The sequence below is a fragment of the Thermohalobaculum xanthum genome (genome assembly GCF_016623495.1).
GTDB lineage: Bacteria > Pseudomonadota > Alphaproteobacteria > Rhodobacterales > Rhodobacteraceae > Thermohalobaculum > Thermohalobaculum xanthum.
Map to the genome: position 1 here is coordinate 1 of NZ_JAEHHL010000013.1, position 54,644 is coordinate 54,644.

Annotated in this window: 54 protein-coding genes and 2 pseudogenes (1 of these 56 running past the window's edge); 33 read left to right on the forward strand and 23 right to left on the reverse strand. The window is 70.1% G+C overall.

The features are described 5' to 3' along the window. From H0I76_RS17650 to recR, 4 genes and pseudogenes are all read left to right on the forward strand, one after another. Positions 1–554: pseudogene (locus H0I76_RS17650) on the forward strand (hypothetical protein); the annotation flags it as partial. Between the two features lies 1 nt (position 555). Beyond that, entirely contained in the window at positions 556–897 is a 342-nt protein-coding gene (locus H0I76_RS17655; protein WP_200613023.1) for a YbaB/EbfC family nucleoid-associated protein, read from the forward strand. A 5-nt stretch (positions 898–902) separates the two neighbouring features. Further along, entirely contained in the window at positions 903–1,874 is a 972-nt protein-coding gene (locus H0I76_RS17660; RefSeq protein ID WP_200613026.1) for a dimethylarginine dimethylaminohydrolase family protein, read from the forward strand. Further along, entirely contained in the window at positions 1,871–2,470 is a 600-nt protein-coding gene (gene recR / locus H0I76_RS17665; RefSeq protein WP_200613029.1) for a recombination mediator RecR, read from the forward strand. Before H0I76_RS17660 ends, recR begins: the two co-directional genes overlap by 4 nt. 99 nt (positions 2,471–2,569) lie before the next feature. On the opposite strand, the gene H0I76_RS17670 is transcribed toward recR, so the two are convergent. Next, positions 2,570–3,256, reverse strand: a complete 687-nt coding sequence (locus H0I76_RS17670) for a pyrimidine 5'-nucleotidase (protein WP_234455417.1) — start codon at positions 3,254–3,256, stop codon at positions 2,570–2,572. Positions 3,257–3,304: 48 nt separating this feature from the next. On the opposite strand from H0I76_RS17670, the gene H0I76_RS17675 reads away from it, so the two are divergent. Then, positions 3,305–4,135 carry a class I SAM-dependent methyltransferase gene (locus H0I76_RS17675; RefSeq protein ID WP_200613032.1) on the forward strand — a complete coding sequence of 277 codons (831 nt, stop codon included), beginning with the start codon at positions 3,305–3,307 and terminating at the stop codon, positions 4,133–4,135. Here H0I76_RS17675 and msrB read toward each other — a convergent pair. Then, positions 4,116–4,508 carry a peptide-methionine (R)-S-oxide reductase MsrB gene (gene msrB / locus H0I76_RS17680; RefSeq protein ID WP_200613035.1) on the reverse strand — a complete coding sequence of 131 codons (393 nt, stop codon included), beginning with the start codon at positions 4,506–4,508 and terminating at the stop codon, positions 4,116–4,118. The two genes, H0I76_RS17675 and msrB, sit on opposite strands and share 20 nt — an antisense overlap. A 127-nt stretch (positions 4,509–4,635) precedes the next feature. On the opposite strand from msrB, the gene H0I76_RS17685 reads away from it, so the two are divergent. From H0I76_RS17685 to H0I76_RS17700, 4 genes are all read left to right on the forward strand, one after another. Then, positions 4,636–5,418: a GNAT family N-acetyltransferase gene (locus H0I76_RS17685; protein ID WP_200613038.1), complete on the forward strand. Its 783-nt coding sequence runs from the start codon at positions 4,636–4,638 to the stop codon at positions 5,416–5,418. 85 nt (positions 5,419–5,503) lie between these two features. After that, the gene (locus H0I76_RS17690) at positions 5,504–6,448 is read left to right on the forward strand and encodes an alpha/beta hydrolase (protein ID WP_200613040.1); all 945 of its coding nucleotides are present in this window, start codon (positions 5,504–5,506) and stop codon (positions 6,446–6,448) included. A 54-nt stretch (positions 6,449–6,502) separates the two neighbouring features. Next, on the forward strand, positions 6,503–8,389 hold the full coding sequence (mutL, locus tag H0I76_RS17695; protein WP_200613042.1) for a DNA mismatch repair endonuclease MutL: 1,887 nt from the start codon (positions 6,503–6,505) through the stop codon (positions 8,387–8,389). Beyond that, positions 8,389–9,498, forward strand: coding sequence for a DNA recombination protein RmuC (locus H0I76_RS17700; RefSeq protein ID WP_234455418.1), 1,110 nt, complete (start codon positions 8,389–8,391; stop codon positions 9,496–9,498). Before mutL ends, H0I76_RS17700 begins: the two co-directional genes overlap by 1 nt. Before the next feature lie 6 nt (positions 9,499–9,504). On the opposite strand, the gene H0I76_RS17705 is transcribed toward H0I76_RS17700, so the two are convergent. The 8 genes from H0I76_RS17705 to H0I76_RS17740 all read right to left on the reverse strand — a co-directional run bounded on the left by H0I76_RS17705 (position 9,505) and on the right by H0I76_RS17740 (position 17,996). Then, positions 9,505–10,644, reverse strand: a complete 1,140-nt coding sequence (locus H0I76_RS17705; protein WP_200613045.1) for an endonuclease/exonuclease/phosphatase family protein — start codon at positions 10,642–10,644, stop codon at positions 9,505–9,507. Positions 10,645–10,650: 6 nt separating this feature from the next. After that, entirely contained in the window at positions 10,651–11,634 is a 984-nt protein-coding gene (locus tag H0I76_RS17710) for a threonine ammonia-lyase (RefSeq protein ID WP_200613048.1), read from the reverse strand. Then, positions 11,631–12,479, reverse strand: a complete 849-nt coding sequence (locus tag H0I76_RS17715; protein WP_200613051.1) for an alpha/beta fold hydrolase — start codon at positions 12,477–12,479, stop codon at positions 11,631–11,633. Before H0I76_RS17715 ends, H0I76_RS17710 begins: the two co-directional genes overlap by 4 nt. Continuing rightward, positions 12,476–13,162 (reverse strand): haloacid dehalogenase type II, encoded by a 687-nt coding sequence (locus H0I76_RS17720; protein WP_200613053.1) that lies wholly within the window; start codon positions 13,160–13,162, stop codon positions 12,476–12,478. The genes H0I76_RS17715 and H0I76_RS17720 overlap by 4 nt, the downstream gene beginning before the upstream one ends. 106 nt (positions 13,163–13,268) lie before the next feature. Beyond that, a complete protein-coding gene (locus tag H0I76_RS17725) occupies positions 13,269–13,934 on the reverse strand; it encodes a TVP38/TMEM64 family protein (RefSeq protein WP_200613056.1) in 666 nt (221 codons plus the stop codon). A 72-nt stretch (positions 13,935–14,006) separates the two neighbouring features. After that, the gene (pncB, locus tag H0I76_RS17730; protein ID WP_200613059.1) at positions 14,007–15,299 is read right to left on the reverse strand and encodes a nicotinate phosphoribosyltransferase; all 1,293 of its coding nucleotides are present in this window, start codon (positions 15,297–15,299) and stop codon (positions 14,007–14,009) included. 214 nt (positions 15,300–15,513) lie between these two features. Then, positions 15,514–16,035, reverse strand: coding sequence for an MAPEG family protein (locus H0I76_RS17735; protein ID WP_200613061.1), 522 nt, complete (start codon positions 16,033–16,035; stop codon positions 15,514–15,516). Positions 16,036–16,313: 278 nt separating this feature from the next. Continuing rightward, a complete protein-coding gene (locus tag H0I76_RS17740) occupies positions 16,314–17,996 on the reverse strand; it encodes a lytic transglycosylase domain-containing protein (RefSeq protein ID WP_200613063.1) in 1,683 nt (560 codons plus the stop codon). Between the two features lie 263 nt (positions 17,997–18,259). Between H0I76_RS17740 and dapA the strand changes: the two genes are divergently transcribed. The 12 genes from dapA (at position 18,260) to H0I76_RS17800 (ending at position 27,869) form a co-directional block, all read left to right on the forward strand. Further along, positions 18,260–19,138, forward strand: coding sequence for a 4-hydroxy-tetrahydrodipicolinate synthase (gene dapA, locus H0I76_RS17745; protein WP_200613176.1), 879 nt, complete (start codon positions 18,260–18,262; stop codon positions 19,136–19,138). Beyond that, entirely contained in the window at positions 19,135–19,668 is a 534-nt protein-coding gene (locus tag H0I76_RS17750; RefSeq protein WP_200613066.1) for an AAA family ATPase, read from the forward strand. Before dapA ends, H0I76_RS17750 begins: the two co-directional genes overlap by 4 nt. 4 nt (positions 19,669–19,672) lie before the next feature. Next, positions 19,673–20,149: an SsrA-binding protein SmpB gene (gene smpB / locus H0I76_RS17755; protein WP_200613068.1), complete on the forward strand. Its 477-nt coding sequence runs from the start codon at positions 19,673–19,675 to the stop codon at positions 20,147–20,149. A gap of 81 nt (positions 20,150–20,230) precedes the next feature. Next, positions 20,231–20,965 carry a GNAT family N-acetyltransferase gene (locus H0I76_RS17760; RefSeq protein ID WP_200613071.1) on the forward strand — a complete coding sequence of 245 codons (735 nt, stop codon included), beginning with the start codon at positions 20,231–20,233 and terminating at the stop codon, positions 20,963–20,965. Positions 20,966–20,982: 17 nt separating this feature from the next. After that, positions 20,983–21,555, forward strand: coding sequence for a peroxidase-related enzyme (locus H0I76_RS17765; protein ID WP_200613073.1), 573 nt, complete (start codon positions 20,983–20,985; stop codon positions 21,553–21,555). Between the two features lie 4 nt (positions 21,556–21,559). Next, a complete protein-coding gene (locus H0I76_RS19730; RefSeq protein ID WP_200613075.1) occupies positions 21,560–22,543 on the forward strand; it encodes an OmpA family protein in 984 nt (327 codons plus the stop codon). Positions 22,544–22,803: 260 nt separating this feature from the next. Then, positions 22,804–24,069, forward strand: coding sequence for an NAD(P)/FAD-dependent oxidoreductase (locus H0I76_RS17775; protein WP_200613077.1), 1,266 nt, complete (start codon positions 22,804–22,806; stop codon positions 24,067–24,069). Continuing rightward, the gene (locus H0I76_RS17780) at positions 24,057–24,818 is read left to right on the forward strand and encodes a DUF1365 domain-containing protein (RefSeq protein ID WP_200613079.1); all 762 of its coding nucleotides are present in this window, start codon (positions 24,057–24,059) and stop codon (positions 24,816–24,818) included. The genes H0I76_RS17775 and H0I76_RS17780 overlap by 13 nt, the downstream gene beginning before the upstream one ends. Further along, positions 24,815–25,333, forward strand: a complete 519-nt coding sequence (locus H0I76_RS17785; protein WP_200613081.1) for a chalcone isomerase family protein — start codon at positions 24,815–24,817, stop codon at positions 25,331–25,333. Before H0I76_RS17780 ends, H0I76_RS17785 begins: the two co-directional genes overlap by 4 nt. Further along, complete coding sequence (locus H0I76_RS17790) at positions 25,326–26,591, forward strand: MFS transporter (protein WP_200613083.1); 1,266 nt, start codon at positions 25,326–25,328, stop codon at positions 26,589–26,591. The genes H0I76_RS17785 and H0I76_RS17790 overlap by 8 nt, the downstream gene beginning before the upstream one ends. Then, a complete protein-coding gene (locus H0I76_RS17795; RefSeq protein WP_200613085.1) occupies positions 26,578–27,117 on the forward strand; it encodes a DUF3833 domain-containing protein in 540 nt (179 codons plus the stop codon). Before H0I76_RS17790 ends, H0I76_RS17795 begins: the two co-directional genes overlap by 14 nt. Continuing rightward, positions 27,114–27,869: an SDR family NAD(P)-dependent oxidoreductase gene (locus H0I76_RS17800; protein ID WP_200613087.1), complete on the forward strand. Its 756-nt coding sequence runs from the start codon at positions 27,114–27,116 to the stop codon at positions 27,867–27,869. The genes H0I76_RS17795 and H0I76_RS17800 overlap by 4 nt, the downstream gene beginning before the upstream one ends. Before the next feature lie 4 nt (positions 27,870–27,873). Here the strand turns inward: H0I76_RS17800 and bhcD are convergent, their stop codons facing one another. The 4 genes from bhcD to bhcA all read right to left on the reverse strand — a co-directional run bounded on the left by bhcD (position 27,874) and on the right by bhcA (position 32,304). Then, positions 27,874–28,854, reverse strand: coding sequence for an iminosuccinate reductase BhcD (bhcD, locus tag H0I76_RS17805; protein WP_200613090.1), 981 nt, complete (start codon positions 28,852–28,854; stop codon positions 27,874–27,876). Between the two features lie 100 nt (positions 28,855–28,954). Continuing rightward, entirely contained in the window at positions 28,955–30,118 is a 1,164-nt protein-coding gene (bhcC, locus tag H0I76_RS17810; protein ID WP_200613092.1) for a 3-hydroxy-D-aspartate aldolase BhcC, read from the reverse strand. 10 nt (positions 30,119–30,128) lie between these two features. Beyond that, positions 30,129–31,082 (reverse strand): beta-hydroxyaspartate dehydratase BhcB, encoded by a 954-nt coding sequence (bhcB, locus tag H0I76_RS17815; protein WP_200613095.1) that lies wholly within the window; start codon positions 31,080–31,082, stop codon positions 30,129–30,131. Positions 31,083–31,092: 10 nt separating this feature from the next. Next, complete coding sequence (gene bhcA, locus H0I76_RS17820; RefSeq protein ID WP_200613098.1) at positions 31,093–32,304, reverse strand: L-aspartate--glyoxylate aminotransferase BhcA; 1,212 nt, start codon at positions 32,302–32,304, stop codon at positions 31,093–31,095. Positions 32,305–32,506: 202 nt separating this feature from the next. Between bhcA and bhcR the strand changes: the two genes are divergently transcribed. Beyond that, a complete protein-coding gene (gene bhcR / locus H0I76_RS17825) occupies positions 32,507–33,343 on the forward strand; it encodes an HTH-type transcriptional regulator BhcR (RefSeq protein ID WP_200613101.1) in 837 nt (278 codons plus the stop codon). Between the two features lie 15 nt (positions 33,344–33,358). Here bhcR and H0I76_RS17830 read toward each other — a convergent pair whose 3' ends face one another. The 4 genes and pseudogenes from H0I76_RS17830 to H0I76_RS17845 all read right to left on the reverse strand — a co-directional run bounded on the left by H0I76_RS17830 (position 33,359) and on the right by H0I76_RS17845 (position 36,557). Continuing rightward, positions 33,359–33,871, reverse strand: a complete 513-nt coding sequence (locus H0I76_RS17830; protein ID WP_200613104.1) for an ureidoglycolate lyase — start codon at positions 33,869–33,871, stop codon at positions 33,359–33,361. Next, positions 33,868–34,698, reverse strand: a complete 831-nt coding sequence (locus H0I76_RS17835; RefSeq protein WP_200613179.1) for a bifunctional allantoicase/(S)-ureidoglycine aminohydrolase — start codon at positions 34,696–34,698, stop codon at positions 33,868–33,870. The genes H0I76_RS17830 and H0I76_RS17835 overlap by 4 nt, the downstream gene beginning before the upstream one ends. A gap of 64 nt (positions 34,699–34,762) precedes the next feature. Beyond that, positions 34,763–35,662, reverse strand: a pseudogene (puuE, locus tag H0I76_RS17840) (allantoinase PuuE); the annotation flags it as partial. Between the two features lie 31 nt (positions 35,663–35,693). Then, a complete protein-coding gene (locus H0I76_RS17845) occupies positions 35,694–36,557 on the reverse strand; it encodes a MurR/RpiR family transcriptional regulator (protein ID WP_200613110.1) in 864 nt (287 codons plus the stop codon). 179 nt (positions 36,558–36,736) lie between these two features. Here H0I76_RS17845 and H0I76_RS17850 point away from each other — a divergent pair, with 179 nt between their 5' ends. Further along, entirely contained in the window at positions 36,737–38,218 is a 1,482-nt protein-coding gene (locus H0I76_RS17850) for an NCS1 family nucleobase:cation symporter-1 (RefSeq protein WP_200613113.1), read from the forward strand. Positions 38,219–38,285: 67 nt separating this feature from the next. Here H0I76_RS17850 and H0I76_RS17855 read toward each other — a convergent pair whose 3' ends face one another. Further along, positions 38,286–39,788: a YifB family Mg chelatase-like AAA ATPase gene (locus tag H0I76_RS17855; protein ID WP_200613116.1), complete on the reverse strand. Its 1,503-nt coding sequence runs from the start codon at positions 39,786–39,788 to the stop codon at positions 38,286–38,288. Positions 39,789–39,913: 125 nt separating this feature from the next. Between H0I76_RS17855 and H0I76_RS17860 the strand changes: the two genes are divergently transcribed. Further along, positions 39,914–40,276, forward strand: a complete 363-nt coding sequence (locus H0I76_RS17860; RefSeq protein ID WP_200613119.1) for a hypothetical protein — start codon at positions 39,914–39,916, stop codon at positions 40,274–40,276. Between the two features lie 77 nt (positions 40,277–40,353). Here H0I76_RS17860 and leuB read toward each other — a convergent pair whose 3' ends face one another. Next, entirely contained in the window at positions 40,354–41,466 is a 1,113-nt protein-coding gene (gene leuB / locus H0I76_RS17865; protein WP_200613122.1) for a 3-isopropylmalate dehydrogenase, read from the reverse strand. Positions 41,467–41,669: 203 nt separating this feature from the next. On the opposite strand from leuB, the gene H0I76_RS17870 reads away from it, so the two are divergent. After that, complete coding sequence (locus tag H0I76_RS17870; RefSeq protein ID WP_200613125.1) at positions 41,670–43,214, forward strand: sensor histidine kinase; 1,545 nt, start codon at positions 41,670–41,672, stop codon at positions 43,212–43,214. Positions 43,215–43,239: 25 nt separating this feature from the next. Here the strand turns inward: H0I76_RS17870 and H0I76_RS17875 are convergent, their stop codons facing one another. Next, positions 43,240–43,842, reverse strand: a complete 603-nt coding sequence (locus tag H0I76_RS17875) for an HD domain-containing protein (protein WP_200613128.1) — start codon at positions 43,840–43,842, stop codon at positions 43,240–43,242. A 283-nt stretch (positions 43,843–44,125) separates the two neighbouring features. On the opposite strand from H0I76_RS17875, the gene ahcY reads away from it, so the two are divergent. Continuing rightward, positions 44,126–45,520, forward strand: coding sequence for an adenosylhomocysteinase (gene ahcY, locus H0I76_RS17880; protein ID WP_200613131.1), 1,395 nt, complete (start codon positions 44,126–44,128; stop codon positions 45,518–45,520). Between the two features lie 15 nt (positions 45,521–45,535). Here ahcY and H0I76_RS17885 read toward each other — a convergent pair whose 3' ends face one another. Both H0I76_RS17885 and H0I76_RS17890 read right to left on the reverse strand, forming a co-directional pair. Next, a complete protein-coding gene (locus H0I76_RS17885; protein WP_200613134.1) occupies positions 45,536–46,207 on the reverse strand; it encodes a class I SAM-dependent DNA methyltransferase in 672 nt (223 codons plus the stop codon). A gap of 80 nt (positions 46,208–46,287) precedes the next feature. Continuing rightward, positions 46,288–47,217: a hypothetical protein gene (locus H0I76_RS17890; protein WP_200613137.1), complete on the reverse strand. Its 930-nt coding sequence runs from the start codon at positions 47,215–47,217 to the stop codon at positions 46,288–46,290. A 312-nt stretch (positions 47,218–47,529) separates the two neighbouring features. Between H0I76_RS17890 and H0I76_RS17895 the strand changes: the two genes are divergently transcribed. The 7 genes from H0I76_RS17895 to H0I76_RS17925 form a co-directional block, all read left to right on the forward strand. Then, positions 47,530–48,867: a glycosyltransferase family protein gene (locus tag H0I76_RS17895; protein ID WP_200613140.1), complete on the forward strand. Its 1,338-nt coding sequence runs from the start codon at positions 47,530–47,532 to the stop codon at positions 48,865–48,867. Beyond that, a complete protein-coding gene (locus H0I76_RS17900; RefSeq protein ID WP_200613143.1) occupies positions 48,864–49,601 on the forward strand; it encodes a hypothetical protein in 738 nt (245 codons plus the stop codon). The genes H0I76_RS17895 and H0I76_RS17900 overlap by 4 nt, the downstream gene beginning before the upstream one ends. Positions 49,602–49,699: 98 nt before the next feature. Beyond that, the gene (locus tag H0I76_RS17905) at positions 49,700–50,662 is read left to right on the forward strand and encodes a hypothetical protein (protein ID WP_200613146.1); all 963 of its coding nucleotides are present in this window, start codon (positions 49,700–49,702) and stop codon (positions 50,660–50,662) included. A gap of 162 nt (positions 50,663–50,824) precedes the next feature. Further along, entirely contained in the window at positions 50,825–51,352 is a 528-nt protein-coding gene (locus H0I76_RS17910) for a 2,4'-dihydroxyacetophenone dioxygenase family protein (RefSeq protein ID WP_325166479.1), read from the forward strand. Between the two features lie 164 nt (positions 51,353–51,516). Further along, on the forward strand, positions 51,517–52,749 hold the full coding sequence (locus tag H0I76_RS17915) for an ABC transporter substrate-binding protein (RefSeq protein WP_200613149.1): 1,233 nt from the start codon (positions 51,517–51,519) through the stop codon (positions 52,747–52,749). An 84-nt stretch (positions 52,750–52,833) separates the two neighbouring features. Beyond that, entirely contained in the window at positions 52,834–53,706 is an 873-nt protein-coding gene (locus H0I76_RS17920) for a branched-chain amino acid ABC transporter permease (RefSeq protein WP_200613152.1), read from the forward strand. Between the two features lies 1 nt (position 53,707). Further along, positions 53,708–54,644, forward strand: partial view of a branched-chain amino acid ABC transporter permease gene (locus H0I76_RS17925; RefSeq protein WP_200613155.1) — the 5' portion only. Its footprint extends 182 nt past the window's final position; only the first 937 of its 1,119 coding nucleotides appear in the window; the start codon lies at positions 53,708–53,710; its stop codon lies beyond the right edge, outside the window.

A 54,644-nucleotide genomic window follows, 5' to 3' on the forward strand; every position in this document is an offset into this window, starting at 1 on the left:
CGCCCCTGCGCGCGGTCGCCGGCGGCGCCGTGGCGGCAGCCGCGCCGCGGGCCGAGCGGGCGCCGGCCGCGCAGGCCGAGGCGGTGGTCGTGAGCCTCGAGGACATCGCCGCGATGGTGGTGGGCGAGCGCGACATCAAGCTGCTCGACGAGATCGAGCGCTTCCTCAGCCCGGTCACCCTGCGGGTGGGACTGATCGAGTTCACCCCCCGTCCGGGCGCACCCGCCGATCTGGCCGGGCGCCTCGCGCAGATGCTGCACCGGGTGACCGGCCGGCGCTGGTCGGTCGCGGTCAGCGATGCGGCCGGCGGCCAGACCCTGGCCGAGAGGCGCGCCGAGGAGGAGGCCGGAATGATGGCCGAGGCCGCGCGCCACCCGCTGGTCATGGCCGCGCTTGCCGCCTTCCCCGGCGCAAAGATCGGCGCGATGCGGCCGCTCTCGGCTCTGGCGCCGGCCGGCGAACCCGACTATCTCGCCCCCGTGCCCGAGGACGACGCGGTCGACATCGACGGCGACATCCTCGATGCGGATGACCCATTCGGAGAGGAGGGCTGACATGCTCAAGGGACTGGGCGACATGGCCAAGCTGATGCGCGAGGCCCAGAAGATGCAGGAGCGCATGGCCGAGGCGCAGTCCCGCATCGCCGAGATGACGGCCGAAGGCACGGCCGGCGCCGGCATGGTGCGCGCCACCGCCTCCGGCGAGGGCGAGGTCAAGGGGCTGAAGGTCGACCCCTCGCTGATCGACGGCTCGATGGAGAAGGAGGTGCTCGAGGACCTGATCGTCGCCGCCGTCAACGACGCCGTGCGCAAGGCCAAGGAGCAGGCGCAGGAGGAGCTGTCCAAGCTGACCGAGGGGCTGCCCCTGCCGCCGGGCTTCAAGTTCCCAGGGACGTGACGCCGATGGCCGAGGACATGCCGGGCGCGGCGGAGGGCACGAGCTTCGGCACCGCGGCCTATGGCGGCGAGGCCTGGTCGCCGCGCACCGCGCCCCATGCCGCCGAGATCGGTACCCACTGGGCCGAATGCGGCATCGCCAACGAATGGGCGCCGCTGGGCTGCGTGCTCGTCTCGGCTCCCGGCCCGGCGCTGGCGGCGGCCAGCAACGAGGCCGACCGCAACCAGCTCCTGGCCCCGGTCGATCTGGCCCGCGCGGCCGACGAGCATGCGCGGATGGCCCAGGCCTATCGCGATGCGGGCGTGACGGTGCTGGAGGTGCCGCCCTCGGCCACCCATCCCAACCAGATGTTCTGCGCCGATCTCTTCGTGATGACGCCCGAGGGCGCGATCCTTGCCCGGCCCGCCTCGACCGTGCGCGCGGGCGAGGAGGTGGCGGTCGCGGCCTGCCTTGCCGCCGCGCGGGTGCCGGTCCTGATGACGTTGAGGGGCGAGGCCACCTTCGAGGGCGCGGACCTGATGTGGCTGGACGCGCATTGCGTGCTGGTGGCGCGGGGCCTGCGCACCAACGACGCCGCGATCGCCCAGATCGCGGGGCTCCTGGGCCAGATGGGGGTCGAGACCATCGCCGTCGACCTGCCCTTCGGCACCATGCACCTGATGGGCATGTTGCGCATCCTCGACCGCGATCTCGCCGTGGCCTGGCCGCGGCGCACGCCGCATGCGGCGGTGGTGGCGCTGCGCGCGCGCGGCTTTCGCGTCGCGTTCCTGCCGGACCTGGGCGAGGCCGACACCAACACGGCGATGAACGTGGTCACCCTGGGCCCGCGCCGGATCCTGATGCCGGCCAGCCCCGCCGCCCGCGCCTTCTACGAGGGCCTGGGTGTCGAGGTGACCGAGACCCCCACGGCCGAGCTGCGCAAGGCGGCGGGCGCGGTTGGCTGCCTGACCGGCGTGGTCGCGCGGGCGCGCGGATGACCGGGCCCGGCAGCGAGATCGAGCGGCTGATCGAGCTTATGGCCAAGCTGCCGGGCCTCGGCCCCCGCTCGGCGCGGCGCGCGGCGCTGGCGCTGGTGAAGAGGCGCGAGCGGCTGCTTCTTCCGCTGGCGCAGGCAATGGCCGAGGTGGCGGAACGGGTCGCGCTCTGCGAGGTCTGCGGCCATGTCGCGACCGGGCCGCGCTGCGGGATCTGCACCGACGCGCGGCGCGACGCCACGCGGCTTTGCGTGGTCGAGGACGTGGCCGACCTCTGGGCGCTGGAGCGCGCGGGGGTGTTCAAGGGGCGCTACCACGTGCTGGGCGGAACGCTCTCGGCGCTCGACGGCGTAACGCCCGAGAGCCTGCGCATCCCCGAGCTTGCCGCCCGCGTCCGGGCCGAGGGCGTTGTCGAGGTCATCCTCGCGGTCGGCGCCACGATGGACGGGCAGACCACGGCGCATGTCGTGGCCGACTATCTCGAAGGGACCGGGGCCGAGGTCACGTCGCTGGCCAAGGGCGTGCCGGTCGGGGGCGAGCTCGACTATCTCGACGACGGCACGATCTCGGCCGCGCTCAGCGCGCGCAAGGCGTTCTGAGGGGTGTGAGTAACGCTTTCACACGTAAAATCGTGATCAAGTATTTGATTATATTTCATTTACTAAATTCCATGACGCGGCTCGGCCTAGGGGCCGGGTTCACGGCAACTCGCTCAGGAACCGCGTGAGGCAGGTCACACGCCGGTCCACATGCTCGGGCGCCTTCTCGCCCTCGTGATGACAGACCCAGACCGTCGCCATGCCGCGCGCCTTGGGCACCGCGAGGTTGCGGGCGTCGTCCTCGACCATGGCGGCACGGGCGGGGTCGAAGCGGGCGTGCTCGCGCACCCGGTCATAGGCGGCGGCCGAGGGTTTGGGCTCCAGCCCCTTGTCCTCGATGCCGTAGATCCCCTCGAACAGCCCGTCGAGGCCGCGCGCGCTCAGCACCCGCTCGGCATGGGCGCGCGCGCCGTTTGTGTGCACGAGCCTGCGCCCCGGCAGGCGGGCGAGCGCGTCATGCAGCGCCGGGTCGGGCTTCAGCCCCGAGAGGTCGATCTCGTGCACGTGGTCGAGGAAGTCCTGCGCATGGACGCCGTGATGGTCGATCAGCCCCTTGAGCGTGATGCCGTAGCGTTCCCAGTAGAGGCGGCGCAGCCGGTCGGCCTCGGTCCGCGCGACGCCCAGCGCGCCCATGATGAAATCCGTCATCCGCCGGTCGATCTGGTCGAACAGCCGCGCCGAGGGGTGGTAGAGCGTGTTGTCGAGATCGAAGACCCAGGTCTCGATCCGGGTGAAGTCGGGCGCGCGGGATGCAGCTTGTGGCATTGTCAGCAGGGGACGGGTCATCGCAGGATCGGACTATCGCCGGAATCGTCGCCTGATGGGAGAGCAAAGATGGCCGAGGCAGCGGAATGGGCCGGCCGCGTCGGGCTGGAATGGGCGCGCCGGGTGCAGGCGCTCGACCGCCAGCTTGCGCCCGCGGGCGAGATCGGGCTGAAGGCGCTGGACGCCCACCCGGGCGAGCGGGTGATCGACCTCGGCTGCGGCGCCGGCGCGATGACCCAGGCCATCGCCGCGGCGGTGACGCCGGGAGGCGCGGTCACCGCGCTCGACATCTCGCCCGACCTGCTTGACGTCGCCCGCGCCCGCGTCGGCATGGGCTGCGTGCATTTCCACGAGGGGGATGCGGCGCAGTTCGACCTCAGCGGCGGGCATGACGCGCTGTTCTCGCGGTTCGGCTGCATGTTCTTCGACAATCCGCCCGCCGCCTTCGCGCGGCTGCGCCGGGCGCTGAAGCCCGGCGCGCGGGTGGTGCTGACGGTCTGGTCCGACATGGCGCGAAACCCCTGGGCCCGGATCCCCGCCGAGGTCGGCGCGCGGGTGCTGGGCCCGGCCGAGCCCAAGTCGCCGACGGCGCCCGGCCCCTTCGCCTGGGCCGATCCCGCCTATCCGCACGCGATCCTGACCGAGGCCGGGTTCGGGGGCGTCACGCAGGACGAGCACGATATCGAGCTGGTGATCGGCGACGGCGCCGAGGCGGACCCTGTCGAGCGCGGCGTGACCATGCTCACGCACATCGGCCCCCTTGCCCGCAGGCTGGCGAGCGAGGCGCCGGCCACCCGCGCCCGCGCGGCCGACGCGCTGCGCGAGGCCATCGCGCCTCACGTGCGCGACGGCTGGCTGCGCATGCCCGGCGTGGTCCGGATCATTCGGGCTCGAAACTGAGCGCGACCCCGTTGATGCAGTAGCGCAGGCCCGTCGGCCGGGGCCCGTCGGGAAAGACATGGCCCAGATGCGCGTCGCAGGCGGCGCAGACCACCTCGGTGCGGCGCATGAACCAGCTGCGGTCCTCATTCTCGGCGACCGCGCTGTCGGCGGCGGGCTGCCAGAAGCTGGGCCAGCCCGTGCCGCTGTCGAACTTGTGCGCCATGTCGAACAGCGCGGTGCCGCAGCAGACGCAGTGGAACTTGCCGGGCTGCTTGGGAAAATTGTCGTTGGTGAAGGGCCGCTCGGTGCCCTTGCGGCGCGTGACGCGATAGGCCTCGGGCGAGAGCTGCGCGCGCCATTCGTCGTCGTGCTTCAGAACCTTTCCGGCCATGCCGCGTTCTCCGTGCAGTGATGTCTGCCTAGGCGTCATACGGATGTCGCGCCCGTGCATATATATAGGGCCACAGGTGGTCTGCGCGTAACCCGCGCAGCAGGGATCGAGCTCCCCGGAGGTTCACATGTTCGGGATCGGCAAATACAATGCACGCTTCGCCGAGACGGAGGCGGATATCCGCCGCTGCCAGCAGCTTCGCTACCTTGCCTTCATTGCCGGCCGCGGGCTCGGCAGCGGGCCGGGCGGCGGGTATGCCGGCGGGGCCGAGGGGCTCGATGCCGACGGCTTCGATGCGATCTGCAGCCACCTGATGGTCGAGGAGGTGAAGTCCGGCCAGCTGGTGTGCTGCTTCCGGATGCTGCCGCTCGACGATGGCTCGCAGATCGGGCGGAGCTACTCGGCGCAGTATTACGAGCTGTCGCGGCTCAGCGCCTTCCCCGGCAAGATGGTCGAGATGGGCCGCTTCTGCATCCATCCCGAATGGCGCGATCCCAACATCCTGCGCATCGCGTGGGCGGCGATGAGCGCGCATGTCGAGCGCGAGGGCGTCGAGCTGTTGTTCGGCTGCTCGTCCTTCCACGGGGTCGATGCCGAGGAGTACCGCGACGCCTTTGCCCTGCTGCGCGAGAAGCACCTGGCGCCGCGGCGCTGGCTGCCGCTGCCCAAGTCCCCGCGGATCTTCCGCTTCGCGCGTGCCTTGCGCTTCTTCAAGCCCGACCTGCGGCTGGCGATGCGCCGCATGCCGCCGCTGTTGCGCACTTACCTGGTGATGGGCGGCTGGGTGTCGGACCACGCGGTGATCGACAAGGACCTCAACACGCTCCATGTCTTCACCGGGGTCGAGGTGAGCCGCGTGCCCTCGGCGCGGGCGGCGCTCCTGCGACCGCGCCGTGCCGTCGGGACCTGAGCGCCCCGCGGCGCTTGCGCGTGCCGTGCATGGCGCTATGACGGCAGGGGCCGGGCCGCGCGCCCGGTGACATCCGGAGCCCGCCATGACCGTGTCCCCCTCGCCCTTCGATCCCGCCGCCGTCGCGCCCGAGACCGCGGCCTTCAACGACGCGCTCGAAAAGGCGCTGGCGCTGGTGCCGGTCGTCAACACGGTGCCGCCCGAGCTGACCCGCAAGGCACGGGCCGAGGGGCGCGGCCTGTTCCCGCCTGCCGGGCCGCTCGAGGGCTCGGAATGGCGAGAGATCCCCGGCGCGCCGGGTGGGCCTGCGCGGCGGGTGCGGCTGAGCCCCGCGCCTGGTGCTGCGCGCGGTACCTACCTGCACATTCATGGCGGCGGCTGGACGCTGGGGTGCCCCGACCAGTCGGACGGCTACAACCAGCGCATCGCGCGCGAGACCGGGCTCGACGTCGTGTCGGCGGAGTATCGTCTGAGCCCCGAGAACCGCTGGCCCGGCTGCGCCGAGGATTGCGAGGCGGCGGCGCGCTGGGTGCTGGAGACGCGCCCCGGCCCCGTGCTGATCGGCGGCGAATCGGCCGGCGGCCATCTGAGCATGGTCACCTTCCTGCGGCTGGCCGCGGCCGGGCTGGCCGACCGGATCGCGGGGCTCGTGCTGAACTATGGCGTGTTCGACATGCGCATGACGCCCTCGGCGCGCAACTGGGGCCAGCGCTACCTGATCCTGTCGACCCCGGTGATCGACTGGTTCGCGCAGAACCTGCTGGGCGCGGCCGACCGAGCCGACCCCGGCGTGTCGCCGCTGCTCGCGCCGCTGCCGGCGCGCCTGCCGCCAGCGCTGTTCCAGTGCGGCACGGCCGATCCGCTGATCGACGACACGCTGTTCATGGGGCAGCGCTGGCAGGCCGCTGGCGGGCGGGCCGAGGTCGCGATCTACCCGGGCGGCGTGCATGCCTTCGACTGTTTCGACCTCGGGATCGCGCGGCAAAGCCGCGCCCGAGAGGCCGCGTTCCTGCGCGACTGCCTGGGCTGACGGCGCGCGAGAAGCCGTTTCAGAATCGCCCCGCCCCATGCTATGGATTGGGGCATGAACACGGCGCAACGCAACATCATGGGTTCCAGGCCCCGGATTCGCCGCCTCTCGGAGGCCGCGGCCAACCGCATCGCCGCGGGCGAGGTGGTCGAGCGCCCCGCTTCGGCGGTGAAGGAGCTTGTCGAGAACGCGATCGACGCGGGCGCGGGCCGGATCGAGGTGGCGCTGGCCGATGGCGGCAAGACGCTGATCCGGGTCTCGGATGACGGCATCGGCGTTCCCGAGGACGAGCTTGCGCTGGCCTTCGAGCGGCACGCGACCTCGAAGATCGACGGCTCGGACCTCGTGCACATCACCAGCTTCGGCTTCCGCGGCGAGGCACTGCCCTCGATCGGCGCGGTGGCGCGGGTGAGCCTGAGCTCGCGCGCCCTCGGCGCCGACGCGGCCTGGGAGATCGCGGTGAACGCGGGCGAGATCGGCCGGCCCCGGCCGGCGGCGCGCGGCCAGGGCACCACGGTCGAGGTGCGCGACCTGTTCTCGGCCACGCCCGCACGGCTCAAGTTCCTGCGCTCCGAGCGCGCCGAGACGCAGGCCGCCTCGGACACGCTGCGCCGGCTGGCGCTGGCCGAGCCGGGCATCGGCTTCGTGCTGCGCGAGGTCACCGGCGGCGGCGAGGGGCGGGCGCTCCTGAGCCTCGCGCCCGAGAGCGGCGGCGAGATGGAGGCGCGCCTCGCCCGGATCGACCGGGTGCTGGGCCAGGGGTTCGCCCAGAACGCGCTGGCCGTCGAGGCCGAGCGCGAGGGCGTGCGCCTCACCGGCTTTGCCGGCCTGCCCACCTATGCGCGGGGCGCGGCGGTGCACCAGTACCTGTTCGTCAATGGCCGCCCGGTCCGTGACAAGCTGCTGGCCGGGGCCCTGCGCGCGGCCTATGGCGACTTCCTGTCGCGCGACCAGCACCCGGTCGCGGTGCTGTGGGTCGATCTCGCGCCCGAGCGTGTCGACGTGAACGTGCACCCGGCCAAGGCCGAGGTGCGGTTCCGCGAATCGGGCGTGGTGCGGGGGCTGGTCGTCTCGGCGCTGCGCCATGCCCTGGCCGAGGCCGGGCACCGCGCGGCGACGACGCTGTCCGACGCGGCGCTGGGGGCGTTCCGTCCCGCGGCAGGCTCGGCTGCCCCGCGCGCGGGATGGCGGGGCGGCGAATGGCGCCCGCCGGCGCCGGACCTTCTTGCCGCGGGCACCGCGGCGCAGGCGCCGGCTGGCGGCACGGCCGAGTTCGCAGGCTTCGCCGAGCAGGCCGGATGGTCGGCGCGCGCCGAGGTGCCCGAGCCCGAGGCGGAGACGCCCGCCGCCGAGGGATCGCCGGACTTTCCGCTGGGGGCGGCACGCGCCCAGATCCACGAGAACTACATCCTCGCCCAGACCCGCGACGGCTTGGTCATCGTCGACCAGCACGCCGCGCATGAGCGGCTGGTCTACGAGCGGCTCAAGCGCCAGATGGCGGATGCGGGCGTGAAGCGTCAGGGCCTGCTGATCCCCGAGATCGTCGATCTCGGCGCCGGCGCGGGCCCGGTTGCCGATCACGCCGAGGCGCTGGAGGCGCTGGGCCTGGTGGTCGAGCCCTTCGGCGATGGCGCGGTCTGCGTGCGCGAGGTGCCCGCGATCCTCGGCGATTGCGACGTGGCGGGCCTGATGCGCGACGTGGCCGACGAGATCGCCGACGGCGGCGGCGCGGGGTCGCTGCGCGCGCGGCTCGACGCGGTGCTCTCGCGCATCGCCTGCCACGGCTCGGTCCGGTCGGGCCGGCGGCTGACCGTGCACGAGATGAACGCGCTCTTGCGCGAGATGGAGGCGACGCCCGGCTCGGCCACCTGCAACCACGGGCGACCGACATCGGTCGTGCTCTCGCTCGCCGATATCGAGCGCCTGTTCGGGCGCCGGTGATGGAGGCGCTGGTGGCCGCCATGCGTGCGGCCCTTGCCGGGGTCGATCCGCTGCATCTGGCGGCGGGGGCGTTGGCGCTCCTCGTTCTGGCCATACTGGTCACCGCGCGCCTTGCGCGGGGCGGCCAGCGCGGTCTTGGCCCGGCGCTTGACCGGTTGGGGCAGGGTCAGCAGCAGCTGGTGGGCGCGCTCGCGCAGCTGGCCGAGGCGCAGGCCGGCGCCCAGATCCGCGCGATGGAGACGATGGAGCGCAGGCTGGGCGAGGTGTCGAGCCGTGTCTCCGCGACGCTTTCAGGCTCGGCCAGCGAGACGGCCAAGAGCCTCGGCGCGCTGCAGGCGCGGCTTTCGGTGATCGACGCGGCGCAGGGGCGGATCGAGCAGCTCTCGGGCAACGTGCTTGGCCTGCAGGAGATCCTGTCGAACAAGCAGGCGCGCGGCGCCTTTGGCGAGGTGCAGCTGGCCGAGATCCTGCGCCACGCCCTGCCGCCCGACGCCTATGCGCTGCAGGCCACGCTGTCGAACGGCCGGCGGGCCGATGCACTGGTGCACCTGTCGCATCCGCCGGGGCCGATGGTGATCGACTCGAAATTCCCGCTCGAGGCCTACCAGGCGCTGGCCTCGGCCCGTACCGAGCGCGAGAAGCGCGAGGCCGCCCGGGCGCTGAGGGCGGCGGTCCAGACCCATGTCGCGCATATCGCCGAGCGCTACATCATCGAGGGCGAGACCGCGGAATCGGCGCTGATGTTCCTGCCCTCCGAGGCGGTCTATGCCGAGTTGCACGCGAACCATGCCGAGGTCGTCCGCCAGGGTTTCGAGCGGCGCGTCTGGATCGTCTCGCCCACCACCACGATGGCCATGCTGACGACGATGCGCGGGGTGATGCGCGACGCCCGGATCGCGGCGGAAAGCGGCCGGATCCGGCGCGAGCTGGGCGCGCTGACGCGCGATATCGGGCGGCTGGTCGATCGGGTCGGCAATCTCGAGCGGCATCTCGCGCAGGCGGGCGAGGACCTGCGCGGCGTCCGCATCACGGCCGACCGCGCTGCGACCCGCGCCACCCGGCTCGAGGAGGTCGAGTTCGGCGGCGACGAGCTGAGCGCGGCCGAGTAGGTCCCCTCAGACCCAGTCGATCCGCGCCACCAGCTGGCCGTGGTCCGAGGCCAGCGCGTCATACCGCCCGCGCGGCAGGCCGCCGTCGTTGAGATGGTCGTTGAACGCGCGCAGATGGCCCAGCCAGGCGATCTGGCGCGGGTCGCCGTCGCGGAAATGCGCCGATAGGAGCAGGCGGTCGAGGCTCTGGTAGACACCGCCGAAGGCCGAGGTATGAAAGGCCGCGCGCCCCACGCGGGCCGAGGCGACGGCCTCGGCCGAGTCGAGCCGCAGCCCCTCGATCCGCGCGCGGATGATGCGGTCTTCCTCGGCGGTCCAGGTGCCCTCGGCGCCGAAGCGGGGCTCGGTCGTGTAATCGCTGTCGGGCCGCTCGCCCGCCAGGATCAGCGCGGCGTCGCCCATGTGCGGCGCGTTCACGTCGCCCGCCACGATCACCGGATGGCCTGCCTCGAGCACGGTCACCACCTCGCGCCGGACGGCCAGCGCCTCGCCCATCCGGCGCAGGCTCGCGCGGATCGCGCCGCGCCCGCGCCCGACCGCGTCGTAGTTCATCAGGTCGCCCTCGGGCGCGTCCGGGCCGCCATGGGGAAACTCGGGCGTGGGCGACTTGAGATGGATGTTGAACAGCGTGATCTCGCGCCCCTCGATGTCCAGCCGCACCCACTGGATCGGGCGCGACAGCCGCGTCAGGCTCCATTCCCCCGCCAGCCCGGCCCGCAATTGCATGAAATCGACCGAGACCGGGCGGCCGGAGATGTCCTGCAGATGCCCCGAGTCGAGCACGCGATGGCGCGACAGCACGGCGAGGCCGGGGCGCGGGTGGGTTTCGTTCTCGTTGAGATTGCGGGCGAATCGAAGGCCGTCGCCATAGGGTCGCCACGGGCCCCCGCGCCACAGGGTGCCGCCATAACCGCCTCCGGCCAGCGCCGCGGCGCGCGCGTCGGCCCGGGCGGCCAGCGCGGCGAGGGCGGCGGCGTCGAACACCTCCTGCACCGCCACCAAGTCGGCGTCCATTGCCAGCAGCTGGTCGGCCAGCCAGTCGAGCTTCCAGTCGAAGTCGTCCGCGCTCAGCCCATCGCCATGGTAGAACGGCCTGCCCGGAGAGATCAGGTTCTGGGCATTGAGCGTGGCGACGGTGAAGCCCATGCCGGATCAGAGCCGTGCCAGCGCGCGCGAGAACATCGGCGGATCGACATTGCCGCCGGTCGCGACCACGATCACCGCGTCGCCCTCGATCTCGTCACCGCGCGACAGCGCGGCGGCAAGCGCGACAGCGCCGCCCGGTTCGACCACGATCTTGAGCCGCAGGAAGGCGGTGGCCACCGCCGCCAGCGCCTCGTCGTCGGTGACCGACAGCCCCGGGCCCGCGCGACGCGACAGGATCGGCCAGGTCAGCTCGCCCGGGCAGGGCGTCACGATGGCGTCGCAGATCGATGTGGCGCCGGACGGGTTGCCGAGCCGCTCGCCGGCCGCGAGCGAGCGCTTCCAGTCGTCGAAGCCCGATGGCTCGGCGGTGCGCACGCGCAGCCCCGGTGCCTCGGCCTCGAGCGCCAGCGAAATCCCCGAGGCGAGCCCGCCGCCGCCGGTGCAGACCAGCACATCGGCCCGCGTGACTCCGGCGTCGCGCGCCTGGGCCGCGATCTCGAGCCCGGTCGTGCCCTGGCCCGCGATCACCATCGGCTCGTCATAGGGGCGCACGATGGTCAGGCCGCGCTCGGAGGCGATCGCCTCGCCCTTGGCCTCGCGGCTTTCGCCGCCGGCGCGGTCATAGGTCACGACCTCGGCGCCATGGGCGCGGGTGTTGGCAAGCTTGAGCGCCGGCGCGTCCGCCGGCATCACGATCACGGCGGGCACGCCCAGCAGCTCGGCCGCATGCGCCACGCCCTGCGCGTGGTTGCCCGAGGAATAGGCGATCACGCCGCGACGGCGGGCGTCCTCGGGCAGCGCGGTCAGCGCCGACCAACCGCCCCGGAACTTGAAGCTGCCGGTGCGCTGCAGGCACTCGGCCTTGACGAGAACCCGGCGCCCGGCCGCGCGGTTGAGCAGCGCGCTCTCGAGCAGCGGCGTGCGCAGCGCATGCCCCTCGAGCCGCCGGGCGGCGGCGCGGATGTCGTCGATCGAGATGGCATCGCTCATGCCGCGTGCTCCGCAAGAAAGGTGTCGATGGCGGCGAGCGCGACCGGCTCGTCGAGGAAGGGGACATGGCCGCGGTCGGGCACGGTGACCGCGACGAGGCCGGGCTTGCGCGCCTGCATCTGGGCCAGCGTCGCGGGGCTGAGGACCTCGGAGTTCGCGCCGCGCAGCACCAGGATCGGCACCTCGATCTCGTCGAACAGCGGCCAGAGATCGGCGGGGCCTGCCGCCAGGGCGGCCTCGACCGCCTCGCGCAGCCGCGGGTCGTAGTCGAGCGCGGGCCGGCCGCCCTCGTCGCGGAAGATCCGCCGGGCCTGTGCAAGCCAGGCCGCGCGATCGAGGTCGGGGAAGCTTGCGGCATGGGCGCGGTGCAGGCCCGCGGCGGCGGCGTCGAAATCGGGAAAGCCCGGGTCGCGGCCCAGGTAGCCCAGGATCGCCTCGATCCCGGCGGGCTCGATCACGGGGCCCACGTCGTTGAGGATCAGGCACGAGACCATCGCCGGCGCCTTGGCCGCGAGCCCCATGCCGATCAGCCCGCCGCGCGAGGTTCCCAGGATGGCGGTGCGGGCAATGCCGAGATGCGCGAGCAGGAGCGCGGCGTCGCCGCCCTCGACCATCGGCGTGTATTCCGCGCAGGGCGCCTCGGCCCAGTCCGAGCCGCCGCGTCCGCGATAGTCCATGCGCAGCACGCGGTGGCGCGATGCCAGGTGCGCGGCGATCGGCTCGAAGTCGCGCATGCTGCGGGTGAGGCCTGGCAGGCACAGCACCGCGGGCCCGTCGCCGGCGACGTCATAGGCGATGCGGCGTCCGTCGGCCGAGGCGAAGCGGCGCGGCGCGTCCGCGCTCATGCGGCCCCCGCGAGCCGCGGAATGCCGGTCAGGTCCGACATCTCGTGCACCGGGCGCCAGGGCAGGCGGTCGACCGGCTCGGACCGGCGGTTCACCCAGGCCGTGACGAAGCCGTAGCCGGTCGCAGCGCAGGCGTCCCAGCAATTCGACGAGACGAACAGCACCTCGCGCCGCGGGCCACCGAAGGCCTGGCCGACCAGGTCGTAGGTCGACCGATGCGGCTTGAACACGCCCACCTGCTCGACCGAGAGCACGGCATCGAGCACGTCGCCGATGCCGGCGCTCTCGACCGCGCCGTTCAGCATCTCGGGCGATCCGTTCGAGAGGATGGCGGTGCGCATCCCGGCGGCCTTGAGGGCCGCAAGCATCGAGGGCACCTCGGGGTAGGCCGCCAGCTCCCAGTAGAGCTGCAGCAGCCGGTCGCGCAGGTCGGGATCGGCAATGCCGTGGGCTTCGAGCGCGTAGTCGAGCCCCTGCATCGTCACGGTCCAGAAATCCGTGTGCACGCCATAGGTTGCTCGCAGCCAGGTGTATTGCAGCTGCTTCTCGCGCCAGGTGGCCGAGATCTTCTGCCACTGCGCCGCGAAGGCGTCGCGCCCGGGCTCCTCGGCCGCCTCGCGCGCCGCGGCGTTGACGTCGAACAAGGTGCCGTAGGCATCGAAGACGCAGGTCGTGATGGTCATCGTCGTCCCCCTCGCAGGCTTGCGGTCGCGCGGCGCAGATTGCACGCCGGGGGGGCCGATGAAAAGGCCCGGCGCATCACGATCGGCCGAGGCGTCGCCGCGCGGCTCAGCGCCGGCGGAACCATCCGCGGCCACGGCCCAGCAGATGCAGCCCCGCGATGGCGACGATGCCAGCGGCCGAGAGGCCCAGCAGCATGGGCCAGCTCATCTCGGCCATCACCGCGCCCATATGGACCATCACCAGCGTGAGCGGCAGGATGCCAAGCCCGGTGGTCCAGGCGAAGGTCCAGAAGCCGACCCGCGTGAGCCCGGCGGCGTAGTTGATCAGGTTGAAGGCGATCACCGGGATGAAGCGGCTGACCAGCAGCGTGACCGCGCCCTGGTCGGCCGCCCAGTCGTCGAGCGCGGCGCGGTGGCGCGCGGGCAGAAGCGCCTCGACCGCCGGGCGCCCCAGCGCGCGGGCAAGTCCGAACGAGAGCGCGGCGCCGATCATCGCGCCGACCCAGATCACCGCCGTGCCCAGCGTGGTGCCGAAGGCCGCCCCGGCGGCCAGCGCCAGCAGCTCGGCCGGGAACGGGATGAAGCAGTGCAGCACCATCAACCCGACGACTGCCACGGGCCCCCAGACGCCCATGGCCTCGATCCTGCCGGAGAGCGCGTCGCCGGTGATCCGGGTCTCGTCAAGCGCCAGCGCCAGGATCGCGCCAAGGGCGATCAGCAGGATAAGTGCCGCCAGCGCGAGCAGGCGCTGGAACCTCGCCTCGGTGCTCATTCTGCGGCGGTCCTTTCCGTCATGCACCCGGCCCCGGCACGGCTGCGGCCCCGTGTGCCGGGCGGTGCGGTCTCAGACGACCAGCCTGTGCGCGACCTGGTCGCCGACGCCGAAGACGCGCTTGTATCGCGCCACCGCGTCGGGCGAGCCCATCGCCTTGTTCGGATTGTCCGACAGCTTGACCGTCTCGCGCCCGTTGGCCGAAACGACCTTGCATACCAGCGAGAACGGGTCGAGCCGCCCGTCGCCGATCAGCCCGCGGAAATCGTTGGTCAGGAGCGTGCCCCAGCCGAAGCCCAGCAGGCTGCGGTCCGAGAAGCGCCGGTAGAGCGTCTCGATCAGCTCGACGTCGAGCCCGTCCGAGAAGATCATCAGCTTGGTTGACGGATCCTGCCCGCGGCGCTTCCACCAGTCGATCACGAACTCGCCGTTCTCGACCGGGTCGCCCGAGTCGATGCGCACGCCGGTCCAGTTGGCGATCCAGTCGGGCGCGCGCTCGAGGAAGCCGCGGGTGCCGTAGGTATCGGGCAGCACGATGCGCAGATTGCCCATGTAGTCCTGCTGCCAGTCGGCGAGGACCTGGTAGGGCGCCTCGGCCAGCGCCGCGTCGCTCTCGGCCAGCGCCGCGTAGACCATCGGCAGCTCGTGGGCGTTGGTGCCGACCGCCTCGACCTCGCGGCGCAGTGCGATCAGGCAGTTCGAGGTGCCGGTGAAGCGCTCGCCCAGGCCCTCCATCATCGCCTGCACGCACCAGTCCTGCCACAGGAAGCCGTGCCTGCGCCGCGTGCCGAAATCGGCGACCGCGACATTGGGCAGGCGGCGAAGGCGCTCGATCTTCTCCCAGACGCGGGTCATGGCGCGGGCATAGAGCACCTGCAGCTCGAACTTGCCCATGCCGCGCAGCACCGCGCGCGAGCGCAGCTCCATCAGAACGGCCAGCGCCGGGACCTCCCACATCGTGGTCTCGATCCAGCGGCCCTCGAATGTCAGCTCGTACTGATCGCCGCGGCGCTCGAGATGGTATTCGGGGAAGCGGAAGCCCTCGAACCAGTCGAGGAAATCCGGGTCGAACATCCAGCGCCGGCCGTAGAAGGTGTTGCCGCGCAGCCAGGTCGACTCGCCGCGCGAGAGGCGCAGGGTGCGGATGTGATCGAGCTGCTCGCGCAGCTCGCCCTCGTCGATCAGCCGTGCCAGCGGCACGTCGTCCGAGCGGTTGATGACCGAGAAGGTCACCCGCGTCTGCGGGTGGTGGCGGAAAATGCTTTGCGCCATCAGCAGCTTGTAGAAATCGGTGTCGATCACCGAGCGGACGATCGGGTCGATCTTCCAGCTTCTGTTGTGAACGCGGGTGGCAATGTCGGTCATGTGCTCGTCCGGTACTCGGCGGCCCGCCTGCCGCAGCGCGCCATTCTGCCCGGAATTCGCCGCCAGTCGACCCCCAAGCGCCATCCCGGGGATGCGCCATTTGGACATCCGCGGGCGGGTGCAGCTTCCCGGCCCGGCTGCGTCGCCGCGCTCTGCCTCAGGCGTTGACGTGCGGCGGCTTCAGCCCCTCACCGGGTCCGTGCCTCTGCCTGCCCTAATCGAGCTGCACCACGGTGTGCCATGCCACGTAGGCGATGATGCCGAGGTTCATGTACCCGGTCGCCGCCATGCCGAAGGCGCGGTAGAGAGGATGGATCCTGTAGCCGATCCAGAACGCGACCCGGGCGACGACGAAGATCGTCACGGTGACCGGAATGACCGCCATCTGATCGGCGCCGAGCACCGTGCTGAGCGCAAGCGTCCCGACCAGGAACAGCACGTATTGCTGCAGCGTGTTCTCGACGACCTGGGCATTGATGCGTGTTTCCGGCGTTTCCTTGTTCAGGAGCGGGTTGATTGCGTCGCTGAAGAACCGGTTGTTTCCGACAACGATGATCCCGACCAGCAAGGGCAATGCCGCGATCGCATTCATGCGAAGCGTGTAGCCAAGGCGCGCGGCCAGATCGTCGAGGCCGGCCGGCGGCGGGACGAGGCGGCAGCCGAAAACGACTGCGGCCACCATTGCCGCAACGCCGCTGCTGGCACCGAGCGCGACGATCCTTTGATCTCTCGTCATTGTCCCTGCAAATCCCTCCGAAGCAGTCTGCGAGACGATCCGGCAATCGAACACCGGGTCGAACAGCATCGAGCCCGCAAGACAGCGTCCATGCGAATGCGCCGAATGGCAACATTCCCTTTCCGAAGCCTCGGCTCGTCGGAGTGCACGGGCGGCCGCCCGCGGCTGTGCCGCGCGCGGCGCCGACCGGGTTGGAGCGGATGGGCGAGGAGACGCCGGGCCTCCCGTCAAGACGGCGCGGGGACACACGCCCGCGCCGCTCGGTCGTTCGTGGAGGCTCAGCAGGTGACCGTCTGGGCCCCGCAGCGCACCCCGCGTGCCAGATCGGCGATGATCGTCATCTCGCCCGCCTGGCCCGACAGGCGGGCGCGGTAGACATAGACGCCTTCGATGACCCGCTGCACGTAGTTGCGGGTCTCCGAGAAGGGAATGTTCTCGATCCAGTCGATCATGTCGGTGCCGGGCAGGCGCGGGTCGCCATACTTGCCGATCCACTCGTCGACCCGGCCCTTGCCGGCGTTGTAAGCCGCCGCCGCCAGCACGTAGGAGCCGCCGAACTCCTCGATCCGGCGCGACAGATAGGTCTGGCCAAGCCGGGCGTTGTAACGCCAGTCCTCGGTCAGGCGCTCGGGCGAATAGTCCTCGCCGATCCAGCCGGCCACCTTCTTTGCGGTGGCGGGCATCACCTGCATCAGGCCGCGCGCGCCGGCGTGGCTGATCGCACGGGGGTTGAGCTCGGTCTCCTGCCGCGCGATCGACATCGCCAGCGCCGGCTCGACCGCGCTGACATAGGCGGCAAGCTCGGTCACGGGGTAGTAGGCCGGCATCAGCACCTCTCCCTTGCGGGTCGCCTTCTTGGCGATGCGCACGGCGTAGTGCGGCCGGTCGAGCTCGAGCGCGAGGTCCGCCAGCGCGCCCAGTGCCGCGCCCCCGTCGAGATGCTCGGCAAGATGGGTGAAGGTCTGGAAGGCGAGACCGTCCTCGCCGGCGAAATGCACGATCGCGGCCATGCGCACGTCGTCCGACCGCGTGACCGGGCTGCGCTGCCAGTCGGGCAAGTCGGTGGCCGTGATCGCCGGGTCGCCCGGCACCCCGATCGCGGCCGCCGCAAGCTGGCCGTAGAACGAGGTCTGGTGCCGCGCCGCGCGCTCGTAGGCCGCGCGCGCGCCCGCGGTGTCGCCCGCCGCCTCGAGCGCGCGGCCAAGCCAGTAGCCGCCCCGGCCAAGGCTGATCGGGGTCTCGACCGAGACCTCGAACCTCTGGAAATGCCCGGCGGCGAGGGCCGGGTCGTTCAGCTGGCGCAGCGCGATCCAGCCCGCCAGCCATTCGTGGTCGGAATAGTCATAGCCGTCCGCGGGCGTCAGGCCATGGGCGCTGGCCAGCCCGTAGGCCAGTCGGCCGCGGCCCTCGCGCGCCGCCCGCCGGGCAAGGATCGCGCGCCGCTCGGCCCAGAGCTTGGGGTTGCCCATCTCGGCGGGCCCGACCCCCGCCAGATAGACCTCGGCCGCATCGTAGTCGCGCTTTTTCCAAAGGCTCGAGAATTCGCTCCAGCGCGCGTTCGCCGCCGGCGTCAGACGCGAGCCGCCGTCATCGGTCACGCCGGGCCGGCTGCCCAGCACCGCCTCGGCCAGGTGGTCGAGCCCCGGCCAGGTCCCGCGCCGCGCGACGAAGGACTGGTATTCGGGCACGCTGCCCGCGCCCGCGCGCAGCTTGCGCCACAGGACGATGTCCTGAACCACCACATCGCGGGTGCCATGCGCGAGGGCCTCGGCGCCGCCCCAGTCGCCGCGCTCGCCCAGTGCCAGGGCGCGGCGCACGACCTCGCCCTGCACGCGGGTCTCCTGCAGATCGAGGGCCTGCGCCGTGACGGGTCCGATCAGCGCGGCAAGCGCAACCGGGACGATGAGAAATCTTGCAAGAATAGACGTTCTGCTGCTCCGGACGGGCGTTTCACGCACCATTCTCCGTGCTCCATAGCCTGCTTCGTTCTGCCTCGCGCCGATCATAGCACGAAGCCCGCGACGCGCCGAGGACCCGCGCGGCCCGGACTCCAAAATTCTGCCTTCTGGCCCTTCGTGCGGCAGCGCGGCAACGCCCCACCGGGCGCGGGCGTCGTCTCTTGTCAATGCGGGGCTTTGGGCATAGGGTCGCGCACCTCGAAATCCGTCCGGAAACCCGCGCCCGCGCCGTCTTTCGGCGAGGCGCCATCTTGAGTGAGCGCCCCATGTTCAAGGGATCGATGCCAGCCCTCGTGACCCCCCTCCGTGATGGGCGCGTGGACGAGAAATCGCTGGGGGCGCTGGTCGAGTGGCAGATCGCCGAGGGCAGCCACGGCCTCGTTCCCGTCGGCACGACGGGCGAGAGCCCGACCCTGACCCATGACGAGCACCAGCGCGTCATCGAGATCGTGGTCAAGACCGCCGCGGGCCGGGTGCCGGTGATCGCCGGCGCGGGCTCGAACAACACCGCCGAGGCCGTGAGCCTGATCCGCTTTGCCGAGAAGGTGGGGGCCGACGGCGCGCTGGTCGTGACGCCCTATTACAACAAGCCGACCCAGGCCGGGCTGATCGCGCATTTTACCGCCGTCCACGACGCGTCCGACCTGCCGATCGTCATCTACAACATTCCCGGTCGCTCGGTCGTCGACATGAGCCCCGAGACGATGGGGACGCTGGCGCGGCTGCCGCGCATCGTCGGCGTCAAGGACGCCACCGGCGACGTCGCGCGCGTGTCGAAGCAGCGCGAGACCTGCGGCAAGGCGTTCATCCAGCTCTCGGGCGAGGACGCCTCGGCGCTGGGCTTCAACGCCCATGGCGGCGTGGGCTGCATCTCGGTCACGGCCAACGTGGCGCCGCGGCTTTGCGCCGAGTTCCAGGAGGCGACGCTGAAGGGTGACTACGCCCGGGCGCTCGATCTGCAGGACGCGCTGATGCCGCTGCACGTGGCGATCTTCCTCGAGCCCGGCCTCGTCGGCGCGAAATATGGCCTCTCGCTTCTGGGTCGCTGCACCGAGGAGGTGCGCCTTCCGCTGCTCGGCGCGACCGACGGCGTGAAGCAGCGGATCCGCGGCGCGATGGTGCATGCAGGGATCCTGAACGGGTGACACCGCGCGGCGAGGGCAAGGCGCAGGCGCTCCTGCATCTCGTCTGCGGTTCGACCGGCGCGGGAAAGACGACTTACGCGGCCGCGCTTGCCGCGCGCGAGGGTGCGGTGCTCTTCTCGATCGACGAGTGGATGGGCCGGCTCTACTGGCCCGACGCGGTCCCCGGCGCGGATGCCGACTGGGGCATGGAGCGGGTCGAACGGGCGACGGCGCAGATGCGCGCGGTGATCGGCCAGTTGGCCGCGCTCGGCGTGCCGTCCGTCGCCGATGCGGGGTTCACGACGCGCGCCGACCGTGCCGCCTTCGCGGACTGGGCGCGCGAGCAGGGCATCCCCGTGCGGCTTCACTGGCTCGACCTGCCGCCCGAGTTGCGCTGGTCGCGGGTCGAGGCGCGCAACCGAGCGGGCGGGGAAGGAACGGGTTTCGAGGTGACGCGCGCGATGTTCGATTTCGTCGAGGGCCTGTGGGAAGCGCCCGACGCGGCCGAGATGGCCGCGCTCGGTGGCGTGCGCATGGGCGCGGAGGGCTGAGGGCATGTCGGCGAAGAAACCCGCACCCCAGCGCATCGCGGCCGAGAACCGCAAGGCGCGCCACAACTACTTCATCGAGGACAGCCTCGAATGCGGCATCGTGCTCGAGGGCTCCGAGGTCAAGGCGCTGCGCGAGGGCCGCGCCAACATCGCCGAGAGCTACGCCTCGATCGAGGGGGGCGAGCTGTGGCTGATCAATAGCTACATCCCGCCCTTCAGCCAGTCGAAGGACCGCGCCTTTGGCCACGAGGAACGCCGCCGCCGCAAGCTCCTGGTCAAGCGCGGCGAGCTTGCGCGCCTGTTCAAGGGCGTCGGGCGCGAGGGCATGACGCTGGTGCCGCTCAAGCTCTATTTCAACGACCGCGGCGTCGCCAAGATCGAGATCGGCATCGCCCGCGGCAAGAAGATGGCCGACAAGCGCGAGACCGAGAAGAAGCGCGACTGGGCGCGCGAGAAGGCGCGGCTGCTCAAGCAGAGCTGAGCGCTGCGCGCGGCGCTTGCGTCGGCGCGCATGGCCGTCCTATTGACCTCTTGAGGACGCGCCGATCGGGGAGCCGAGAAGATGGATCACGGGCCGACGCCGCCCGACGCCGAGCGCCTGCTGGATGCCGTCGACGTGACCTGGCCGGCGGCCGAGCAGCGCGAGGTCGCGGGCTGGCGCCTGCGGCGCGGCGTGGGCGGGGGCAAGCGCGTCTCGGCCGCCTCGGCGCTGGCCGCGGGCAGTCTGCCGGACATCGGCGCCGCGGTCTCGGGGCTCGCGGCCTGGGGGCAGCAGCCGCTGTTTCGCGTGACACCGGGCGAGGAGGCGCTGGACGACGCCCTGCATGCGCGCGGCTACGCGGTGATCGACCCGGTCGTGATCTACTGCGCCCCGGCGGTCTCGATCGACGACGGCGCGGACCAGACCGCGCGGGTGATCCGGGTCGAGACCCCGTTGCGCATCGTCGACGAGATCTGGGCCGAGGGCGGCATCGGGCCGGGGCGGCGCGCGGTCATGGACCGCCCCGCCGGGCCCCGCGCGGTCCTGCTCGCCCGGGTCGAGGACCGGCCCGCGGGCGTGGCCTTCGTCGCCATCGACGACGGCATCGCGATGATCCATGCGATCGAGGTCGGCGAGGTATTCCGGCGCAAGGGGGCGGGCGGCGCGCTTCTGCGCGGCGCGGCGCGTTTTGCGCTCGAGCACGACGCGCCCTGGCTCGCCCTCGCCGTGACCGAGGCGAACGCGGCGGCGCACGCGCTCTACGAGGGGCTGGGCATGACGGTCGCGGCCCGCTACCACTACCGCGTTCTGGACTGAGCGACCGGGAGCCCCGCATGGACCTGCCACGACCCACCGCCCTGGACCTGCCGCTGCCCGATCCCCTGCCCGAAGACGTGGCCGAGCTCTTCGCCAAGTGCCAGGACAAGCTGGGCCTGATCCCGAACGTGCTGGTCGCCTATGCTCACCGGCCCGAGAAGCTGCGCGCCTTCTCGCTCATGTATAACGACCTGATGCTGGCGCCCTCGGGGCTGAGCAAGCTCGAGCGCGAGATGATCGCGGTCGCGGTCTCGGCCGAGAACCGTTGCTGGTACTGCCTTGTCGCCCACGGCGCGGCGGTGCGCGAGCTCTCCGGCGATCCTGCGCTGGGCGAGGCGATGGCCTTCAACCACCGCTACGCACCCCTCGATGCGCGCCAGCGGGCGATGGTCGATTTCGCGGTCAAGATGACGCGCGCCAGCGCCGAGATCGCCGAGGAGGATCGCGCGCGCCTGCGCGAGCATGGCCTGAGCGACGCCGACATCTGGGACCTTGCGGCGGTCGCCGGTTTCTTCAACATGTCGAACCGGATGGCGAGCGCGACCGGCATGCTGCCCAACCCGGAATACCACTGGCGGGGACGGGATTGAGGCCGTGTGGCGGGGCTGGCTCGCACCGCTGATCGCGCTGGCGCTGGGCATGACCGGCCCCGTCCCCGCCGCCGCGCAGGAGCCCGTGCCGGGACAGGATCTCGCCTCGATCGACCCCGGCGCGCCTGAGGGGGCGATCCAGACCGGCACCCGCAGCCAGCCCTTCGACCGCTATGACCTGCCGGTCGGCGCCTACGGGCCGGCGGGCCCCAATGCCCTGAGCCTCGAGGGCGAGGTCGTGATGCGGGCCTATCGCGTCGAGGACCCCGCCGCGACCACCGCCGACACGATCGCGGGCTACCGCGAGCGGCTCGACGCGCTGGGGTTCATGCCGGTCTTCAGCTGCCGCACCGGGGAATGTGGCGGCTTCGACTTCCGCTTCGCGGTCGCGCTTCTGCCCGCGCCCGCCATGCTGATCGACACGGCCGACTTCCAGCAGCTCTCGATGCGGCGCGAGGCCGAGGACGGCGGATCGGTCTATGTCTCGGTTCTGGCCAGCCGCGTGCTCGGCCAGGTCTATGTGCAGACCGTGACCGTGCGCCCGGGCGAGCGCGCCCTGCGCGTGACACCGTCTCCCGGCGTCGAGGCTGCCACCGACACGCTGATCCTGCCGCAGGACGAGAAGAGCCTGTTCGACCGGCTGATGGCAAAGGGTCATGTCCCCGTCGAGGGGCTGGTGTTCGAGACCGGGGGTGCGCGGCTCTCGCCCGGCTCGGACGAGGCGCTCGACATGCTGGCGCGGCTGCTGAGCCGCAACTCCGACATCCGCGTCGCCATCGTCGGCCACAGCGACAACCAGGGCGCGCTGGCAGCCAATGTCGAGCTCTCGCGCGCGCGGGCGGATGCGGTGATGGCCGCCCTTGCCGAACGTGGCGTCGCCCCGGATCGAATGGAGGCACATGGCGCGGGCTGGCTCGCGCCGGTCGCCGCGAACGATACCGAGGCGGGGCGCGCCCTGAACCGCAGGGTCGAGCTGGTCCTGCGCTGACCCCCGGGTCCTTTGCCCCCGACCGCGCCGCCGCCTGCCCGTCTTGCGCGCGCTGATCTTCGCGACCGGATTGGGCTGCCAGCCGGAAATGGTTCTGCGCGTCCTCTCCCCTTCCCTGAGGGGCCGCCGGCGCCGGCGCCGACGGCCCCCGTGCCGCAGCCGAAGGCACATGGGCGGCACGAAATCATCGTGCCGGGTGATCCGGTCGCGGCCCGCCTGCGTAGGACTTACCGATCAAACCGCGTCGGGAGAAGCGTTGCATGGAAAGACTAAGACTGGCCGTTGTCGGGGGCGGGATCGCGGGCCTCGGGGCCGCGTGGCTGCTGTCGCGGAGTCACGACGTGGTGCTGTTCGAGGCCGAGAAGCGCCTCGGCGGGCATGCCCGCACGATCGAGGTTGCAGGGCCGGATGGTCCCGTGCCGGTCGACACGGGCTTCATCGTCTTCAACCACGTGAACTACCCGCACCTGACGGGCCTGTTCGAGCATCTGGCGGTGCCGACCAAGCAAAGCGACATGTCGTTTGCCGTCTCGGTCGACGATGGCGCGATCGAGTATGGCTGCAAGACCGTCAACGCCGCGCTCGCCCAGCGCGCCAACGCGCTTCGGCCGGCCTTCTGGCGCATGATCCGCGACATCATGGTGTTCAACCGCACCGCGCTGGCGGTGGCGCAGAGCGACCCGCGCATGACCATCGACGGGCTGATCGAGGCGCAGCGCCTGGGCGAGTGGTTCACCCGCTACTACCTGCTGCCGATGAGCGGTGCGATCTGGTCGACGCCGCGCGAGGAGATGCGCAACTTCCCGGCGCTGGCGCTGGCGCGGTTCTTCGAGAACCACGGCCTTCTGTCGCTGAACGGCCAACACCAGTGGTGGACGGTCGATGGCGGCTCGCGCGAGTATGTCGCCCGCATGGCCACCAGCATGGCGGCCGAGCTGCGCCTCGGCGCGCCGGTGCGCGCCGTGACGCGCGACGGGCATGGCGTGCTGGTGAAGACCGATGGGGCCGAGCCCGAGCGCTTCGACCAGGTCATCCTGGCCGGGCATTCCGACCAGACGCTCGCGCTGCTCGCCGACGCCGATGCCGCCGAGCGCCGGGTGCTCGAGCGCGTGCGCTACAAGCCCAACCTCGCGATCCTGCACACCGACGCGAGCCAGATGCCCAAGCGCCGGGCCTGCTGGTCGAGCTGGGTCTACCAGGCGTCGAGCACGGCGCAGGAAAGCTCGGCCTCGGTCACCTACTGGATGAACAGCCTGCAGGGGATCCCCGAGACGACGCCGCTGTTCGTCTCGCTCAACCCCGCGCGGCCGATCCCCGAGGACAAGATCCTCGATCAGCACGTCTGCCACCACCCGCAGTTCGACCTTCACGCCATGGCGGCTCAGGCCGAGCTGCCGACCATCCAGGGCCGCAACCGGACGTGGTTCTGCGGGGCCTGGACGCGGCACGGCTTCCACGAGGACGGGCTTCGCAGCGCGGTCACGGTGGCCAGCGAACTCGGTGTCACGCCGCCATGGCAGAGCTGAGCCCCGCCATCATCGCCGCGCGCGTGACGCACGCGCGGACCATGCCGGTGAAGAACGCCTTCGCCTACGGCATGGACTACGTGATGCTGTCCGAAGACCAGCTTTCGGGCGGGCGCACGCCAAGGCTCTTCTCGTTCGGGCGGCGCAACCTCGTGACGCTGCGCCCGTCGGACCACGGCTTCGCGGCCGAGGGCGGCGCCGCCTGGGTGCGCGGCATCGCCGCCGACGCAGGCCTGGGCGAGGTTGCCACGGTCTCGCTGCTGACCCACCCGCGCTACTGGGGCTATGCCTTCAACCCGGTCAGCTTCTGGTTCATGCAGGATGCGGGCGGCGCGCTGGTCGCGGTGCTGTCGGAGGTGCACAACACCTTCGGCGACCGGCACTGCTATCTCTGCCGCGCCGCCGATGGCGGGCCGATCCGGCCCGACCAATGGGTCGAGGCCGAGAAGCGCTTCCACGTCTCGCCCTTCTTCGGGATCGAGGGGCGCTATCGCTTCCGCTTCGTGCTGGGCGCCGAGCGCATCGGCGTCTGGATCAGCTACGATGACGGCCGCGGCGGCGGGCTCACGACCGCGCTGACCGGCACGCGGCGCCCCTTCACCGACGCCGAGCTTCTGCGCGCGCTGGCGCGCCGGCCGCTGGGTGCCGCAAAGGCGACCGCCCTGATCCACTGGCAGGCCCTGAAGCTCTTTCTCAAGGGGGTGCGCTACCGCGCGCGCCCCGAGCCATCCGAGGAGCGCGTGACATGATCCGCCATGCCCTTGCCGCCCTTGCCGTTGCCGCCGCTGCCCCGGCCGCCCTCGCCGCGCCCAGCGAGCTCGCACCGCTCATCGAGGCCGAACGTCCTGCGGGCTGCAGCGACTACCGGTTCCTGTTCTGGGATTTCTACCGCGCCGAGCTGTGGACGGACGCGCGCGAGCTTCCGGGCGATTCTTACGGCCTCTCGCTCACCTACCGGTCGAAGTTCTCGCGCGACGAACTGGTCGCGGCCTCGGTCGAGGAGATGGCGCGCATCTCGGATCGGCCCGAGAACAGCTTCGGCGCGGCACGCACCGAGATGACCCGGGCCTTCCGCGATGTCGCGCCGGGCGACCGCATCACCGCCTGGCGCGACGCGCCAGGCCGCGTGATCTTCTTCGTGAACGGCGCGCAGGCCGGGGCGCTGACGCAGGATGCGGAGCTCTTCCTCTCGATCTGGCTGGGCGAGAAGACCCGACACCCCGAGGGACGAACGGCGCTGCTTGACGGGCGCTGCGATGGCTGACACCGCCCTTGCGCGCGGCGAGCTCGCGCGCGGCGGCTTGATGGCGGCGGCACTGGCCTTCGGCGGGCTGCCGCTCTATGTCCACGCGCCGCGCTATTACGCCGAGGAGATGGGTCTCGGGCTCGGGGCGCTGGGCGCGGTGCTGCTGGCGGCGCGCGCGCTCGACAGCGTGCAGGACCCGGTGCTGGGCTGGCTGGCCGACCGAACCCGCCGCTACCGCGAGGTCTGGGCGCTGGCGGCGGCGGCGCTGCTCGCGGCGGGCTTCGTCGTGCTGTTCGCGCCGCCCGGCTGGGGTGACGCCCCTGTCCGCTTGGCGCTGGGGCTGGTCGCCGCCTTCACGGGCTTCAGCGCGCTGCAGATCGCGCTCTACGACCACGGGCTCGCGCTCGCGCGCGCGGCCGGAGGCGGCCACACCCGCGTGGCGCTCTGGCGCGAGGCGGGCGGCCTGGTGGGCATCTGCCTCGCGGCGATGGCGCCGGCGGTGCTTGGCGCGGTGCTGGGGCCGAAGGCGGGCTTCCTCGGCTTCGCGCTTCTGTTCGTCGTGGTGGCCGCGGTCGCCGCCGGCGCGATGGCCGGTCGCTGGCGCGCCTCGGGTGCGATCGAGAGCGCGGCCGAAGGTGCTGCGAGCAGCTTCCGCCAGGCGCTGGAAACGCCCGGGGTGGGGGCGATGCTCGCCTTCGGCTTCGTCAACGCGCTGCCGACCGCGGTGACCTCGACGCTGTTCCTGTTCTTCGTTGGCGGCGTGCTGCAGGCCGAGCCCCATGCCGGACCGATGCTGCTGGTGTTCTTCGCCGCGGCCGCGGCGGCCGCGCCTTTCTGGGCCCGGCTTGCGGCGCGGACAGGGCGGCGGAGGACGCTGGCGCTCGGCATGTCGCTCTCGATCGCGGCTTTCGCCTGGGCCTATGCGCTGGGGCCCGGCGATGTCGCGCCCTTCTACGGCGTGGCACTGGCCTCGGGCGCGGCGCTCGGCGCCGACATGACGCTTGCCCCGGCGATGCTGGCCGCGCGGATCGAGGGCGGGGGCGCGCGCGTCTTCGCCCTCTGGACCTTCCTGCAGAAATCCGCGCTCGCGCTGGCCGCGGGCGTGGCGCTGCCGCTGCTGGCGCTTGGCGGCTTCGAGCCGGGCGCGGTCGATGCCCAAGGCCGCGACGCCCTTTCGGCCGCCTATGCGCTGGTGCCCTGTTTCCTCAAGCTCGCCGCCATCGCGATGCTGGCGGTCCTGCCCGTCGAGAAGGAGAGATCCCTTGCCACGTCCTAGCCTTGCCGCCGCTCTTGCGCTCGCCGCCACGCTCTCTGGCTGCGGCGGACAAAGCCTTGACGACTACGCGGCCGGGACGCCCAGGCTGGACCTGCGCGAGTATCTCGATGGGCCGCTCGCGGCCTCGGGCATCTTCTTCGGGCGCTCGGGCGAGGCCGAACTGCGCTTCACCGTCGACATGGTCGGCGAGTGGGAGGGCAGCACCGGCACGCTGGCCGAGGATTTCGTCTACAGCGACGGCCGCACCGAGCAGCGCACCTGGACGCTCACCTTCACCGACGACCGGAACTTCACCGCCACCGCGCACGACGTCGAGGGCGAGGCCGTGGGCGCCCAGTCCGGTAGCGCCGCGACGATGCGCTACCGCCTCCGCCTCAAGCGCGAGGGCGGCGACGAGATCACCGTGTCGATGGAGGACTGGTTCTACCTCACGGAGGACGGGACCCTGATCAACCGTGCGCGCATGTCGAAGTTCGGCGTCACGGTGGGCGAGCTGATCGTCACTTTCCGCAAGCTGCCCCGATGACCGCTCTGTCCGGCAAACGCTACTGGCTCGTGGGCGCAAGCGCCGGGATCGGCCGGGCGCTTGCCTTTGAGCTTGCGCGGACGGGTGCATCCCTCGTCATCTCGGCGCGCGATGCCGGGGCGCTCGACCGGCTCGTGGCGGAGCTTCCCGGCGCGGGGCACGCGGTCGCGCCCTGCGACGTGACCGACGCGGGCGCGGTCGAGGCGGCGTTCAAGGCTGCCGGCGTGCTTGATGGCGTAATCTACAACGCGGGTGCCTACCAGCCGATGTCGGCGCGCGCGCCCGATGTCGCCGCGCTCGAGCAGATGGTCGATGTGAACCTCGCCGGCGCCTTCCGCGTGCTCGCATGCGTCGTGCCCGACTTCGTGGCGCGCCGGGCGGGACATGTGGTGATCGTGGGCTCGGTCTCGGGCTATCGCGGCCTGCCCGACGCCTGGGGTTACGGCGCGACCAAGGCTGCCCTGATCCACATGGCCGAGAACCTGCGCTGCGACCTGCGCGGCCTGCCCATCAACGTGCAGGTCTGCAATCCGGGCTTCGTCGCCACGCGGCTGACCGAGAAGAACGATTTCCCGATGCCCTTCCTGATGCAGCCCGACGAGGCCGCGCGCCGCCTGCGCCGGGGCATGGAGCGCGGCGGCTTCGAGATCGCCTTTCCCCGCCGCTTCGCCCTGATCCTCAAGGTGCTGGCCTGGCTGCCGCGCCCGCTCTACTTCTGGCTGGTCGCGCGGCTGTCGAAGCCCGTGGGCTGAGGGCTCAGAGGCGCACCACCTGCGCCCGGCCGCCCGCCTTCGCCAGGTCCGCGGCGACCGAGGCGACCGCGAGGTCCTGCAGACCCACCCCGGTTCCGTCGAACAGCGTGATCTCGGCCTCCGAGTTTCGCCCCGGATGCGCGCCGTTGATCACCGCGCCGATGGGCGTGATGTCGGCTTCGGCCTTCAGCCCCTGCGCGACCGCATGCTGAGCCTCGCCGATGCTGATCGACTGCGCGACCTCGTCGGTGAAGACCGTGGCGGCGGCGACCAGCGCGGCGTCGACCTCCTGCTTGCCCTTGGTGTCGGTGCCCATGCAGGCGATATGCGTGCCGGGCTTGATCCAGTCCCTCATCATCAGCGGCTCGAAGGCCGAGGTGATGGTGATGATCACGTCCGCCTCGGCGCCCAGCCGCTCGCGCTCGACGGCCTCGAAGGGCAGGCCGATCTCGGCCGCGACCTTGCCCAGCGCCGGCAGCATCTCGGGATGGAAGTTCCAGGCGACGACCTTCTCGAAGCTCCGCTGCTCGGCCGCCGCGCGCAGCTGGAAGGCCGACTGGTGGCCGGCGCCGACCATGCCCAGGACCCGGGCGTCGGGCCGGGCGAGATGCGCGATCGAGACCGAGCTTGCCGCAGCCGTCCGCACCGCCGTGAGATAGTTGCCGCCGACCAGCGCCTTGAGCCGCCCGGTGTCGGGGTCGAACAGGAACACCGTGGACTGGTGGTTGGTGAGCCCCTTCGCGGCGTTGCCCGGCCAGTAGCCGCCCGATTTCAGTCCCAGCGCCAGCCCCGCCCGGTCGAAGCCGGACTTGAAGCCGTAAAGCGCGTCGGCATAGCCGATCGCCTCGCGGATGACGGGGAAGTTGTAGGCATCGCCCCGGGCCATTGCAGCGAAGACGGCCTCGACCGCGTCGAAGGCGTCCTTGCGGCCGACGAGCTCGCGGCAGGCATCTTCCGAGACCACGAGAATTCCGTCATCGGTCATGGCGTGTCCTTCATCTTGTCGGGGGCAAAAGGGCGGGAGCGCGACGCCCTCCCGCCTTCCCCTCCCCGCGCGGGGAAGGGCGATGTCGTTCCGGCTGGCCTCAGTAGGCCTTTCCGCGCGCGCTGACCGGCCAGACGGTCTCGACCTTGCCGTTGCGAACGCCGACATACCAGTCGTGCACGTTGCAGGTCGGGTCGCAGTGGCCGGGAACGAGGCGAAGCTTCTCGTTGACCTCGAGCACGCCCTTGGGGTCCTCGATCACGCCGTGCTCGTCCGAGCACTTGATGTATTTCACGTCGTCGCGGCCATAGACGAAGGGCAGGCCGGAATCGACCGACTGCGCCTTCAGCCCGGCATCGCAGATCGCCTTGTCGGCCTTGGCGTGGCTCATCACGCTGGTCAGGATGAACAGCGCGTTCTCCCACTCGCCCTGGTCGATGCGGCGGCCGTCCTTGTCGTGGATGCGGCCGTAATCGGCGTCCATGAAGGCGTAGGAGCCGCACTGGAGCTCGTTGTAGACGCCCGACTCGCTCTCGAAATAATAGCTGCCGGTGCCCCCGCCCGAGACCAGTTCGGGCTTGAGCCCTGCCGTCTCGAGCGCTGCGACCGCGTCCTTCACCATGGCAATGGCGGCGTCGAGCTTGGCCTTGCGCTCCTCGTAGGAGTCGATGTGCTGCATCGCGCCCTGGTAGGCCTGGATGCCGGCGAATTTCAGCCCCGGGGCCGCGTCGATCGCCTTGGCGATCTTGACCACGTCAGCGCTGGTGGTCACGCCGCAGCGCCCGGCGCCGCAGTCGATCTCGACGAAGCACTCGATGGTCGTGCCATGCTTTTCGGCGGCTTTGCTCAGTTCGGCCACGTTGTCGGCGTCGTCGACGCAGACGATGATGCGGCTGCCCAGCTTGGGCAGGCGGGCCAGCCGGTCGATCTTGGCCGGGTCGCGCACCTGGTTCGACACCAGCACGTCCTTGATGCCGCCGCGCACGAAGACCTCGGCCTCGGACACCTTCTGGCAGCACACGCCGATGGCGCCGCCGAGCCGCTCCTGCAGCTTCAGCACGTCGACCGACTTGTGCATCTTGCCATGCGCCCGGTGGCGCATGCCGTGCGCCCTGGCATATTCACCCATCTTCACGATGTTGCGCTCGAGCGCGTCGAGATCGAGGATCAGGCAGGGCGTCTGGATGTCGGCCTCGTCCATGCCGGGCAGGGCGGGGATGTCGTAGCCGACCTCGAGCCCCTCGAGTTTCGCGGGTGCGTTCATGGCGTCCTCCTCAGCCCTCGATCCAGGGCAGCTTGTCCAGGTCTACGTTTCCGCCGGTGATGATGACGCCGACGCGCTTGCCCGCGAACACCTCCCGGTTCTTGAGAATGGTGGCGAGCGGCACGGCGCTCGACGCCTCCATCACGATCTTCATGCGCGCCCAGGTCAGCTTCGTCGCGTCGACGATCTCCTGCTCGCTGGCGGTCAGGATGTCGGTGACATGGTTCGACACGAAATGCCAGGTCAACTCCTTCAGCGGCACCTTGAGCCCGTCGGCCACCGTGACCGGCGCGTCGTCGGCGATGATTTGGCCCGCCTTGAAGCTTCGGAAGGCGTCGTCGGCCTGCTCGGGCTCGGCGGCGTAGATCTTCACCTGCGGCGCGATCGTCGACAGCGTCAGGCAGGTGCCCGACACCATCCCCCCGCCGCCGATGGGCGCGATCACCGCGTCGAGCCCCGGCACCTGCTCGTTCAGTTCCAGCGAGCAAGTCCCCTGGCCCGCGATCACGCGCGGGTCGTTGTAGGGATGCACGAACTCGGCCCCGGTGCGGGCCTCCACCTCGGCAAAGACCGCCTCGCGCGACGAGGTCGAGGGCTCGCATTCGGTGATCTGGCCGCCATAGCCGCGCACCGCGTCCTTCTTGGCCTGCGGCGCGGTGCGCGGCATCACCACGTGGCAGGGAATGCCCCGCCGCCCCGCCGCATAGCTCAGCGACAGCGCATGGTTGCCCGAGGAATGGGTCGCGACGCCCTTCGCGGCATTCTCGTCCGAGAGGCCGAAGACCGCGTTGCATGCTCCGCGCACCTTGAAGGCGCCGGCCTTCTGGAAGTTCTCGCACTTGAAGAACAGCTCGGCCCCCGTGAGCGCGTTGAGAAAGCTCGAGGTCAGCACCGGCGTGCGGTGGATGTAGGGGGCCGCGCGTCGTGCGGCCGCCTCGACGTCGGCGAAGGTCGGGATCTGCATGCTCGCCTCCTCAGGCCGCGGCCTTGCGCGTGGCGCCGGCGGTCGCGCGATAGTATTCCTGCGCGGCCGCGACGCCCGATCCCAGCCGGATCGGGTAACCCAGATCCTTCATCGCCATCTCGATCGTGGCAATGCCTGAAAGCGCCATCACGTCCGTGAGCGAGCCCAGATGCCCGATCCGGAAGGCCTTGCCCGACATCGGGCCCAGCCCCACCCCGAACGAGACGCCATAGGTGTCGAAGGCGTGGTTGGTCAGGAGATTGCTGTCGAAGCCCTCGGGCACGTAGACGCAGCTGACCGTGTCGGAGTAGAGGTCCGGGCTCTTGGCGCAGAGCGAGAGGCCCCACGCCCGGATCGCCTCGCGCACGCCCTCGGCGATGCGGTGGTGGCGGGCGAAGACCTCGTCGAGCCCCTCGTCCAGCAGCATCTTCAGGCTCTCGCGCAGGCCGTACATGATCTGCAGGGGCGGCGTGTAGGGAAAGCCGCCTTTGGCGTTCGCGCCCCCCATGTCACGGAAATCGAAGAAGCAGCGCGGGCAGGTCGCGGTCCTGGTCGCCTCCATCGCGCGGCGCGAGACGCCGACGATGGCCATGCCGGTGGCCAGCATGAAGCCCTTCTGGCTGCCGGTGACGGCGAGGTCGACGCCCCATTCGTCCATCCGGAAATCCATCGAGGCCAGCGACGAGACGCAGTCGACATAGAGCATCGCCGGATGACCGGCCGCGTCCATCGCCCGGCGCACCGCGCCGACATCCGAGACGACGCCCGTCGCGGTCTCGTTATGCGTGACGAGGACGGCCTTGATCGCGTGGTCCGTGTCGGCGGCCAGCCGTTCGCCGAACCGATCGGCCGGCGCGCCACAGCCCCATTCGCACTCGATCACCTCGACATCGAGGTTGTGGCGCTGGCACATGTCGATCCAGCGGTGCGAGAACATGCCGTAGCGCGCGACCAGCACCTTGTCGCCGGGCGAGAGCGTGTTGGTGATCGCCGCCTCCCAGCCGCCGGTGCCGCTGGCGGGAAAGGTGATGACCTCGCCAGTCGCAGTCTTGAACACCTTCCTGAGATCGCCCAGCAGCGGGCCCAGAAGCTCGACGAAATCGGGCGCGCGGTGGTCGGTGGTCTGGATGCTCATGGCATAGCGCAGGCGGTCCGGGATGTTCGTGGGCCCCGGGATGAAGACCGGGTTCTGGCCGCTGAAGACAGGCAGGTTGGCAGTCATGGCGTATCCTCCTCGCCGGGTTGCAGGGACCATGCGCGCCATCGATCCGGTTTGCAATTTTTCTGAAAAAGTTTTCCAAAATGCCGGTGAAAAATGCCAAATACATTGTATGATAACGGAAATTCATTTTTCCATTCCCGTGTCGCGGGGCCGGGCTGGAAAATGAATCTCGTCCGGCAGGGCGGAAACGAAGGGGATTGGCATGGCGGAACGACAGGTGCGGCGGCGGGCGCGCGGGCGGCCGCGGACGGTCGAGCCCGAGGCGCAGGGCGCCACCGTCAAGGCGCTCGACCGCGCGGTTGTGCTGCTGCGCGCCCTGGCGCGCGGGGGCAAGGCCACGCTCTCGGACCTGGCCGCGCAGACCGAGATGCCGCCCTCCTCGGCCCACCGGCTCCTTGCCACGCTCGCCGCGCATGGGCTCGTCGAGTTCGCCGACGCCACCCAGGAATGGATGATCGGGGTCGAGGCGTTCCGCATCGGCTCGGCCTTCGTGCAGCGCTCGAACCTGGTCGATGTCAGCCGCGAGGTGATGCGCCGGCTGGTCGACGAGACGGGCGAGACCGCGAACCTCGCCATCGCCGATGACGGCGAGGTGGTGTTTCTCAGCCAGGTCGACACGCAGAACCCGATCCGCGCCTTCTTCCGCGCGGGCACGCGGGTGCACATGCATTCCTCGGGCATCGGCAAGGCGCTGCTCTCCGAGTTCGCCCCGCGCCGGGTCGAGCAGATCGTGGCGCAGCGCGGCCTGCCGGCCTTCACCGCCAAGACGCTGTCGACCCCCGACGCGCTGCGCGCCGATCTCGAGGAGACGCGGCGCCGCGGCTGGTCGCTCGACGACGAGGAACGCTTCGACGGCATGCGCTGCATCGCCGCGCCGATCTTCAACGCCTATGGCGAGCCGGTGGCCGGGGTCTCGATCTCGGGCCCCGCGGTGCGCTTCGGCGACCGCGCGCTGGCAGGCCTCGGCGCCCGGGTGCGCCGCGCGGCCGACGATATCACCCGGCTGACCGGCGGCGCGCCGCCCCCCGGCCACGGCTGATCCGCGGGCTGCGGCTCAGGCGTCGTCGGTGCAGATCAGCCAGGGGCGGGCGAAGTGGTGCTCCTGAAGGTTGTCGCCGGGGCCGGTCCGGTCGACGATCAGGAAGTCCTGCGGCCGGTCCAGCGGCGTCAGCACGCCATGCCAGACGTTGCGGCGATAGTTCACGCCCTGCGCGCCGTTGGTCAGGAAGGCGCGCGGCCGCCCGGGCCGTCCGCCCTCGTCGGCCGCGACCACGACAAGGAAGGGCTCGGCCGACAGCGGCATGAAGGCCTGGCTTCCCAGCGGGTGGCGCTCGACGAGGTCCAGCTGCAACGGCAGCCGGTAGGGCTCGGCCCGGGCCAGGCTGATGGCGACGCGCCCGCCCTCGCCCGTCACCTCGGGCAGGGCGCGCGCCGCCCAGCGCTGCGCCATCCCGGCGTTGAACGCGAAATCGGGCGGGCCCGCGATCTCCAGCACCTCGCCGAAGGGCGCGAAGGCGTCCGCCGTCAGGGGCAGGATCGCGATCCGCTCGTCGACCCGCGCGCTCATGCCCCCGGCCTCAGCTTGGGGTGGCGGTTCACGTCCTTGTAGAGGAGGTAGCGAAACCTGCCGGGCCCTCCGGCATAGCAGGCCTGCGGGCAGAAGGCGCGCAGCCACATGAAATCGCCGGCCTCGACCTCGACCCAGTCGCGGTTGAGCCGGTAGGCGCCCTTGCCCTCGAGCACATAGAGCCCGTGCTCCATCACATGCGTCTCGAGGAAGGGAATGCAGGCGCCGGGCTCCAGCGTGACGATGGTGACATGCATGTCGTGGCTAAGATCGTCGGGGTCGACGAAGCGGGTCGTGGCCCAGGCGCCGTTCGTGCCCGGCATCGGTGAGGGCGCGACCGCGGCGTCGCTGGTGACCAGCGGCTTCGGCACGGGCAGGCCCTCGACCGGCTCGTAGGCCTTGCGGATCCAGTGGAACCGCGCCGGCGCCGCGCCGTCGTTTCTCAGCCGCCACTCGGCGCCCGGGGGGATATAGGCGAAACCACCCGGCTCGAGCCGGTGCTGCGTGCCGTCGAGGCTGAGGCTGACCGTGCCGTCCACGACGAACAGCGCGCCCTCGGCGCCCGGATCGGGCTCGGGCCGGTCGCTGCCGCCGCCGGGCAGCACCTCGAGGATGTATTGCGAGAAGGTCTCGGCAAACCCCGTCATCGGCCGGGCGATGATCCAGGCGCGGGTTCCGTCCCAGTGCGGCAGGCGACTGGTGACGATGTCGCGCATCACGCCCTTGGGCAGGACGGCATAGCTCTCGGTGAACACCGCCCGGCCGGTCAGCAGCTCGGCCTGGCCGGGATGGCCGCCGCTCGGGGCGTAGTAGGTCCTGTCGCTCATGCTCGCTCCGTGTTGCTGGCTCGCGTCGGTGGGGGTGTGGTCCTCAGGCATCGAGGTTCTCCGCTGGGTGCTCGCGGTGCCAGTGCTCCGCAATGTCGATGCGCCGGGCGAACCAGACGCCCTCGTGCCCGGCGGCGTAGTCGAGGAACCGCGCCAGCGCGGCCGCCCGGCCCGGCCGCCCGGCAAGGCGGCAGTGCAGCCCGACCGACAGCATCTTGGGCGCGCCCGCCTCGCCCTCGGCGTAGAGCACGTCGAAGCTGTCCCTGAGATAGCTGAAGAACTGGTCGCCCGAGTTGAAGCCCTGCGGCGTGGCAAAGCGCATGTCGTTGGTGTCGAGCGTGTAGGGCACGATCAGGAACGGCCCCTTGGGCCCCCGCACCCAGTAGGGCAGGTCGTCGGCGTAGTTGTCCGCGCAATAGGCGAAGCCGCCCTCCTCCATCACCAGATCGAGCGTGTTCTCCGAGCAGCGCCCGGTATACCAGCCCCGTGGCCGGGCGCCGGTGACCTCGGTGTGGATGCGGATCGCCTCGTCCATGTGCGCCTTTTCCTCGGCGCGGCTGAAGTCGCGGTACTCGATCCATTTCAGCCCGTGGCTCGCGATCTCCCAGTCTGCCTCGCGCATCGCGGCCACCTGCTCGGGGCTGCGCGCCAGCGCCGTGGCGACGCCGTAGACCGTGACCGGGACGCGGCGCGCCGTCAGCGTCCGCCACAGCCGCCAGAACCCGGCGCGGGCGCCGTACTCGTAGATCGATTCCATGTTCATGTGGCGCATGCCCGGCCAGGCCTGCGCCCCCACGATCTCGGACAGGAACGCCTCCGAGGCTGGGTCGCCATGCAGGATGCAGTTCTCGCCGCCCTCCTCGTAGTTGACGACCACCTGCAGCGCGATGCGCGCGCCCCCGGGCCAGCGCGGGTCGGGCGGCGTCCGGCCGTAACCTCTCAGGTCGCGGGGGTAGCGTGTCATGGCGGTCTCCTTCTGCGTTCGGGCGCGGGGCTCAGTCGAACTCGCCCAGGGCCTCGTGCTGCGTCTCGATCCATTCCAGGTGCTCGCGCCCGGCCTTGCCCGACCGGCGCATGGTCGCGACCGCCAGGAGCCGCAGTACCGCCAGCACGCCGGCATAGGAGTCGAGCACATGCGGGTTCTCGACCGGGCAGGTGATGGTCCAGCGCGCCAGCGCCGGCATGCCGCGCGCCGAGGGGTCGGTGATCAGCAACACCCGCACCCCGCGCCCGTCCAGCGCCTTCAGCGCACGCGGCAGCGCGCCCACGACCCGGCGTACGCCTACCACCACGACCACGTCCTCGGGGCCGAAATCGGCCAGCCCCTCGGCCAGGGTCTCGCCCGGGCCGGGCAGGAGCCGGGTGTCGGGCCGGAACTGGACGAACTGCCAGCGCGCATAGGCGGCGAAGTAATGGCTGTTGCGAAAGCCCAGGAAGCCCAGCCGCCGCGCTCCCGACAGGGCGCCGGCGATCTCGTCGAGGAGCGCGGGCGAGACCTGCTCGAGCCCGTGGCGCAGCGCCGCCATCTCGGCCTCGGCGAACTCGGCGATCAGTGCGTCTGCGCCCTTGCCGGGCCGCGCCTCGCCCTCGCGCGGCGCGAGGAACAGCGGCGAGCCCCAGTTGCGCGCCTCGCGCGCCGCCAGCCGCATCTCGTCATAGCTCTCGAACCCCGCGCGCTGGACGAACCGCGTCACCGTCGAGTTCGAGACCCCGACCAGCCGCGCCAGTTCCGAGGCCGGGTACATGCTGACCTCGCCCGGTGATTCGAGGATGAAATCCGCCACCTGCCGCTCGCGGCCGCTCAGCCCGTCATAGGCCTGGTGGATGATGTCGACCAGCGATTTCAGAGGCTTGTTCATGTCTGGCCCTCGGGTCGGCGGCAGGTTTCGGTCGCGTCGCATGGTGAGATTGGAATGACATTTCCAAATATATTGACATTTTGGAAATTTATTTGCAACCTTTTCACATCACGCCATTGACCCACGGGGCAGCCAGAAGCGCAGCAAGCCGCCGTCGCGCCGCCCACAGAGAGGCCGAGATGACGCACAACCACTATGACATCACTTCCAAGGATGGCGCCCTCTGGAACGAGGACCTCGCGCCGCTGCCGCCCGAGCGTCGCCGCTGGGGCGCCTTCGAGATCTTCAACGTCTGGAACAACGACATACAGAGCCTGTTCGGCTACACGCTCGCGGCCTCGCTGTTCATCAGCTACGGGCTCAACGGCTGGTGGACCCTCACGGCGATCGTGCTCGCCGGCGCCTTCGTCATGTGGCTGGTGAACCTCACCGGCAGGCCCTCGGTCAAGTATGGCGTGCCCTACCCGGTCATGGCGCGCGCCGCGATGGGGGTCGAGGGCGCCAAGTTCCCGGCGCTGGTGCGCGGCATCGTCGCGATCTTCTGGTATGGCGTGCAGACCTATTTCGCCTCGACCGCCGTGGCGCTCCTGATCCGCTCGGTGCTGGGCATCGAGGGCGGCGCCGAGTTCCTCGGCATGACCGGTGTCGGCTGGGTCTCGTACATCATCGTCTGCGTGTTCCAGCTGGGCCTCTTCATGATGGGCATCGACTGGGTCGGGCGCTTCCTCAACTGGGCGGGGCCCTTCGTCTATGCGGTGATGATCGCGCTGATGCTGGCGATCTGGTGGAAGGCCGGCAACGGCCTGCTGGCCGAGCTTGGCAACATCTTCCAGGGCGGTGCCAGCACCGATCCGCGCGGACCGGTTGCCGCCTTCTTCGCCATCACCGGCACGATGATCGCCTATTTCGCCGCCGTCGTGATCAACTTCGGCGACTTCTCGCGCTTCGTGAAGACCGAAGCGCAGATGCGGCGCGGCAATTTCTGGGGTCTGCCGGTGTCGATGGCCTTCTTCTCGTTCATCGCGCTCTTCATCACCGCGGGCACCGTCGTGCTGTTCGGCGAGCGGCTGACCAACCCGGCCGATATCGTCGAGCGCGTTGACAACATCTGGCTCACCGTGATCGCGGCGATCACCTTCTTCGCGGCGACGGTCGGCATCAACCTGGTCGCGAACTTCATCCCGCCGGCCTATGACCTCGCGAACCTCGCGCCCTCGAAGATCAGCGCGAAGACCGGCGGGATCATGACCGCGGTGATCGCCTTCTTCATCGGCGCGCTGTGGGTCTCGCTGATCTCCGAGATAGGCATCGCCGGCTTCGTCGACACGCTGGGTGCCTTCCTCGCGCCGCTCTACGGCATCCTGGTGGCGGACTACTACCTGATCCGCAAGCAGAAGGTCGAGCTGCAGGACCTGTTCTCGTCCAGCCCCGAGGGCGCCTATCACTACAACGCCGGCTGGAACCGCATTGCCATCGCCGCCTTCGGCATCTCGGCGGTGTTCTCGGTCGCCACGGTCTGGGTGCCGGCGCTGAGCGATCTGTCGGGCTTCGGCTGGGTGATCGGCGCCGTGCTGGGCGGCACGCTCCACGTGGTGTTGATGCGCCGCGCCGGCCATGCCGTGACCGCGGCGGCGACTGCGGCGGGCTCGTCCAGCTTCTGAGGCCGCCATCGCGCCAGATACGGGGCCGCGCCCATCGCCGGGCGCGGCCCCTTTCGCGTGCCGGGCCTCAGCTCAGCGCCCGGCGATAGCCCACGGCCTCGGCGATATGGGGCTTGCGCACGGCATCGGCGCCGTCGAGATCGGCGATCGTGCGCGCGAGCCGCAGCACCCGGTGATAGCCGCGGGCCGAAAGCCGCAGCTTCTCGGCCGCCGCCTGCAGAAGCTGCCGGCCCGCGTCGTCGGGCCGGCTGACCCGTTCCAGCGCCTCGCCATCCAGCTCGCCATTGGTCACCGGCGCGTCCCCCGTGCCGCGCCCGGCCTGGGCGGCGCGGGCCTGCGCCACCCGCGCCGCGACCCGGGCCGAGCCCTCGGCATGGGTCGGCAGCGCCAGCACCTCGGGCGTCACCGGCGGCACCTCGATGCGGATGTCGAAGCGGTCGATCAGCGGCCCCGACAGGCGCGCCATGTAGTCCGCGCCGCATTTCGGCGCGCGCGAGCAGGACCGCGCGGCGTCGCCCAGATAGCCGCAGCGGCACGGGTTCATCGCTGCCGCCAGCAGGAAGCGCGCGGGGTATTTCACATGGGCCTCGGCCCGGGCCACCACCGCCTCGCCGGTCTCGATCGGCTGGCGCAGGGCCTCGAGCACGGGGCGGGCGAACTCGGGCAGTTCGTCGAGGAACAGCACGCCCCGGTGGGCCAGGCTGATCTCGCCGGGCTTGGCGTTGCGTCCGCCGCCGACCATCGCGGCCATCGAGGCCGAGTGATGCGGCGAGCGGTAGGGCCGCTCGCGCATCATCCCGCCGTCGCCGGGCTCGGCTGCCAGCGAATGGATGATCGACACCTCCAGCGCTTCGCGCGGGGTGAGCGGCGGCATGATCGAGGTGAGGCGTGTCGCCAGCATCGACTTGCCCGAGCCCGGCTCGCCCACCATCAGGATGTTGTGGTTTCCTGCGGCGGCAACCTCCAGCGCGCGGCGCGCGCCCTCCTGCCCCTTCACGTCCAGTAGGTCGGTGCCGTTGCGCCGGGCGCTGACGGTGCCGGGCTCCGGCGGGATCAGCGCCGTCCGCCCGCGGAAATGGTTGGTCAGCGCCAGCAGGCTGTCGGGCGCCAGGATCTCGGCCGCGCCGACCCAGGCCGCCTCGGGCCCCGAGGCCGCGGCGCAGACCAGCGCCTTGTCCATCTCGGCGGCTGCGAGCGCCGCCGGCAGCGCCCCCTGGACCGCCCGGATCTGCCCGTCGAGCGACAGCTCGCCCAGCGCCAGCACGGCCTCGGCCTCGTCCCTGGGGATCACCTCCAGCGCCGCCATCAGCGCCAGCGCGATCGGCAGGTCGAAATGCGACCCGGCCTTGGGCAGGTCTGCCGGCGACAGGTTCACCGTGATCCGCTGCGGTGGCAGGGCCAGCCCGCAGGCGGTCAACGCCGCGCGCACCCGCTCGCGCGATTCCGAGACCGCCTTGTCCGGCAGCCCGACGATCTGGAAGGCCGGCAGACCCGGCGAGACCACGCACTGGACCTCGACCGGCCTCGCCTCGACGCCCAGGAACGCAACCGTGTGGACGCGCGCAAGCATGGGATCACCCGCAATGGCACAGGACGCTGTCGCATCAGGTGCCCGTGCATGGTTAACTGCCGTTTAAAGCTCCATGCGGCAATCTTTCGTCGCATGGTGGCCACGCCCAGCCAAGAGAGAGCCCGATGAACCTTCGCCTGCTTCTGATCATGACGCTCGCGGCCCTGCCGTCACTCGCCGCGGCGGGCCAGGCCGATGTCGTTGGCGCGACGGCGGTGCGCAGCGGCGCGTCCTGGCGGTTCGACGTCACCGTCGCTCATGCAGATGAGGGCTGGGACCATTATGCCGACGCCTGGCGCGTGGTCGGCCCCGACGGCACGGTCTACGATACGCGCGAACTCGCGCACCCCCACGTGAACGAGCAACCCTTCACCCGCTCGCTGTCCGGTGTCGTTATCCCCGCCGGCGTGAGCCGCGTCAGTGTCGAGGCACGCGACAGCGTGCATGGCTGGGGCGGCGCCACGGTCGAGGTCGATCTCGCGCCGTGACTTCGATGCCTTGTATGAAAAATGTTTTTTATCAGGGTGGTAACCCCCTTTTCACGCGTGAAAAGGGGGCTGGAAGCTCAGGCCGACTGGCGCTCGCTCAGCGCCTCGACGATGGCGTCGCCCATCTCGGCGGTGCCCACCGTGCGGGTGCCCTCGCCCGCACCGAGATCCGGCGTGCGCAAGCCCTTGGCCAGGACGTCGTTGACCGAGGCCTCGAGCAGGTCCGCCTCGTCCCCGAGGTCGAAGGAGTAGCGCAGCGCCATGGCGAAGCTCAGGACGCAGGCGATGGGGTTGGCCTTGCCCTGCCCGGCGATGTCGGGCGCCGAGCCGTGCACCGGCTCGTAGAGCGCCTTGGGCCGGCCGTTCTCCATCGGCGCGCCGAGCGAGGCCGAGGGCAGCATCCCCAGCGAGCCGGTCAGCATCGCCGCCGCGTCCGACAGAAGGTCGCCGAACAGGTTGTCGGTGACGATCACGTCGAACTGCTTGGGCCAGCGCACCAGCTGCATCGCGCCCGCGTCGGCATACATGTGGGAAAGCTCGACATCGGCGTATTCGGTGTCGTGCACCTCCTGGACGACCTGGCGCCAGAGCACGCCCGACTCCATCACGTTGGCCTTCTCCATCGAGCAGACCTTGTTGCCGCGCTTGCGCGCGAGCTCGAAGGCCGAGCGGGCGACGCGGGCGATCTCGGCCTCGGTGTAGCGCTGGGTGTTGATGCCGACGCGCTCGTTGCCCTCGGTGACGATGCCGCGCGGCTCGCCGAAATAGATGCCCGAGGTCAGCTCGCGGATGATCATGATGTCGAGGCCCGCGACCACGTCGCGCTTGAGCGACGAGAACTCGGCCAGCGCGTCGAAGCACTGCGCCGGGCGCAGGTTGGCGTAGAGGTCCATCTCCTTGCGCAGGCGCAGCAGCCCGCGCTCGGGCTTCACGCTGAAGTCGAGCACGTCGTATTTCGGCCCGCCGACCGCGCCCAGAAGCACCGCGTCGACCGACTGCGCCTTGTCCATCACCGCGTCGGTGAGCGGCGTGCCATGCACGTCGTAGGAGGCACCGCCGACCAGGTCCTCGTCGATCTCGAAGGCGAGGCCGCGATTGCTGGCGAACCAGTCAATCACCTTGCGGACCTCGAGCATCACTTCGGGGCCGATGCCGTCACCGGGCAGGATCAGCAGTTTAATGGGCGTCATTGGTCGCACTCCGGACATAATTTTGCGCGGGGTTTTGTGCGATCCGGCCGCGAATGGCAAGGCCCGGCTGCGCAATGGTGGTGAAGTGTGAGTATTCTGGTAATCTCCGCGTGTGATCATGCTGAAGGGTGGAGATTGGCGCGCGTCGATCCGATCGCAGGCCTCGGGGCCTGCATTGTGCGTGTGAGTGGATGAGCTTCCGAATGGATCAGCATGTTGAGGGACGGAATCTCGTGACCCTCGGCGAGGTGTTCGATGACCTTTCCGACGGCATCATGCTGTTCGACGCCGATCTTCGTGTCGTCGCCTTCAATCGCGCTTATGCGCGGCTCTTCGAACTTGACGCAGACGAGATCAAGGCCGGCGACACGCTCGAGAACGTGCTCAGGACCCTGACGGGACGTGGCATGTTGGACACCGGCTCCCGCGGCGTCGATGCCGAGGTGGCACGCCGGCTCGCCGGCTGGCGCACGCCCGAGAACCGCGTCGAGACGCGGCGCCTTCGCAATGGCAGGCTGATCCGCATCACCCGGCGCGACCTGCCCGATGGCGGGATGATCAGCATCCATGTCGAACTGACCGAGGCCGACGAGCGCGAGCGCGAGCTCGAGCGCCAGCGCGCGCTCATGGCCTCGATTCTCGCCAACATCACCGACGGCGTCGCGCTGGTCGACGCCTCGTGCCGGTTCATCGCGTTCAACGACCGCTTCCTCGATCTCATGGGCGTACCTCGTGGCGCGGTACACTGGGGCGTGCATTTCTCGGAGCTTGCGCGGCACTTCGCCGATCTCGACGGCCTCAGCGAGGCCGGGCGCAAGACCGAGATCGACCGCCGCTACCGGTTCCTCTCGGATCCCTCGCGCAGCCGCGTGGTGCGCAACATGTTCGACGGCCGCACGGTCGACGTGAACAAGGCGATGCTCCCGGGCGGCGGCGCGTCGGTGCTGACGCTTCGGGATGTCACGACGGACCTGCGCCGTCGGCGCGAGGTCGAGGACGCGCGCCGCGAGGCGGAGGAGGCGAGCCGGCGCAAGAGCTCCTTCGTTGCGCGCCTCAGCCACGAGATGCGCAACGCGCTCAACGGTATTCTCGGCGTCTCGGCGCTGCTCGAGCGGGCGGAGCTTGGCGAACGCGAGCAGGCGCAGGTCGGGCTGATCTCGACCTCGGGCCGGATGCTCCTTCGCCTCATCGACGATGCCCTCGATGTCAGCCGCATCACGGCCGAGACGTCGGATATCAAGGTCGAGCCCTTCTCGTTGCCCGAACTTCTCGACGAGTGCATCGCCATGGTCGAGCAGCCGGCGCGCGAAAAGGGGCTCGAGCTGCGGCGCGAGGGGGCCGCCGTACCCTTGCCGGCGCTGCTTGGCGATGCCGTCCGGCTCAAGCAGATCGTGCTGAACCTGCTGACCAATGCCATCAAGTTCACCGAGCGCGGCACTGTCACCCTGGGCCTTGCGACCGAGCTCGGGCCCAATGCCGCGTATCTCTCGCTGTGGGTGGCGGACACCGGCATCGGCATTCCCGCCGACCAGCGCGAGGCGATCTTCGGCGAGTTCTACCAGATCCGGGACGGTGCTGCAGGGCGCGTGGGCGGCGTGGGCCTTGGCCTCGCGATCAGCGCGCGGTTGATCCAGGCGATGGGCGGCGCGATCCGCGTCGAGTCCGAGGCGCCGCATGGCAGCCGCTTCACCATTGCGCTGCGCCTGCCCTTCGCCGACGAGGACAACGGCGACACGCCGCAGTCGTAAGCGCCGGACAGCCGCCTGTCTTGCCTCATTGTCCCGCGGCGGCCACTGCCTTCGAGAGCACATCGAAACGGGCGAGAAACGCGTCCTGCACCTCGTTGATCGGGCGCGGCGCGAGCTTGACCTGCTCGGCCCATGCGGCGCGCGGCCGGGGAAAATGCTTCGCGGCCTCGCTCGGGCTGAAACCCGCGAGCTGGGTCGCCTCGAACCAGGCGGACAGTCGGTCGGCGCGCTTGATCTGCTTCTCGAGCTTTTCCGGTGTCGCCGGGGCCAGCCCGAAACGGATGTGGACGGCGGCCATCAGGCGGCTCTCGAATGCCTTGTAATCGAGTCCGAGCGCGGCCTTGAAGGGCGAGATCATGTCTCCGATCACGTATTCCGGCGCGTCGTGCAGCAGGGCCGTCAGCCGCTCGGCCGCGAGCGCCTTCGGTTTCAGTTCACCGAAGATGCGCTCGACCAGCAGCGAGTGCTCGGCCACGGTGAAAGGATGGTCGCCCGTGGTCTGGCCGTTCCAGCGTGCGACGCGGGCCAGGCCATGAGCGATGTCCTCGATCTCGACATCCAGCGGCGATGGGTCGAGCAGGTCGAGCCGCCGTCCCGAAAGCATCCGCTGCCAAGCGCGTGCCGCCATCACTCTCCCCGTCTCAGCCGCGCGGACTGCCTAGCGGCTGGCGGGAGGCAAGTAAATGGCGGCACGCGGCGGTGGCGCGTCAGATCTCGAGCACGCCATGCACGCCGCCGAGCCGGCTCTGGACCTACACCACCGGGGCGGCGCTAACTTGGTGCCCGGCCGCGCTGCTTGTGCGGGAATTGTCACGGCCCGGCGCGCGGCGCGTGACAGCGCATTGCCGAAACTGGGGCCTGATGCTAGGTGAGCCGCTGACCGTGAGACCGACAGAACCCCAGGAGCTCCCATGACCGCCGATTACGTCGTCAAGGACATCGCGCTCGCCGATTTCGGCCGCAAGGAGATCGAGATCGCCGAGACCGAGATGCCGGGCCTGATCGCCTGCCGCGCCGAGTTCGGCGACGCGAAGCCCCTCAAGGGCGCGCGGATCACCGGTTCGCTGCACATGACGATCCAGACCGCCGTCCTGATCGAGACGCTGGTCGCGCTGGGCGCCGAGGTGCGCTGGGCGTCGTGCAACATCTTCTCGACCCAGGACCATGCCGCCGCCGCCATCGCCGCCGCCGGCGTCCCGGTCTTCGCGGTCAAGGGCGAGACACTCGAGGATTACTGGACCTACACCGACGCGATCTTCCAGTGGCCGGACGGGCAGCCCTCGAACATGATCCTCGACGATGGCGGGGACGCGACGATGTACATCCTGCTCGGCGCCCGCGCCGAGGAGGGCGAGGACATCCTGTCGAACCCGGGCTCGGAGGAGGAGGAATACCTCTTCGCCCAGATCCGCAAGCGCATGAAGGCGAGCCCCGGCTGGTTCGTGAAGCAGCGCCACGCCATCAAGGGCGTGACCGAGGAGACGACGACCGGCGTCAACCGGCTCTACCAGCTGATGGAGAAGGGCCGCCTGCCGTTCCCGGCGATCAACGTCAATGACAGCGTCACCAAGTCGAAGTTCGACAACAAGTACGGCTGCAAGGAAAGCCTGGTCGACGGCATCCGCCGTGGCACCGACGTGATGATGGCCGGCAAGGTGGCCGTGGTCTGCGGCTACGGCGATGTCGGCAAGGGCTCGGCCGCGTCGCTCAAGGGCGCGGGCGCACGCGTGCTGGTGACCGAGATCGACCCGATCTGCGCGCTGCAGGCCGCGATGGACGGCTACGAGGTCGTCACCCTCGAGGAAGCCGCGCCGCGCGCCGACATCGTCATCACCGCGACCGGCAACAAGGACGTCGTGACCGTCGATCACATGCGCAAGCTCAAGGACATGTGCATCGTCGGCAACATCGGCCACTTCGACAACGAGATCCAGGTCGCCGGCCTCAAGAACTTCAAGTGGACGAACATCAAGCCGCAGGTCGACATGGTCGAGTTCCCGGACGGCAAGCGGATGATCCTGCTTTCCGAAGGGCGGCTCCTGAACCTCGGCAACGCGACCGGTCATCCCAGCTTCGTGATGTCGGCGAGCTTCACCAACCAGGTACTGGGTCAGATCGAGCTGTTCGCCAAGGGCGAGCAGTACGAGAACAAGGTCTACGTCCTGCCCAAGCATCTCGACGAGAAGGTGGCCCGGCTCCATCTCGAGAAGCTCGGCGTGAAGCTCACGAGGCTCTCGGACCAGCAGGCCGAGTATATCGGCGTCAAGCCGGTCGGCCCGTTCAAGCCCGACCACTACCGCTACTGAGGCCGGGCGGACCAGTCAGGATGCCGGCGGGGCGCTTTCCCGCCGGCGGAAGATGGCGACAAGCCCCTGCGCGTCCGCATGCTCGTGGTCGGCGCCGCGATAGACCGGGACGAGCACGAAGTCGACGGGGGTAATGACCTCCTTCGCCACCAGCGTCGCGAAGGCCGAGCCGAACCCGGCCTCGTCGAATGCCTCCTCCTTGATGCCCAGCGCGAAGAGGGCGCCGGGTGCCGCCACGCGCATCAGCTCGGGCAGGCAGCCGGGCCCGACATGGCCATGGGTGAAGGTCCCGGTGCTGATGAACCCGCCATAGTCGCGATCCGGCATGGGCAGGGGCCTGGTCAGGTCGGCGACGATCCGCTTGCGGTAGAGGCCCTTGGCGCCGGCGACCTCGAGCATCTCGGCGGAGATGTCGACGCCGTCGATCGGGATACCCGGCAGGGCGGCGGCGACGAGCCCCGTGCCTGCCCCGATATCGAGGACGGGCACGTTCCGGTCCGTCATCCGCGCGCGAAACAGCGCGGCGACCTCGGCCGGATAGATGTAGCCATGGCTTTCGGCGAAGTCGCGATCGTAGTCGCGCGCCCATTCGCCATAAAGCCGCACCGAATCCTGCGGCGTTTTCAACGCATAGGCCGCCTCGAGCGAGCCGCCGGCGTCCTTCTTCCCGTCATCGGAGGAACTCATGGCGCGAGCCTAGCAGCCCGCGCGGAAATGGAAAGGGCCGAGGCGGTCGCCCGCCCCGGCCCCGCGGCCTCGCAAGGCGCTCAGAAATGGATCACGAGATCCGTCAGGAAGCGCCAGCCATAAGCGTCGTACTTGTCCTGCAGCACGTTCACGTCGGCGCCGACGCCGAACATGACGTTCTCGGTGACGGCATAGCGGAAGCCGCCGCCGATGGTCAGGATCGTGTTGGGATTGGCCGATCCGAGGTCGATGATGTCCGCGCCCGTGAGCTTGTCGAGCGGCGCCGCCGAGCTCGGGATCTGGTCGCCGCCGTCGATCGGCACGAACAGGTTCATCTCGAGCGCCGGGAAGAAGTTGTCGAACAGCTCGTAGTCGCCGTGCAGCGAGGCAAGGAACGTCGAGGTTCCGGTGTCGCCGAGCGCGATCTGCGCACCGATCATGCCCTGGAGCTGGGTGCGGTCCCACAGCTTGGCGGCCGAGACGAACGGGTTGAGATAGCCGCCGTCGATCCCGTTGAGCTCGAGTCCCGCGGTGTCGAGGTTGCCGACCGGGATCGTGTAGCGCAGGCCGGGCGTCACGATCAGCCCGTTCGCCGGGTCGCTGACCACGGCGTATTTCAGGCCGATGGCGATGTCGTTCCAACCGTCGGCATCAGGCAGGCTGTTCTTGAAGTCGATCCAGGAATAGCCGTCGGTCGTGGCGATGAAGCCGAGCCGGTCGGTGATCGCAAGCCGCGCCTGGATGCCCACGACATTGACGTTGCCGCCATCGCCGGCGCCTGCCGGAAAGTCGTTCGGGATGTCGTGATAGGCGTAGAACGGCTTCACCTCGGTGGTGATGAAGGGGGTCTCGTTGAACACCGGGTTGGTGATCGGCGGGCGGTAGTCGGTGAATCCGACCTCGCCGAACGAGCCTTCGAGGTCGAGGCCGAACGGCCCTTCGGCTGCGGCGGGCGATGCGATCATGGCGGCCAGCAGGGCGGCGCCCGTCAGGATGGTTGAACCTCTCATTGTCCTTCTCCGTTCGTATGTCATCTCGATGGCCCGGAACTCCCCTCTCCAGGCCGTGGCCCGCTTGTGACGCCGTGTTGCCCTGGCGGCATTGATCTGGGTCAGATGCGCGCTCTGGTCGCAGGACGCGCAAGAATGTGTGGCCCCGTGGCCATCGCCGGGCACGGCACCCGCCATGCCCGCCGCCAATTGGGCGGATCGCGGATTTCGTGCTTTACTCGGGGACCGCGTGGCGACAGGTTCTGCCCGAGCGTTGCCGGCGCGTCGCGTCGGTCCACCGGTGGCACGGGATGCCGCAGGCGGAGGGGATGGATGATCAGCCTGTACACGCCGATCCTGCCGCAGCGGACAGGGACGGCGGACTATGCGAACCTGATGCTGCGCGACCTCGCGCGCGCGGGCGTGCCGCGCACGCGGGTGCGGGTCGTCGTCGACAGCGGGCGCATCGACATGACGACGGCCACCGTTCCCGGCGGGTATGACGTCATTTCCTACCGTGCATTGCCCAATGTCGTGGCGCCGGGCGACACCGCCATCTTCTTCATCGCGAACAACGAGCATCACGGCTACATCCACGCCGCGCTCCGCGATCTGACGGTGCTGCCGGGTGGGCGCGTGATCGCCGTCGTGCACGAGCCGTGCTGCGCGATGCTGCTCGACAGCCTCGCCTTCCACTATCAGCACGGCTTCACGCTGGAATCGCTCAAGGCATCGCTGGCGGCCCAGTATGGCGCGATGACCCCGGTGTTCCTGTCGCAGTTCCGCGACGGGTATCTGTCCGACATCTTTCACTTCACCAGCCACGCGCTGGGCCATGTGCTGACGAAGGCGCACGAGGTCTGGACGCACAGCCTCTATGCCGCGCTCAAGCTCACCCTCGAGTCGACGCTTGCGCCCGAGAACCTTCCGCGTTTCCGGCTGGTCGCGCATCCCGACTACGACCCGCTGGCGCCGCCACGGCCGGCCCATAGTGCGACGCCGGTGACGCGACGGACGCCGGATGCCGCGCCGGCCGAGCCGCACTTCGTGGTGGGTGTGTTCGGATGGGTGTCGCGCCCCAAGCGCGTGATCCAGGCGATCCGCGGCTTCCACCGGTTCCTGACACGGCTCGATCCCGACGAGCTCGACGCGATCGAGATGCGCGTCGTGGGGGCGCTGCCCGATCCGCGAAGCTACGATCCGCGCGGCGCCGCGGCCGAACTCGGCCTCGGCGACCGGATCGTTTTCCACGATTTCGTCGACTCGGAAACCTTCCGCCAGCTGCAGGCGACCTCGAGCATCCAGCTCAATCTCAGGTATCCCTCCTGCGGCGAGACCAGCGGCACGCTGAAGGGCGCAAGCCAGTCCGCGGTGCCGTCGATCGTGACCGATTACCAGGCGTTTCGCGAGGTCGAGGCCGACGAGGCGATCAGTTTCCTGCCCGGGCGGGAAGAAGACGAGATCGCGGATGCGCTGCACCGCCAGTATCTTCGCTGGTCCGGCCGCGCCGCGCCGCAGCCGCGAGAGCGCGTGGTGCCGGCGCCGACGAGGCAGCGGCTCGACCGGCTGATTGCCGGCATCGCCGGCGCCGGCGACACGGGCGAGACCCGGCTTGATACGGGCGTTGCCCAGGGGACGGACGATCGCGGCCGAAAGATCGCGAGAGCATGAAGCACATGTTGGACGGACGGAGCACGATGGCGGTCTTCAGCGGCGGGGCAAAGGTCTCGGAACTCGAGAAAAAGCTGGCGCGCATGGAGGCGCGCGTCGCCGAACTCGAGCAGCGGCTCGCGCGGAGCGAGACGCGTTTCGAGATGTCGGTGCGGTTCTTCGAGCATCGGGTCGATCAGATCTACGCGCGAATCCTGCCTGTGCTGGGTCGCGAGACGGGACTGTTCGCGGGTCCCGACGAGCCGGTGGCGTCGCCCGCCCTGGTCGCCCGCCCGGCCGGCGAGGTCGAATCCTTCAGCTCGCTCGCCGACGCGTCCGATGGCTTCCTGCGTCCCGGCCGTTACGGCTCGCCCTTTGCCGAGGCGGGCTTCCGGCTGGCGCTCGGCCTTGCGGTCGAGCGTGACGGCGCGGTCGAGGTCCAGTCGGACCAGCGCGGTGCGGCCATGTTCGGTCCCTACAAGCGGATGACCCCGGGCGACTACCGCCTGCTGTGGACGGTAGCGCCGGCCCCGGACGCGACGGGCAGCGTCGCGCTGGGGTTCGACCTCTACTCGCCCACCATCGACCGGGTGATCGCCCATGCGAACCTTACCGGCGTGCTCGATGGGCCGCGCACGGTCGAGCTGCCGGTGACCATCGGCCCCGAGCTGAGCGAGGCGGTCTTCGAGCTGCGCGTCCACCAGCAGGGCGGCGCCGCGGCACGGATTGCCGCGCTTGATCTCATGTCCGCCTGAGGGCGACGCGACCGGTGGCCGGCCCGTGACCCCCCGAAAGCCGGATTGCTTCGGCGGTGGCGCCTCGGCGGCACTGCTCACTGCCAGGGAGACCGCCCATGCGGCGCTGTGTTCTTCATATCGGAAGTGAAAAGACCGGGACGACCAGCATCCAGGCGCATTTCGGCCGCAGCCGTGAGGGGTACCGCGCGGCCGGCGTGCTCTACCCCGAGACCGGAAGCCTGCCGGGGCTGTTCGTGCACAAGGGCATCAGCCAGGCGATTCGCGGCGATCGAGGCGAGATCGACCACAGGATCTTCGAGGCGCTCGCCGCCGAGGTCGGGGCGGCCCCGGACTGCGCCACGACGGTGATCTCGTCCGAGTTCTTTCACAGCGAGTTTCGCCTGCCGGGTCGGATCGCCGCCGTGCGCGAGGCGCTGGGCGCAATCTTCGACCGGATCGAGATCGTGCTCTATGTCCGCCGACAGGACCGCATGGCCGTGAGCATGCATTCCACGGCCCTCAAGGGGGGCTGGTCGGCCGAGAAGAACCCGCTCTCGGTGCGCAAGGGCAAGGGTGACTACTATTTCGATTTCGCCGCGATCGCCGACAACTGGAGCGCCGCCTTCGGGCGCGAGGCGCTGAGGGTGCGCGTCTATGACCGCCGCTCGCTGCTCAACGGCAGCATCATCGACGATTTTTGCGCCGCGGCGGGCGTCGGGCGGGTCGAAGGCGGCGTGGACCTCGCCCTCAACGTCTCGCCGTCGTGGCAGGCGCTCGAGGTGATCCGGCTGTTCAACACCGGGAGCGCCGGGAACGATGCCGACCTGCGCCAGCGGCTCTGGCGCTGCCTGTCGGACCAGGAAGGCGACCGGACGCCGTTGCTGCCGCGCGCGCAGGCCGAGGAGTTCCTCGCCCGGTTCGCCGCGTCGAACGAGCGTCTGGCGCAAGAGTATCTCGGTCTCGACGCGGCAACGCCCTTCGACCAGGACTTCTCCGACTACCCCGAGGAGCGCCCGCATCTGACCCCGGTCGAGATCGTCGAGCGGCTTGCCGCCTGTTTCCCGGGCCGAGAAGCGTAAGCGCGCCGTCTCGCGCGAAGGCCCGAGCCCGAACCGGGGCCGAGGGCAACCCGATCGGTCGCCAGGCTGGCATCTCGATTCCCGCTGCGCCAATCTAGGGCCCCGGCGCACGCAGCCCCGCGACGCGCCTGTCCTGTCCTGTCCGTTGCGGAGTGGAGATCGATGTCCGGAACCCCTGACGCTCGCGCCATTGCCTATCGCCACCCGCAGCCGACCGCGATGCTGCCCGACATCCTGATCGGCGGCGCGCTCGATCTCGATGCGGACCCCGGGGACTGGGTGCCGCAGGCCGAGAACGTCTGGTTCCGGCCGCTGCTGCTCTGCGTCTCGGCCGGGTACTACGTCAACCTCCTGAGGGTCCGGAAATCCGGCATCCTCTCGCGCCACCGGCATTCCGGGCCCGTGCACGCCTTCACGCTGCGCGGCTCGTGGCATTACCTCGAGCATGACTGGGTGGCGCGCGAGGGCGGTTACGCGTTCGAGCCGCCGGGCGAGACCCATACCCTGGTCGTGCCCGAGGGCGTCGAGGAGATGGTGACCCTGTTTCACGTGACCGGCGGCTACACCTATGTCGACCCGGACGGCGTGGCCTGCGGCTACGAGGACGTCTTCACCAAGCTCGATGCCGCCCTTGCGCATTGCGACCGAAGCGGGCAGCCGCGCTCGCGCGTCGAGGCGCTGATCCGCTGATCGGCCATCACCCGCCGCGCGGTTCCGGCGCCCTTCCGCCGGCGCCGTGAAACCGAATTTCAAAAAATTGGCCAGAACAGTTGACCGCTCGCTGCCCTTGCGGAAAGCTGTGCCCCGACATGAAGCGGCCGCCCGGACGGCCCAACCACCAAGGGGAGGACATCATGACGATCTCACGCAGGTCTGCCGTCCTGGCGCTCTCGGCACTCGCCATCGCGGCCGGCATGGGCGCACCGCGCCCGGCCATGGCCGCCGACGACATTCCCGTAGGCATTCTCCTGCCGCTCTCGGGGTCGGTGGCTCCCATCGGGATCAACAACCGCCGCGGCCACGAACTTGCGATCGAGGAGATCAACGCCGCGGGCGGGATCAAGTCGCTGGGCGGCGCCAAGCTGGTGATGGTCGACGGTGACACCCAGGGCAACCCGAATGTCGGCATCTCGGAGGTCGAGAAGCTGGCGCGGCGCGATGTCGTCGCGATCATGGGCGCCTATCAGTCGGGCGTGACCTTCCCGACGACGCAGATGGCCGAGCGCCTTGGCGTCCCCTATATCGACCCGGTCGCCATCGCCGACTCGATCACCGAGGGGCGCGGCTTCAAGTACACCTTCAAGGTCTCGCCGCTGGCGTCGTGGTACGCGCGCGACCAGATCCGCTTCGTCGTCGACACGTCGACCGCCGCGGGCAATCCCGCCAAGAGCGTCGTGCTGCTGCACGAGGACACGCTGTTCGGCACCTCGACCGCCGAGGGTCAGGTGAAGGCGGCGAAGGAATACGGCCTCGAGGTGCTGGCCGACATCTCGTATCCCAAGGATACGCCCGACATGACCTCGATCATCGCGCAGGTGAAGGACCTCAACCCCGACGCGCTGCTGCTGGTGTCCTATATCAACGACGCGGTGCTGATCACCCGGACGATGAAGGAGCTGGGGGTGAACATCCCGATCGTCGGCACCTCGGCCGGCCATATCGACCCGGCCTATATCACCAACCTTGCCAAGGATGCCGACCTGACCTTCACGGTCGGCGAGTGGAACGTCGACATCGACAAGGCGGGCGCGGCCGAGATCGCCAAGCGCTTCGAGGAGAAGTTCGGCGTGCCGATGAACGGCCACGCGGCCGAGACCTACATGTCCACCATGGTGCTGCGTGATGCGCTCGAACGTGCCGGCTCGACCGACCGCGCCAAGCTGCGTGACGCCCTGGCCGAGACCCGCATCTGCGGCGACGACAACATCCTCCCCTATGACTGCATCCGCTTCGGCGAGAGCGGCCAGTCGCCTGAGGCGCAGCTGGTGGTTCTGCAGATCGTCGACGGTGTCCACAAGACCGTGTGGCCGCCCGAGGTTGCCGCGACCAAGCCGGTTTGGCCGGTTCCGGCCTGGGACGCGCGCTGAGCCACGCCATGCGACGATGCGCCAGCGCGCCCCCGCCGGGGCGCGCTGGTATCCCTCGCAGTCTGAGCTGACGGAAGCCGAGCCATGTCGGACGTGTACCTGCAAGCCCTGATCAGTGGCTTGATGATTGGCGGGGTCTATGCCCTCGTCGCCGTGGGACTGACGCTGATCTTCGGGGTGATGGACATCATCAACTTCGCCCATGGCGAGTTCCTGATGTTCGGCATGTACGGGGCGTTCTTTGCCTCGGCCCTTTTCGGGATCGACCCCTACCTGAGCGCGGTGATGGCGCTTCCACTGTTCTTCGCGATCGGTTGGGCCGTGCAGGGGGTCCTGATCCGCCCCGTCGTCGGCAAGAGCCACGCGATCCAGATCCTGCTGACGCTGGGCCTCTCGCTCCTGATGCAGGCGCTCGCGCAGTTCCTGTTCTCGGCCGATTTCCAGAGCCTCAAGGTCGATTATGGCTCGGCCACGTTCGATCTGTCCGGCGCGCGGGTCAGCTACACTCGCCTCGCCGCCTTCGCGATCTCGATGGGGATGTGCGCGGCGCTCTGGGTCTTCCTGCAGCGCACCGACACCGGCAAAGCCCTGCGCGCCTGCGCCGAGGAACACGAGGGCGCGCAGGCTGTCGGCATCGATATCGCGCGGATGTACAAGATCGCCTTCGGGCTCGGCATCGCCTGCGTCGCGATCGCCGGCATCGTGATGACGCCGTTCTTCTACGTGGCGCCGGTGGTCGGGCCGAAATTCACGCTGGTCGCCTTCGTGATCGTCGTCCTCGGCGGGCTGGGTAATATTCCCGGCGCGGTGGCCGGGGCACTGATCGTCGGGGTTGTCGAAAGCGTCGGCGCGCTGGTGATGCCCTCGCCCTCGCTCAAGGATCTGGCGGTCTACGTCCTCTTCATCCTTGTCCTGCTGTTCCGCCCGCAGGGGCTCTTCGGCGGAAAGGGGGCCTGAGATGGCAGCGCTGCGCGCCAACTGGTTCTACCTCGCCGTGCTTATCGGGTTGCTGATCCTGCCCGCCTACGCCGAATCCGAGTTCGTCACCGCGGTGATGCCGCGCGGGCTGTCGGGCTCGGCGCTGCTGCACATCTTCGTGCTGATCTTCTTCTTCGCCTTCATGAGCCAGGCCTGGAACATCATCGGCGGCTTCGCCGGCCAGCTCTCGATCGGCCATGCGGCGTTCTTCGGCATCGGCGCCTATGTCTCGACGATCTGCTACGTCCATCTGGGCCTCACACCGTGGCTGGGCATGTTCGTCGCGGCGGTCTTCACCGCGCTGGTCGGCGCGGGGCTCGGGCTGATCAGCTTCCATTACGGCCTCAAGGGGCCGTTCTTCGCGCTGGTGACGGTCGCCTTCGCCGAGATCACGCGCCTGATCCTGCTGCACTGGGAATTCGTGGGCGCGGCCAATGGCATCCTGCTGCCGTTCTCGCCCAACCCCACCTTCTGGGAGTTCCAGTTCACCAGCAAGGAGCCCTACTACTACATCGCCCTTGCGATGATGCTCGCCTCGATCGCGCTGGTCGCATGGATCGCCCGGTCGCGCTTTGGCTATTACCTGCACGCCATCCGACAGGACGAGGACGCGGCCGAGGCCGTCGGCGTGCCGACCAAGCGCTGCAAGGTCCAGGCGATCGCGCTGTCGGCCGCGCTGGCGGGGCTCGGCGGCACCTTCTATGCGCAGTACACGCAATACATCGTGCCCGACGACATGGTCGTGGGCCGCGTCTCGGTCGAGATCCTGCTGGGCGCGGTGATCGGCGGGGCCGGCACCGTCATGGGGCCGATCGTCGGCGCCTTCATCCTGATCCCCGTGGGCGAGGCGACGCGCGTGATCTTCGAGGGCGGCGGCACCGGAACCTCGCTCTCGACCCTGATCGCGGCCGACATGA

Coding starts and splice junctions, on each gene's coding strand:
- H0I76_RS17655 (WP_200613023.1), top strand. CDS start 556: ATGCTCAAGGGACTGGGCGACATGGCCAAGCTGATGCGCGAGGCCCAG.
- bhcA (WP_200613098.1), bottom strand. CDS start 32,304: ATGACTGCCAACCTGCCTGTCTTCAGCGGCCAGAACCCGGTCTTCATC.
- smpB (WP_200613068.1), top strand. CDS start 19,673: ATGTCGGCGAAGAAACCCGCACCCCAGCGCATCGCGGCCGAGAACCGC.
- H0I76_RS17845 (WP_200613110.1), bottom strand. CDS start 36,557: ATGAACAAGCCTCTGAAATCGCTGGTCGACATCATCCACCAGGCCTAT.
- H0I76_RS17830 (WP_200613104.1), bottom strand. CDS start 33,871: ATGAGCGCGCGGGTCGACGAGCGGATCGCGATCCTGCCCCTGACGGCG.
- H0I76_RS17800 (WP_200613087.1), top strand. CDS start 27,114: ATGACCGCTCTGTCCGGCAAACGCTACTGGCTCGTGGGCGCAAGCGCC.
- H0I76_RS17900 (WP_200613143.1), top strand. CDS start 48,864: ATGAAGCACATGTTGGACGGACGGAGCACGATGGCGGTCTTCAGCGGC.
- H0I76_RS17870 (WP_200613125.1), top strand. CDS start 41,670: ATGGATCAGCATGTTGAGGGACGGAATCTCGTGACCCTCGGCGAGGTG.
- H0I76_RS17835 (WP_200613179.1), bottom strand. CDS start 34,698: ATGAGCGACAGGACCTACTACGCCCCGAGCGGCGGCCATCCCGGCCAG.
- H0I76_RS17910 (WP_325166479.1), top strand. CDS start 50,825: ATGTCCGGAACCCCTGACGCTCGCGCCATTGCCTATCGCCACCCGCAG.
- H0I76_RS17690 (WP_200613040.1), top strand. CDS start 5,504: ATGACCGTGTCCCCCTCGCCCTTCGATCCCGCCGCCGTCGCGCCCGAG.
- H0I76_RS17705 (WP_200613045.1), bottom strand. CDS start 10,644: ATGGGCTTCACCGTCGCCACGCTCAATGCCCAGAACCTGATCTCTCCG.
- H0I76_RS17780 (WP_200613079.1), top strand. CDS start 24,057: ATGGCAGAGCTGAGCCCCGCCATCATCGCCGCGCGCGTGACGCACGCG.
- H0I76_RS17735 (WP_200613061.1), bottom strand. CDS start 16,035: ATGACGAGAGATCAAAGGATCGTCGCGCTCGGTGCCAGCAGCGGCGTT.
- H0I76_RS17920 (WP_200613152.1), top strand. CDS start 52,834: ATGTCGGACGTGTACCTGCAAGCCCTGATCAGTGGCTTGATGATTGGC.
- H0I76_RS17725 (WP_200613056.1), bottom strand. CDS start 13,934: ATGAGCACCGAGGCGAGGTTCCAGCGCCTGCTCGCGCTGGCGGCACTT.
- H0I76_RS17875 (WP_200613128.1), bottom strand. CDS start 43,842: ATGGCGGCACGCGCTTGGCAGCGGATGCTTTCGGGACGGCGGCTCGAC.
- H0I76_RS17855 (WP_200613116.1), bottom strand. CDS start 39,788: ATGCTTGCGCGCGTCCACACGGTTGCGTTCCTGGGCGTCGAGGCGAGG.
- H0I76_RS17915 (WP_200613149.1), top strand. CDS start 51,517: ATGACGATCTCACGCAGGTCTGCCGTCCTGGCGCTCTCGGCACTCGCC.
- H0I76_RS17710 (WP_200613048.1), bottom strand. CDS start 11,634: ATGAGCGATGCCATCTCGATCGACGACATCCGCGCCGCCGCCCGGCGG.
- H0I76_RS17675 (WP_200613032.1), top strand. CDS start 3,305: ATGGCCGAGGCAGCGGAATGGGCCGGCCGCGTCGGGCTGGAATGGGCG.
- H0I76_RS17765 (WP_200613073.1), top strand. CDS start 20,983: ATGGACCTGCCACGACCCACCGCCCTGGACCTGCCGCTGCCCGATCCC.
- H0I76_RS17785 (WP_200613081.1), top strand. CDS start 24,815: ATGATCCGCCATGCCCTTGCCGCCCTTGCCGTTGCCGCCGCTGCCCCG.
- H0I76_RS17790 (WP_200613083.1), top strand. CDS start 25,326: ATGGCTGACACCGCCCTTGCGCGCGGCGAGCTCGCGCGCGGCGGCTTG.
- H0I76_RS17890 (WP_200613137.1), bottom strand. CDS start 47,217: ATGAGAGGTTCAACCATCCTGACGGGCGCCGCCCTGCTGGCCGCCATG.
- H0I76_RS17740 (WP_200613063.1), bottom strand. CDS start 17,996: ATGGTGCGTGAAACGCCCGTCCGGAGCAGCAGAACGTCTATTCTTGCA.
- recR (WP_200613029.1), top strand. CDS start 1,871: ATGACCGGGCCCGGCAGCGAGATCGAGCGGCTGATCGAGCTTATGGCC.
- H0I76_RS17895 (WP_200613140.1), top strand. CDS start 47,530: ATGATCAGCCTGTACACGCCGATCCTGCCGCAGCGGACAGGGACGGCG.
- bhcC (WP_200613092.1), bottom strand. CDS start 30,118: ATGAACGCACCCGCGAAACTCGAGGGGCTCGAGGTCGGCTACGACATC.
- mutL (WP_200613042.1), top strand. CDS start 6,503: ATGAACACGGCGCAACGCAACATCATGGGTTCCAGGCCCCGGATTCGC.
- leuB (WP_200613122.1), bottom strand. CDS start 41,466: ATGACGCCCATTAAACTGCTGATCCTGCCCGGTGACGGCATCGGCCCC.
- bhcB (WP_200613095.1), bottom strand. CDS start 31,082: ATGCAGATCCCGACCTTCGCCGACGTCGAGGCGGCCGCACGACGCGCG.
- H0I76_RS17720 (WP_200613053.1), bottom strand. CDS start 13,162: ATGACCATCACGACCTGCGTCTTCGATGCCTACGGCACCTTGTTCGAC.
- H0I76_RS17860 (WP_200613119.1), top strand. CDS start 39,914: ATGAACCTTCGCCTGCTTCTGATCATGACGCTCGCGGCCCTGCCGTCA.
- H0I76_RS17700 (WP_234455418.1), top strand. CDS start 8,389: ATGGAGGCGCTGGTGGCCGCCATGCGTGCGGCCCTTGCCGGGGTCGAT.
- H0I76_RS17760 (WP_200613071.1), top strand. CDS start 20,231: ATGGATCACGGGCCGACGCCGCCCGACGCCGAGCGCCTGCTGGATGCC.
- H0I76_RS17885 (WP_200613134.1), bottom strand. CDS start 46,207: ATGAGTTCCTCCGATGACGGGAAGAAGGACGCCGGCGGCTCGCTCGAG.
- bhcD (WP_200613090.1), bottom strand. CDS start 28,854: ATGACCGATGACGGAATTCTCGTGGTCTCGGAAGATGCCTGCCGCGAG.
- bhcR (WP_200613101.1), top strand. CDS start 32,507: ATGGCGGAACGACAGGTGCGGCGGCGGGCGCGCGGGCGGCCGCGGACG.
- ahcY (WP_200613131.1), top strand. CDS start 44,126: ATGACCGCCGATTACGTCGTCAAGGACATCGCGCTCGCCGATTTCGGC.
- H0I76_RS17670 (WP_234455417.1), bottom strand. CDS start 3,256: ATGACCCGTCCCCTGCTGACAATGCCACAAGCTGCATCCCGCGCGCCC.
- dapA (WP_200613176.1), top strand. CDS start 18,260: ATGTTCAAGGGATCGATGCCAGCCCTCGTGACCCCCCTCCGTGATGGG.
- H0I76_RS17660 (WP_200613026.1), top strand. CDS start 903: ATGGCCGAGGACATGCCGGGCGCGGCGGAGGGCACGAGCTTCGGCACC.
- H0I76_RS17850 (WP_200613113.1), top strand. CDS start 36,737: ATGACGCACAACCACTATGACATCACTTCCAAGGATGGCGCCCTCTGG.
- H0I76_RS17775 (WP_200613077.1), top strand. CDS start 22,804: ATGGAAAGACTAAGACTGGCCGTTGTCGGGGGCGGGATCGCGGGCCTC.
- pncB (WP_200613059.1), bottom strand. CDS start 15,299: ATGACCGACATTGCCACCCGCGTTCACAACAGAAGCTGGAAGATCGAC.
- H0I76_RS17905 (WP_200613146.1), top strand. CDS start 49,700: ATGCGGCGCTGTGTTCTTCATATCGGAAGTGAAAAGACCGGGACGACC.
- msrB (WP_200613035.1), bottom strand. CDS start 4,508: ATGGCCGGAAAGGTTCTGAAGCACGACGACGAATGGCGCGCGCAGCTC.
- H0I76_RS17685 (WP_200613038.1), top strand. CDS start 4,636: ATGTTCGGGATCGGCAAATACAATGCACGCTTCGCCGAGACGGAGGCG.
- H0I76_RS17715 (WP_200613051.1), bottom strand. CDS start 12,479: ATGAGCGCGGACGCGCCGCGCCGCTTCGCCTCGGCCGACGGACGCCGC.